The organism is Mesorhizobium sp. P2_C4 (assembly GCF_056404575.1).
This window is the reverse complement of sequence record NZ_JBFUDT010000005.1, coordinates 273,828-327,174: the sequence shown is the minus strand read 5'-3', so window position 1 is coordinate 327,174 and position 53,347 is coordinate 273,828. Positions and strand designations below refer to the sequence as shown.

The 53,347-nt window shown below is 63.4% G+C and carries 58 protein-coding genes (1 of these 58 running past the window's edge); 25 read left to right on the top strand and 33 right to left on the bottom strand.

The features are described from left to right. Positions 1–25: 25 nt before the first annotated feature. Positions 26–730, bottom strand: coding sequence for a glutathione S-transferase family protein (locus AC1DX6_RS21850; RefSeq protein WP_477317134.1), 705 nt, complete (start codon positions 728–730; stop codon positions 26–28). A gap of 107 nt (positions 731–837) precedes the next feature. Between AC1DX6_RS21850 and AC1DX6_RS21845 the strand changes: the two genes are divergently transcribed. Then, positions 838–1,203 carry a winged helix-turn-helix transcriptional regulator gene (locus AC1DX6_RS21845; protein ID WP_477317132.1) on the top strand — a complete coding sequence of 122 codons (366 nt, stop codon included), beginning with the start codon at positions 838–840 and terminating at the stop codon, positions 1,201–1,203. A 12-nt stretch (positions 1,204–1,215) separates the two neighbouring features. Here the strand turns inward: AC1DX6_RS21845 and AC1DX6_RS21840 are convergent, their stop codons facing one another. Then, entirely contained in the window at positions 1,216–1,614 is a 399-nt protein-coding gene (locus AC1DX6_RS21840; protein WP_477317130.1) for a VOC family protein, read from the bottom strand. A gap of 99 nt (positions 1,615–1,713) precedes the next feature. On the opposite strand from AC1DX6_RS21840, the gene AC1DX6_RS21835 reads away from it, so the two are divergent. Beyond that, positions 1,714–2,229 carry a CAP domain-containing protein gene (locus AC1DX6_RS21835; RefSeq protein WP_477317128.1) on the top strand — a complete coding sequence of 172 codons (516 nt, stop codon included), beginning with the start codon at positions 1,714–1,716 and terminating at the stop codon, positions 2,227–2,229. A gap of 67 nt (positions 2,230–2,296) precedes the next feature. Here the strand turns inward: AC1DX6_RS21835 and AC1DX6_RS21830 are convergent, their stop codons facing one another. The 4 genes from AC1DX6_RS21830 to AC1DX6_RS21815 form a co-directional block, all read right to left on the bottom strand. After that, entirely contained in the window at positions 2,297–4,978 is a 2,682-nt protein-coding gene (locus tag AC1DX6_RS21830; RefSeq protein WP_477317126.1) for an EAL domain-containing protein, read from the bottom strand. 294 nt (positions 4,979–5,272) lie between these two features. Beyond that, complete coding sequence (locus AC1DX6_RS21825) at positions 5,273–6,808, bottom strand: DHA2 family efflux MFS transporter permease subunit (protein ID WP_477317124.1); 1,536 nt, start codon at positions 6,806–6,808, stop codon at positions 5,273–5,275. Positions 6,809–7,182: 374 nt separating this feature from the next. Further along, positions 7,183–8,376: an HlyD family secretion protein gene (locus AC1DX6_RS21820; protein WP_477317122.1), complete on the bottom strand. Its 1,194-nt coding sequence runs from the start codon at positions 8,374–8,376 to the stop codon at positions 7,183–7,185. Continuing rightward, on the bottom strand, positions 8,373–8,852 hold the full coding sequence (locus AC1DX6_RS21815) for a MarR family winged helix-turn-helix transcriptional regulator (RefSeq protein ID WP_477317120.1): 480 nt from the start codon (positions 8,850–8,852) through the stop codon (positions 8,373–8,375). The genes AC1DX6_RS21820 and AC1DX6_RS21815 overlap by 4 nt, the downstream gene beginning before the upstream one ends. A gap of 247 nt (positions 8,853–9,099) precedes the next feature. Between AC1DX6_RS21815 and AC1DX6_RS21810 the strand changes: the two genes are divergently transcribed. The 3 genes from AC1DX6_RS21810 (at position 9,100) to AC1DX6_RS21800 (ending at position 12,170) form a co-directional block, all read left to right on the top strand. Further along, the gene (locus AC1DX6_RS21810) at positions 9,100–9,999 is read left to right on the top strand and encodes a glucosamine inositolphosphorylceramide transferase family protein (protein WP_477317118.1); all 900 of its coding nucleotides are present in this window, start codon (positions 9,100–9,102) and stop codon (positions 9,997–9,999) included. A gap of 118 nt (positions 10,000–10,117) precedes the next feature. Further along, a complete protein-coding gene (locus AC1DX6_RS21805) occupies positions 10,118–11,092 on the top strand; it encodes a nucleoside hydrolase (protein ID WP_477317116.1) in 975 nt (324 codons plus the stop codon). A gap of 181 nt (positions 11,093–11,273) precedes the next feature. Then, positions 11,274–12,170, top strand: coding sequence for a hypothetical protein (locus AC1DX6_RS21800; RefSeq protein ID WP_477317114.1), 897 nt, complete (start codon positions 11,274–11,276; stop codon positions 12,168–12,170). 101 nt (positions 12,171–12,271) lie between these two features. On the opposite strand, the gene AC1DX6_RS21795 is transcribed toward AC1DX6_RS21800, so the two are convergent. Further along, positions 12,272–12,886 carry a class I SAM-dependent methyltransferase gene (locus tag AC1DX6_RS21795; protein ID WP_477317112.1) on the bottom strand — a complete coding sequence of 205 codons (615 nt, stop codon included), beginning with the start codon at positions 12,884–12,886 and terminating at the stop codon, positions 12,272–12,274. Positions 12,887–13,211: 325 nt separating this feature from the next. Between AC1DX6_RS21795 and AC1DX6_RS21790 the strand changes: the two genes are divergently transcribed. From AC1DX6_RS21790 to AC1DX6_RS21780, 3 genes are all read left to right on the top strand, one after another. Then, positions 13,212–14,252 (top strand): aminopeptidase, encoded by a 1,041-nt coding sequence (locus tag AC1DX6_RS21790; protein WP_477317110.1) that lies wholly within the window; start codon positions 13,212–13,214, stop codon positions 14,250–14,252. Positions 14,253–14,448: 196 nt separating this feature from the next. Next, on the top strand, positions 14,449–15,987 hold the full coding sequence (locus AC1DX6_RS21785; RefSeq protein ID WP_477317108.1) for a winged helix-turn-helix domain-containing protein: 1,539 nt from the start codon (positions 14,449–14,451) through the stop codon (positions 15,985–15,987). Between the two features lie 150 nt (positions 15,988–16,137). Beyond that, entirely contained in the window at positions 16,138–16,332 is a 195-nt protein-coding gene (locus AC1DX6_RS21780) for a hypothetical protein (RefSeq protein WP_477317106.1), read from the top strand. 140 nt (positions 16,333–16,472) lie between these two features. On the opposite strand, the gene AC1DX6_RS21775 is transcribed toward AC1DX6_RS21780, so the two are convergent. The 5 genes from AC1DX6_RS21775 to AC1DX6_RS21755 form a co-directional block, all read right to left on the bottom strand. After that, complete coding sequence (locus tag AC1DX6_RS21775; RefSeq protein WP_477317104.1) at positions 16,473–16,706, bottom strand: hypothetical protein; 234 nt, start codon at positions 16,704–16,706, stop codon at positions 16,473–16,475. Positions 16,707–16,855: 149 nt separating this feature from the next. Then, positions 16,856–17,839 carry a substrate-binding domain-containing protein gene (locus AC1DX6_RS21770; RefSeq protein ID WP_477317102.1) on the bottom strand — a complete coding sequence of 328 codons (984 nt, stop codon included), beginning with the start codon at positions 17,837–17,839 and terminating at the stop codon, positions 16,856–16,858. A 74-nt stretch (positions 17,840–17,913) separates the two neighbouring features. Then, positions 17,914–18,969 (bottom strand): ABC transporter permease, encoded by a 1,056-nt coding sequence (locus AC1DX6_RS21765; protein WP_477317100.1) that lies wholly within the window; start codon positions 18,967–18,969, stop codon positions 17,914–17,916. Further along, on the bottom strand, positions 18,969–20,486 hold the full coding sequence (locus AC1DX6_RS21760) for a sugar ABC transporter ATP-binding protein (RefSeq protein ID WP_477317098.1): 1,518 nt from the start codon (positions 20,484–20,486) through the stop codon (positions 18,969–18,971). Before AC1DX6_RS21760 ends, AC1DX6_RS21765 begins: the two co-directional genes overlap by 1 nt. Beyond that, positions 20,483–21,496, bottom strand: a complete 1,014-nt coding sequence (locus AC1DX6_RS21755; protein ID WP_477317096.1) for a LacI family DNA-binding transcriptional regulator — start codon at positions 21,494–21,496, stop codon at positions 20,483–20,485. The genes AC1DX6_RS21760 and AC1DX6_RS21755 overlap by 4 nt, the downstream gene beginning before the upstream one ends. 277 nt (positions 21,497–21,773) lie before the next feature. Between AC1DX6_RS21755 and AC1DX6_RS21750 the strand changes: the two genes are divergently transcribed. Then, entirely contained in the window at positions 21,774–22,607 is an 834-nt protein-coding gene (locus AC1DX6_RS21750; protein ID WP_477317094.1) for an AraC family transcriptional regulator, read from the top strand. On the opposite strand, the gene AC1DX6_RS21745 is transcribed toward AC1DX6_RS21750, so the two are convergent. The 4 genes from AC1DX6_RS21745 to AC1DX6_RS21730 form a co-directional block, all read right to left on the bottom strand. Continuing rightward, positions 22,604–23,539, bottom strand: a complete 936-nt coding sequence (locus AC1DX6_RS21745) for a bifunctional helix-turn-helix transcriptional regulator/GNAT family N-acetyltransferase (RefSeq protein WP_477317092.1) — start codon at positions 23,537–23,539, stop codon at positions 22,604–22,606. The genes AC1DX6_RS21750 and AC1DX6_RS21745 overlap by 4 nt on opposite strands. Positions 23,540–23,618: 79 nt before the next feature. Further along, entirely contained in the window at positions 23,619–24,758 is a 1,140-nt protein-coding gene (locus AC1DX6_RS21740) for an alanine racemase (RefSeq protein ID WP_477317090.1), read from the bottom strand. After that, on the bottom strand, positions 24,755–26,035 hold the full coding sequence (locus AC1DX6_RS21735; RefSeq protein ID WP_477317088.1) for a D-arabinono-1,4-lactone oxidase: 1,281 nt from the start codon (positions 26,033–26,035) through the stop codon (positions 24,755–24,757). Before AC1DX6_RS21735 ends, AC1DX6_RS21740 begins: the two co-directional genes overlap by 4 nt. A gap of 12 nt (positions 26,036–26,047) precedes the next feature. After that, a complete protein-coding gene (locus AC1DX6_RS21730; protein ID WP_477317086.1) occupies positions 26,048–27,229 on the bottom strand; it encodes an MFS transporter in 1,182 nt (393 codons plus the stop codon). 127 nt (positions 27,230–27,356) lie between these two features. Between AC1DX6_RS21730 and AC1DX6_RS21725 the strand changes: the two genes are divergently transcribed. From AC1DX6_RS21725 to groL, 3 genes are all read left to right on the top strand, one after another. Further along, a complete protein-coding gene (locus AC1DX6_RS21725) occupies positions 27,357–27,983 on the top strand; it encodes a TetR/AcrR family transcriptional regulator (protein ID WP_477317084.1) in 627 nt (208 codons plus the stop codon). 177 nt (positions 27,984–28,160) lie between these two features. Continuing rightward, positions 28,161–28,457 carry a co-chaperone GroES gene (gene groES / locus AC1DX6_RS21720; RefSeq protein ID WP_006203049.1) on the top strand — a complete coding sequence of 99 codons (297 nt, stop codon included), beginning with the start codon at positions 28,161–28,163 and terminating at the stop codon, positions 28,455–28,457. A gap of 64 nt (positions 28,458–28,521) precedes the next feature. After that, entirely contained in the window at positions 28,522–30,177 is a 1,656-nt protein-coding gene (groL, locus tag AC1DX6_RS21715) for a chaperonin GroEL (protein WP_477273667.1), read from the top strand. Positions 30,178–30,252: 75 nt separating this feature from the next. Here groL and AC1DX6_RS21710 read toward each other — a convergent pair whose 3' ends face one another. Beyond that, the gene (locus AC1DX6_RS21710; RefSeq protein ID WP_477317082.1) at positions 30,253–30,864 is read right to left on the bottom strand and encodes a TetR/AcrR family transcriptional regulator; all 612 of its coding nucleotides are present in this window, start codon (positions 30,862–30,864) and stop codon (positions 30,253–30,255) included. Positions 30,865–30,965: 101 nt separating this feature from the next. Here AC1DX6_RS21710 and AC1DX6_RS21705 point away from each other — a divergent pair, with 101 nt between their 5' ends. Genes AC1DX6_RS21705 through AC1DX6_RS21695 form a run of 3 tightly spaced genes read left to right on the top strand, consistent with a single transcriptional unit; the run spans position 30,966 to position 32,866 of the window. Continuing rightward, on the top strand, positions 30,966–31,976 hold the full coding sequence (locus AC1DX6_RS21705) for a zinc-dependent alcohol dehydrogenase family protein (protein WP_477317080.1): 1,011 nt from the start codon (positions 30,966–30,968) through the stop codon (positions 31,974–31,976). Between the two features lie 31 nt (positions 31,977–32,007). Beyond that, a complete protein-coding gene (locus AC1DX6_RS21700; RefSeq protein WP_477317078.1) occupies positions 32,008–32,472 on the top strand; it encodes an OsmC family protein in 465 nt (154 codons plus the stop codon). 1 nt (position 32,473) lies between these two features. Then, positions 32,474–32,866 (top strand): nuclear transport factor 2 family protein, encoded by a 393-nt coding sequence (locus AC1DX6_RS21695; protein WP_477317076.1) that lies wholly within the window; start codon positions 32,474–32,476, stop codon positions 32,864–32,866. A gap of 75 nt (positions 32,867–32,941) precedes the next feature. On the opposite strand, the gene AC1DX6_RS21690 is transcribed toward AC1DX6_RS21695, so the two are convergent. Both AC1DX6_RS21690 and AC1DX6_RS21685 read right to left on the bottom strand, forming a co-directional pair. Beyond that, on the bottom strand, positions 32,942–33,457 hold the full coding sequence (locus AC1DX6_RS21690) for an OsmC family protein (protein ID WP_477317074.1): 516 nt from the start codon (positions 33,455–33,457) through the stop codon (positions 32,942–32,944). A 56-nt stretch (positions 33,458–33,513) separates the two neighbouring features. Next, positions 33,514–33,939, bottom strand: coding sequence for a GFA family protein (locus AC1DX6_RS21685; protein WP_477317072.1), 426 nt, complete (start codon positions 33,937–33,939; stop codon positions 33,514–33,516). A 165-nt stretch (positions 33,940–34,104) separates the two neighbouring features. Here AC1DX6_RS21685 and AC1DX6_RS21680 point away from each other — a divergent pair, with 165 nt between their 5' ends. Further along, entirely contained in the window at positions 34,105–35,139 is a 1,035-nt protein-coding gene (locus tag AC1DX6_RS21680; protein ID WP_477317070.1) for an AraC family transcriptional regulator, read from the top strand. Positions 35,140–35,163: 24 nt separating this feature from the next. On the opposite strand, the gene AC1DX6_RS21675 is transcribed toward AC1DX6_RS21680, so the two are convergent. The 8 genes from AC1DX6_RS21675 to AC1DX6_RS21640 all read right to left on the bottom strand — a co-directional run bounded on the left by AC1DX6_RS21675 (position 35,164) and on the right by AC1DX6_RS21640 (position 40,008). Then, positions 35,164–35,775, bottom strand: a complete 612-nt coding sequence (locus tag AC1DX6_RS21675) for a LysE family translocator (RefSeq protein WP_477317068.1) — start codon at positions 35,773–35,775, stop codon at positions 35,164–35,166. Positions 35,776–35,854: 79 nt separating this feature from the next. Continuing rightward, positions 35,855–36,196: a YkgJ family cysteine cluster protein gene (locus AC1DX6_RS21670; RefSeq protein WP_477317066.1), complete on the bottom strand. Its 342-nt coding sequence runs from the start codon at positions 36,194–36,196 to the stop codon at positions 35,855–35,857. Between the two features lie 5 nt (positions 36,197–36,201). Next, complete coding sequence (locus AC1DX6_RS21665; RefSeq protein WP_477317064.1) at positions 36,202–36,384, bottom strand: hypothetical protein; 183 nt, start codon at positions 36,382–36,384, stop codon at positions 36,202–36,204. A gap of 1 nt (position 36,385) precedes the next feature. Beyond that, a complete protein-coding gene (locus tag AC1DX6_RS21660; protein WP_477317062.1) occupies positions 36,386–36,793 on the bottom strand; it encodes a hypothetical protein in 408 nt (135 codons plus the stop codon). After that, a complete protein-coding gene (locus tag AC1DX6_RS21655; protein WP_477317060.1) occupies positions 36,793–37,020 on the bottom strand; it encodes a hypothetical protein in 228 nt (75 codons plus the stop codon). The genes AC1DX6_RS21660 and AC1DX6_RS21655 overlap by 1 nt, the downstream gene beginning before the upstream one ends. Before the next feature lie 291 nt (positions 37,021–37,311). Further along, positions 37,312–37,521: a cold-shock protein gene (locus AC1DX6_RS21650; protein WP_010915421.1), complete on the bottom strand. Its 210-nt coding sequence runs from the start codon at positions 37,519–37,521 to the stop codon at positions 37,312–37,314. A 290-nt stretch (positions 37,522–37,811) separates the two neighbouring features. Continuing rightward, on the bottom strand, positions 37,812–38,471 hold the full coding sequence (locus AC1DX6_RS21645; protein WP_477317058.1) for a glutathione S-transferase family protein: 660 nt from the start codon (positions 38,469–38,471) through the stop codon (positions 37,812–37,814). 97 nt (positions 38,472–38,568) lie between these two features. Beyond that, positions 38,569–40,008: a patatin-like phospholipase family protein gene (locus AC1DX6_RS21640; protein WP_477317056.1), complete on the bottom strand. Its 1,440-nt coding sequence runs from the start codon at positions 40,006–40,008 to the stop codon at positions 38,569–38,571. Positions 40,009–40,181: 173 nt separating this feature from the next. Here AC1DX6_RS21640 and AC1DX6_RS21635 point away from each other — a divergent pair, with 173 nt between their 5' ends. After that, positions 40,182–40,361 (top strand): CsbD family protein, encoded by a 180-nt coding sequence (locus AC1DX6_RS21635; RefSeq protein ID WP_477317054.1) that lies wholly within the window; start codon positions 40,182–40,184, stop codon positions 40,359–40,361. A gap of 49 nt (positions 40,362–40,410) precedes the next feature. On the opposite strand, the gene AC1DX6_RS21630 is transcribed toward AC1DX6_RS21635, so the two are convergent. Next, on the bottom strand, positions 40,411–41,544 hold the full coding sequence (locus AC1DX6_RS21630) for a metallophosphoesterase (RefSeq protein WP_477317052.1): 1,134 nt from the start codon (positions 41,542–41,544) through the stop codon (positions 40,411–40,413). Positions 41,545–41,680: 136 nt separating this feature from the next. Here AC1DX6_RS21630 and AC1DX6_RS21625 point away from each other — a divergent pair, with 136 nt between their 5' ends. Continuing rightward, entirely contained in the window at positions 41,681–42,274 is a 594-nt protein-coding gene (locus AC1DX6_RS21625; RefSeq protein WP_477317050.1) for a hypothetical protein, read from the top strand. Between the two features lie 383 nt (positions 42,275–42,657). Here the strand turns inward: AC1DX6_RS21625 and AC1DX6_RS21620 are convergent, their stop codons facing one another. After that, the gene (locus AC1DX6_RS21620; RefSeq protein ID WP_477317048.1) at positions 42,658–43,218 is read right to left on the bottom strand and encodes a TetR/AcrR family transcriptional regulator; all 561 of its coding nucleotides are present in this window, start codon (positions 43,216–43,218) and stop codon (positions 42,658–42,660) included. Positions 43,219–43,367: 149 nt separating this feature from the next. Between AC1DX6_RS21620 and AC1DX6_RS21615 the strand changes: the two genes are divergently transcribed. Then, the gene (locus tag AC1DX6_RS21615; protein WP_477317046.1) at positions 43,368–44,159 is read left to right on the top strand and encodes an NIPSNAP family protein; all 792 of its coding nucleotides are present in this window, start codon (positions 43,368–43,370) and stop codon (positions 44,157–44,159) included. Here the strand turns inward: AC1DX6_RS21615 and AC1DX6_RS21610 are convergent. From AC1DX6_RS21610 to choX, 3 genes are all read right to left on the bottom strand, one after another. Further along, positions 44,145–45,647, bottom strand: coding sequence for an amidase (locus tag AC1DX6_RS21610; RefSeq protein ID WP_477317044.1), 1,503 nt, complete (start codon positions 45,645–45,647; stop codon positions 44,145–44,147). The two genes, AC1DX6_RS21615 and AC1DX6_RS21610, sit on opposite strands and share 15 nt — an antisense overlap. Beyond that, positions 45,644–46,447, bottom strand: a complete 804-nt coding sequence (locus tag AC1DX6_RS21605; RefSeq protein ID WP_477317042.1) for an alpha/beta fold hydrolase — start codon at positions 46,445–46,447, stop codon at positions 45,644–45,646. Before AC1DX6_RS21605 ends, AC1DX6_RS21610 begins: the two co-directional genes overlap by 4 nt. Positions 46,448–46,527: 80 nt before the next feature. Continuing rightward, positions 46,528–47,466: a choline ABC transporter substrate-binding protein gene (choX, locus tag AC1DX6_RS21600; RefSeq protein ID WP_477317040.1), complete on the bottom strand. Its 939-nt coding sequence runs from the start codon at positions 47,464–47,466 to the stop codon at positions 46,528–46,530. An 83-nt stretch (positions 47,467–47,549) separates the two neighbouring features. On the opposite strand from choX, the gene betI reads away from it, so the two are divergent. Continuing rightward, entirely contained in the window at positions 47,550–48,188 is a 639-nt protein-coding gene (gene betI, locus AC1DX6_RS21595) for a choline-binding transcriptional repressor BetI (RefSeq protein WP_477317038.1), read from the top strand. 110 nt (positions 48,189–48,298) lie between these two features. Next, the gene (locus AC1DX6_RS21590) at positions 48,299–49,078 is read left to right on the top strand and encodes an SDR family NAD(P)-dependent oxidoreductase (protein WP_477317036.1); all 780 of its coding nucleotides are present in this window, start codon (positions 48,299–48,301) and stop codon (positions 49,076–49,078) included. A gap of 14 nt (positions 49,079–49,092) precedes the next feature. Here AC1DX6_RS21590 and AC1DX6_RS21585 read toward each other — a convergent pair whose 3' ends face one another. After that, a complete protein-coding gene (locus AC1DX6_RS21585) occupies positions 49,093–50,043 on the bottom strand; it encodes a LysR family transcriptional regulator (protein ID WP_477317034.1) in 951 nt (316 codons plus the stop codon). Positions 50,044–50,153: 110 nt separating this feature from the next. On the opposite strand from AC1DX6_RS21585, the gene AC1DX6_RS21580 reads away from it, so the two are divergent. From AC1DX6_RS21580 to AC1DX6_RS21565, 4 genes are all read left to right on the top strand, one after another. Then, positions 50,154–50,633 carry a cupin domain-containing protein gene (locus AC1DX6_RS21580; protein WP_477317032.1) on the top strand — a complete coding sequence of 160 codons (480 nt, stop codon included), beginning with the start codon at positions 50,154–50,156 and terminating at the stop codon, positions 50,631–50,633. Positions 50,634–50,741: 108 nt separating this feature from the next. Further along, the gene (gene fumC, locus AC1DX6_RS21575; RefSeq protein ID WP_477317030.1) at positions 50,742–52,139 is read left to right on the top strand and encodes a class II fumarate hydratase; all 1,398 of its coding nucleotides are present in this window, start codon (positions 50,742–50,744) and stop codon (positions 52,137–52,139) included. A gap of 236 nt (positions 52,140–52,375) precedes the next feature. Continuing rightward, positions 52,376–52,798 carry a DoxX family protein gene (locus tag AC1DX6_RS21570; protein ID WP_477317028.1) on the top strand — a complete coding sequence of 141 codons (423 nt, stop codon included), beginning with the start codon at positions 52,376–52,378 and terminating at the stop codon, positions 52,796–52,798. Positions 52,799–52,956: 158 nt separating this feature from the next. Then, positions 52,957–53,347: the 5' portion of a DoxX family protein gene (locus AC1DX6_RS21565; protein ID WP_477317026.1), read on the top strand. Its footprint extends 32 nt past the window's final position; only the first 391 of its 423 coding nucleotides appear in the window; the start codon lies at positions 52,957–52,959; the stop codon falls past the right edge of the window.

Below are 53,347 nucleotides of genomic sequence, written 5' to 3'. Positions count from 1 at the left end.
CGCGGCTGAAAGTGCCTGTTGAGCGTCAGGCCGCGAAGCGATCGATCACCTCGGCCAGCGGGACCTGGCCGAGGCAAGCGCCCGAACCCGCTGGGTCTTCGCCATCCTCGATCGCAAGGGCGTAACGCACGACCGGATCGGCTTCGATGCGGCGGCGCAACGCCGCCAGTTTGGGATAGGCAGCTCCATCAACCGCCTGGTGGAACTCCGCCCAGCGCGCCACGCCGATCAGCGTGGTATCGGCCAGTGTCAGCCGATCGCCGACGAGAAAGTCCGCGTCGATGATCATCTCTTCGAGGCGGTCATGGCGCTCGGTGACCGCCTTGCGGCCGAACTCGCGCAAGGTCGCTTTCAACTCCGGTTCGTCGGCCGCCATTTCCAATGCCACCCAGAGCGGGCTGAAGGCAGCGGTGAAACCGGTGTTCACGAAGGCCATCAGCTGGTGCATGCGGTCGGCTTCCGGTGAACGCGGGTCGAAGCTGACGCGACGTTGCGTGTCGCGGGCCTCTAGCCAGGCAGCGATGGCCATGGTCTCGGTGAGCACTTTGCCTTCGTTGGTGATCAAGACCGGTGTTTCCTGACGGCCGTTGATGCTGGCATAGGCGTCGTTCTTCATCTCGGCCAACATGTCGACACGACACAGACGATAGGGTTGCCCGACGCGTTCAAAAGCAGCGACGAGCCCCATCGAACTTCCCGCCGGGAAGCCATAAAGGAGGATAGATTCCATTTGTTTTTCTTCCATGATTTAGGGGATCACGCCGCGCAGCGAAACTTGACCCTAAACGCTGGTCGCCCCATGTAAATTACGCACAATTCTGTAACCAGGGCTGGCCCATGAAAGACGTCGTCTCACGCTGTCCGATCGAAGAGACCATGCGGGTGCTCAACGGTCGCTGGCCGACGTTGCTGCTCTACTATCTCAAAGACGGCACCAAGCGCTTCAGCGACCTGAGGCGCGACAACCCAACCGTGTCGCACCGCATTCTGGCGCTGGAACTGCGCAAGCTGGAGGAAGCCGGGATTGTGCGGCGAACGGCGCATGCGGGCTATCCGCTGCGCGTCGACTACGATCTTACGGCGCCCGGCCGCGAGCTTGTGCCGCTGATCGATGCGCTTGGCGCCTGGTGGGGCCACACCGAAGACGAGCGGATAGGCCAAGTTTCTCTGACCCAAGAAGCCCATCTCGGCGCGGCTGCCTAGTCGCAACCACGATTACTCCGGCAAATTGAAAACCGCCTCGATGTGATGGCCGTCCGGGTCGACAACAAAGGCGGCATAGTAATTCGGGCCGTAGTCGGGCCGCAGGCCGGGCGCACCGTTGTCGCGACCGCCATGGGCAAGCGCGGCCACATGGAATTGCGTGATGCTTCCACGGTCAGGGGCGGCGAAGGCCAGATGGAAACCGGAACCGGGCGGACGCTGGCCTTTCGGGCGCAGTTTGATCGCCAGCTTGTCGCCGCCGCCGGAAGGGCCGTAACCGACGGCCTGGTCGGGTTCGCCAGGTTCGAGGTCTTCCCAGACCCTGATATAGCCGAGCGGCGCAAGAGCTACATCGTAGAAGGCAGCCGAGCGCCCGATATCGGAAACGCCGAAGGAGACGTGGTGCAGCACTTTCGGACCTCCTGCTGGTGTTTTTCGAATCGGCTTGGATGTGGCGATTTTCATCGCCCTGCCCGGCAAAAGCCACGATCGCCATTATCTCAGGCGGGCATGACCATTGTAAAAATCGAAAACCACCAGATTCCGAACTTGAACAGACGCCTGCTGCTGAAAGGCGCCGGCCTCGCCGCATTGGCCGGGCTTGCTGCTTGCAGCACCGTTTCACTGCCCACCGGCGAAGGCGCCGGCGCCTCATCGTCCGCCGCCGGCACGCTGGCCAGCATCCGCGCCTCCGCAGGGCTCGGACCGCTTGCCCCCGACCGACAGCTCGAACAGGCGGCGCTGCAGCAGGCCAGCTTCATGGCGCGGCGTCGCCGCATGAGCCACACCACCGGCTGGGGCAAGGACTTTGCCTCGCGTGTCAAGGACAATGGCATTTCCGGCGCAGCTGCCGAAAACATCGCTGAGGGCCGCTTCGACCAGCAAAAACTGTTCGACATCTGGATGCATTCGGCCGGCCACCGCCGCAACATGCTCGACCCGCGCTTCACCCGCTTTGGCCTCGCCTATGTCAGGGACGGCCAGGACAGCGCCATCCGCTACTGGAGCCTTGTGCTGGGAAAGTAGCAGCAAGCAAGCGGCGGCGATGTTCGTCGCGTTGCAGATCGTCGACGACCGCCGGTTGACCAGTCCGTCAATCCTGGTGCGAGAGCAATTTCTCGATGTCGCGCGCCGGGATCGGTTTGCTGAAAAGATTGCCCTGCATTTCGTCGCAATTGTTCCGGCGCAAGAAGGCGACCTGCTCGTCCGTTTCGACGCCTTCGGCAAGGACCCTCAGATTGAGCTTTTGACCCAACGAGATCACCGCGCTGGTGACAGCCTGATCGTCCTCGTCGGTGGCGAGATCGTTTATGAAGGACTTGTCGATCTTCAGCCGCTCGACCGGAAAGGTCTTGAGCGCACTGAGGCTGGAATAACCCGTGCCGAAATCGTCGATCGAGATCTGAACGCCCAGCTCTTGCAGCCCGTTCATGGTTGCGACCGCTAGGTCAAAGTCCTGCATGATAAGGCTCTCGGTCACTTCGAGTTCGAGATATCTGGCCTCCAGGCCGCTTTCCTTCAAAGCATTGACGACACGGCTGATCAGGGTCTTCTCCCTGAACTGTCTCGCCGACACATTCACGCAGACGGTCATGGGCGGCAGGCCAGCATGCTGCCATGTCTTGTTCTGCCGACAGGCCTCATGAAGAACCCAGTCGCCGATCGGCACGATCAAGCCTGTCTCCTCGGCAGTCGGAATGAAGGTCAGCGGCGCTACCATGCCTCGCGTCGGATGGTTCCAGCGTATCAACGCTTCGACGGCGACGACCCGCCCTGATCGGAGATCGACTTGCGGCTGATAGTGCAGGGTAAATTCCGAACGCGCGAGCGCGTTTCGCAATTCGTCCTGAAGCAGGAGTTTTTCATGTGCCCTCGAGTTGAATTCGGGAGCGTAAAACTGGAAATTGTCGCGGCCGATTTCTTTCGCGCGATACATGGCTGCATCGGCATTGGCGAGCAGTGTGTCCGGGCTCGCCCCGTCCTTGGGATAGTTGGCGATGCCGATACTGGCCGTCGTTCTCAGGCGATGCTCTCCGATATGAACCGGCTCGGCAATCGCCTCCCGGATCGTTTGCAGCGCCTCCGAAACAAGATCGATGTTGGCGGGCTGGTCGAACAGAACGATGACAAATTCGTCGCCGCCGAGCCGCACCACGGTATCGGTCGCCTTTACGCATTCAACCATACGACTGGCGACAGTCTTCAGCAGTTCGTCGCCGGCATTGTGGCCAAGCGTGTCGTTCACCAGTTTGAAATTGTCCAGATCGATGAACACCACCGTCACCCAGCGGCCGTATCGTTGCGCATACAGGACCGCTTGTGAGAGCCGGTCCTCCAGCAAGGCGCGATTGGGAAGCCCGGTCAGCACGTCATGGTTGGCCATGAAGTGGATTTGATCTTCAGCCAGTTTGCGTTCGATCGCGATCCCGGCGATGTGCGTCGTGAATTCTATCAGACGGGTCTCGGCCTCGACCGGCTCACGCACGGTCATCGAATACATGGCAAAGGCGCCCAGGACGACGCCTTGGTGCGACAGGATCGGGGTCGACCAGCACGAACGATAGCCATGGGGCGCCACCAGTTCGAGGTAATCCTCCCAGAGGGGATCCTGCATGATATCAGCGACCATCACCGGTTCTCGCCGGAAGACGGCGGTTCCGCACGACCCCACCTTGGGACCGATAGCGACCCCATCGATGGCGCTCGTATAGGCTTTCGCCAGGCTCGGCGCCGCACCGTGGCGCAAATGGATGCCGTCCTTGTCGAGCAGCAAGACGGAACCGAATATCCCCTTTAGCTGGGCCTCGACGAAGCGCATGAGACGGTCGAGCACGTCCTCCAGCGGGGCGCTCGTGGCGATCATTTCGAGTATCTGCGCCTGCCCGTCGCGAAGGACATCCGCCTGCTTGCGGGCCGTGATGTCGTGGGCGATGCCAACCAGGCCGAAGATCTCATTTTGACGATTGCGCAACGGCACCTTGGTCGACGACAGCCATTTGACGACACCCGACGCATCGACAACAAACTCCTCCGCGTCGATCATCGGTTGCCCGCTGCGCAGGACCCTCTCCTCGATCTGGCGAAATTTCTCCGCAACCTCCGGAGGATGGAGGTCGAAATCGGTCAAGCCGATCATGTCGCTGGTCTTGTCATAGCCACTGTCGGTCGCAAGGGCGCTGTTGACCACGACGAAGCGGCTTTCGGTATCCTTGACCCAAAGATAGTCGGGCACCCAGTCGATCAGCGCTTGCAGCGAGATGCGCTCGTCGACGATCTGGCGATTGAGGGTGAGTTCGGTAATGTCCTCATGCGTGGCCACCCAGCTGCCATCGGGCATCGGCTGGTTGCGGATCTGGATTGTCCGTCCGTCGGCAAGTTTGGCGGTCCAGAGCCGCGAAGCCTTGCCCGAATTGTTCGCCCGGGCCGTTGCGAGGTAGGTGTCGGCATCCAGCGCCGCGGTGCCGGCGACAACGCGTCTGTCGACGATTTCGCGCAGTGTCGTGCCAGGCCGTAATTCCTCGGGCGCAATGCGGTAGATTTCCGCATAGCGACGATTACTCAGGATCAGCCGTTCATTGGCATCGAAAAAACAGATGCCTTGCGAAATGTTATCGACCACCGTCTCGAATCGCAGCGCCTGTCCCTCGAGCGTTGCGATCGCAGCGCGAAGCTCGCGCTCGAGTGTGTCATTGGAGGCAGCCGCGAGTTTCGCCAACGTGGCCAGACTGGCGGGCTCTCGCGCATCGGCGGGTTTCCTGGATGATTTTGTGACCAAACAGACCTCCTCCAGTTTGGCGCATGGAACTAAGCAGAAAGGACCCTCCTGTCATCCGACAGTCGGTTCATAGTGTTACTTATGTACTAATAGCAGATAAACTGGATCGAGGTCAGAAGCGACGGCGGCTGGTTGCCTCCAGCAAAGCCGTCTTCAATCTGCTATTGTAGTAGCAGAATCGATATTCTTCGACATCTGGAGAATTTGGCGATCATCCAGCAAGCGCCTCGGCCTTACATGTCTGCAGGCGCATCCGCGATAGCGTGATCTGCTACCGCAAATATCGGCGCTCGTTCAATCCATATGCGCGGCAGGCGCTCCGCCGGCGGCCGGACCAGCCTTCGGCTTGCGCAGCAGGAACACGAACGGCACGGCAAGCAGTGTCATCATCATCAACAGCTTGAAGTCATTGACGTAAGAGATCATCATCGCTTGGATATTGACCAGCCCGTCCACTTGCGAAAGCGCCGTTGGGTCGCCGCCTGCGGCTGCCGGCGAAGCCGCCCAGAGGTTAGGGTTGAACGGGTTGATGAAGGCCGAAAGCTCGGCATGGTTGATCTGCGTGTTGCGCACCAGCAGAACCGTCACGACCGATACGCCGATCGATGAGCCGAGATTGCGCACCAGGCTGAACAAGGCGGTGGCATCGGTGCGGTAGCGCGGGTCAAGCGTGGCGAAGGCCACGGTCGACAGCGGCACGAACACCATACCCATTCCCAGGCCCTGGATGATGCCGGAGCTGAGGATCAGCCAGTTGTCCATCTGCGGGGTGAAGCTGGCCATGGTGTAGAGCGACTGCGCGGTGAGCAGAAAGCCGATGACGACGAGGATCCTGGCATCGACCTTGCTCATCAGCCGCCCGACGACGAGCATCGAAATCATCGTGCCAACGCCGCGGGGGCCGATGACGACGCCGATGGTCATGGTCGGATAGCCGAAGATGGTCGCCAGCATTGGCGGCAGCAGCGACATCGAGGCCAGGATAAGCACACCCATGACGAAGATGAACGCCAGCCCGGTCACGAAATTGCGGTCGAAGAATATTTTGGGGTCGATGAACGGGCGCTCCGCCGTCACCGTGTGAATGATGAACACCCAGAAGCCGGTTATCGAAAGACCGAGCTCGATCCAGATCTCGACCGAGGAAAACCAGTCGACCTCGCCGCCGCGATCCAGCATCAGCTGCAGCGCGCCGACGCCGAGCGAAAGCATGGCGAAGCCGAAGAAATCGAAGCTGCGCACCCGCCGGGCAACCGCCGGCAGATAGGCGGCCATGCCGAGGAAGGCTGCGATGCCGACCGGCAGGTTGATGAAGAAGACCCAACGCCAGTTGAAATTCTCGGTCAGCCAGCCACCGAGCGTCGGGCCCAGGATCGGCCCCAGCATGATGCCGGCTCCCCAGATGGCCATCGCCTGGCCGTGGCGTTCCCTGGGGTTGATGTCGAGCAGGAAGGTCTGCGACAACGGCACGATCGCGGCGCCGAAAACGCCTTGCATCAGCCGGAACAGCACTATGGTCTCAAGGCTCCACGCCAGACCGCACAGCATCGAGAAGATGGTGAAGCCGACCACCGCCGTCAGGAACAGTTCCTTGCGGCCGTACCGATCGGCCAGCCAGCCGGTCACCGGCGTCATGATCGCCGCGGCAACGATGTAGGACGTCAGCACCCAGTTGATGTTGTCCGGAGAGGCGCCGAGATCGCCGGTCATGGTCGGCAGCGCAACATTGGCGATCGTGGTGTCGAGCGCCTGCATGACCGTCGCCAGCATGAGCGCAACCGTGATCAGGCCTCGGTGCGGCACTTCCTTGAAGGGTTCTGGCGTGCTCATGATGCGGAACTTCCGACAGGTAACAAAAACGTGTACACTAGGTTTCCGGGCGGCGAGGCCTTCCAAGTGGAAAGACACTCATCGCGGTGGGACGCGACTATCGATGTGGGGGTTACATCGACCGAACGTCTCGACACATCAGGCATCTGCCGCCCGGAAACCTGAGGACCGAAGAGCCCTGTGTCGAGTCGTTCAGGTTTCGATCAGGCCGCAATGTGGCCCGGTCCAACCCCAACCCCTCGCACACCTCCCATCGGACCAATCCTGTCATCTGCATTCACCCCGTCTGTACGGCGAGTGCTGGCGTTCGTCCTTGGCCATGAGTTTTGCCGAACACCGATTTTCACTTTTCGGTATCACGGTCCATTCACGGTCTATTGAGCCTCGCCAGCCGTGGCGTGGCCAAGGATACTTGGAAGCCCGCGCGAAACGCCGGTGTCGACCGTGACCGAGGCGCTCATGCCGGTGCGCAGCGCCATTTTGGCGTCGGCATCGGTCAGTTCCAGGCGCACCGGAATGCGCTGCGTGACCTTGACCCAGTTGCCGGTGGCATTCTGGGCGGGCAGCAGCGAAAACTCGGCCCCGGTGCCGGCGCCGATCGCCTTGACCGTGGCTTCGAAGGTCCTGCCCGGATAGGTGTCGACGACGATCTCGGCCTTCTGGCCTGTTTTCATGTGGGTGAGCTGGGTTTCCTTGAAATTGGCGTCGATCCAGGTGTCGCCGGTCTCGACCAGTGCAAACAGCGGCGTGCCCGAACCGACATACTGGCCGACCTTGAACGAGGAGGCCTGGCTGACGACGCCGTCAGCCGGCGCCTTGACCGTGGTCTGCGCCAGATCGTAGGCGGCCTTGTCGCGCGCGGCGAGTGCGGCCATCACCGTCGGGTGCTTGTCGGTCTCGATGTCGGGATTGCCGGCAAGTGCCGCCTTGGCGCTGATGATGCCTTGCTGGGCCACTGCCAGCTGCATCTTGGCCTTGTCGAGGTCGTTCTTGGCCTGATCCAGCGCCGACTTGGTGTTGATGCCCTTCTGGGCAAGGTCGGCGGCGCGGTCATATTGCGACTGCGCGTAGTCGACTTCGCTGGTGGCGGACTTTTCCTGTGCTGTTGCCTGGCTGTAGGCGGCGCGCAGCTGCTCGATGCCGACCCGTGCGACCGCAACCGCCGCGTCGGCCTGGGCCAGCGCGATCCGGTAAGGTTCCGGGTCGATGGCAAACAGCACGTCGCCCTGCTTGACCAATTGGTTGTCGGCGATATCGACCTGAACGATGCGGCCAGCCGTATCCGAGGCGATCGACACCTTGGCCTGCTGCAGATTGGCGTTCTCGGTCTCCTGGTAGCGGCCACCGGTCACCCAGACGTAAGCGCCGCCGGCGATCAGCGCCGCAGGCAGTGCAAACATCAAAAGGAAACGACCGGAGCGGCGCTTCTTCTTCGGCGCCACTGGCGCCGGCTGAATCGGGGGAGCAACCGTCACCGCCGGCTGCGCCGGCGCTTCGGCGACCGGCTGCGCGGCCGCCGCCATTTCCAACCTGGTTGCGTTCTCGTCTACCTTGGCCACCGCGTTCATGCTGCTGCGCCTTTCGCATTCTCAATTTTGTCGCCGGACGCCGTCTCGGCAACCGCAAGGTTCTCGGCCATCGCCTCGAGCGCCTTGATCAGGACGCGGCGATGCTCCAGCGAAACGCCGGTCAGTGATTGTTCATAGACTTCGCCGGCTAGGCTCTTGATCTCGGCATAGGCTTCGCTTGCCTTGGCGGTCGGAAAGATCATGCGGACGCGGCGGTCGGTGGCGTCGGAACGGCGCTCGATCCAGCCGCCCTCCTCCATACGATCGACAAGGCGCGAAACGCTGATCGGCTCGATTTCAAGCAGTTCGGCGAGCCGGGCCTGCGAAATACCCTCTTCCTTGGCAACGCGGACCATAAGCCGCCATTGCGCTGAAGACAGGCCAAGCCCACTGGCGCGCGTCTCGAAGCGCTTGCGCATCAAACGCTGCACGTCGTGGATCAAAAAGCCCAATCTGTCGATGCCGTCGGAAACCATGAGCGGGATATATAATGAGCGTGCTTACTATTCAAGATGCGGCATTGCACCAGAGGCTCAAATAATCGTGTAGCAGCCATCGAAGGCGGACATGGTTAGCGATTTCTGAAGGCCGGGTCGTGTGATGAGACGAACGAAATTGACCGCGGCAAGGGTCGTGCGTTCAATTGAACGCGAGTGCCCGCACAGGCATGTTTCCATACAGTACCGTTAGTTCAGTGGATTGAGTCGGGAGGACGCGAAACCAATGGTCGATATCTGGCGCGTGGGGATCGTGCCTGAACCAATCCACCGGGTTCTTGACCCGCAAGGCCTCGACAAAGGCAGCGTTGTCTGGCTGCCCGACCAGGGCTCGTTCCGCTTTATCGCCGACCCGTTCGGCCTTCAGCACGGCGATCTCTTCACGGTGCTTGTCGAATTCTATGACTACCGGGTGAAGCGCGGCGAAATCCACTACTACAGCTACGACGCGGCCTGGGCGCTGAAGGGGCATGGCGTCGCGCTGAAGCAGGATTTCCATCTGTCCTACCCGCAGCTTATCCAGTCGAACGGCGACATCTTCATGCTGCCGGAGGCCTATCAAAGCGGGCGCCTGACGCTCTACAGGGCGGTCGATTTCCCCCGGAAATGGCAGCCCGTCGACGTCCTCCTGAACGCACCGGCGGTCGATGCAACCATCGTTTATCACCAGCAGCGCTGGTGGATGTTCCATGCCTTGTATGGGCCCGACAGCAGGGACCTGCGCGAGATGCATGTCGCCTTTGCCGATGCGCTGACCGGCCCCTGGCAAAACCACCCACAAAACCCGGTACGCACCGGCCTCAACTCATCTCGCCCCGGCGGCTCGCCATTCGTGCACCTTGGGCAACTCTATCTGCCGGCGCAGGACTGCATGACCGGCTATGGCACGGGTCTCAATCTGCTGCGCATCGACCGACTGAGCCCCGACGACTTCGCGGCCAGCATCGTCAAACGCCTGTCGCCCGAGGGCTGGCTCGATGGCCACGCGGACGGGTTTCATACGCTGTCGGACGGCGGCGCCGTCACCCTGATGGACGTCAAGGGCATCAGGCGTTCGCCGATGCGCCACGTGATAAAGCTGCAGCATTGGTTGCGGCAGCGTGGAATGGGCTCGCGCCGGAGGTAGAAGATAGCGAAGGCGTCAGGGCGGGCTGGCACTACGTCTGCCGGGAGCCAGAATCTTGACGGCGCAGGCACGCCAGTCTCTTGTCCCAACGGGCTCGGGCGACGGAAGAGGTGCCACCATGGAAAAGATCATTCTCGACTGCGACCCCGGGCATGATGACGCCATCGCCATCCTGCTCGCGGCAGGCAATCCGAAGATCGACCTCCTCGGCATCACCACGGTTTCGGGCAACCACAATGTCGAGAACACCACGCGCAATGCGCTTTCGGTCTGCACCGCCTATGGCATCAAGGTGCCGGTGGCAAAAGGCTCTCCAGGACCGCTCCTCATCGACCAGGTGCTGGCCGTCGAGATCCATGGCGAAACCGGGCTCGACGGCCCCGTGCTGCCGCCCGCCTCGTTCGAGCTCGACAAGCGGCATGCCGTCGACTTCATCATCGACACGGTGATGGCGCATGAGCCGAAGACGGTCACGCTGGTGCCGGTCGGTCCCTACACCAACATCGCGCTTGCCGTGCGCAAGGACCCGCGCATCGTCAGCCGAGTGAAGCGGGTCGTCGCGATGGGCGGCGCCTACACGCGTGGCAACATCACGCCGGCGGCGGAGTTCAACATCTATGGCGACCCAGAGGCCGCCGACGTGGTGTTCCGCGCCGCTTGGGACGTCACCATGGTGGGGCTCGACCTGACGCACCAGGCGCTGGCCACGCCGGACCTGCAGGACAGGGTGCGGGCCGTCGGCGGCCCGATGGCCAAGTTCATTCTCGACATCTGGGAGTTCATAGCGACCACGCATGGCGGCCTGCTGCAGATCGAGTATCCCGCCATCCATGACGCATGCTGCGTGGCAGCAATGATCGATCCAAGCGTCTTCACCACGGAGAAGGCCGATATCCGCGTCGAGCTTGCCGGCCGCTGGACCAAGGGCATGACCGTCTGCAATTTCGAGAAGATGGGCGGCATGCACCATTTCGGCGGCACGGCGAGCGAGCAGACCGACTTCCGCCACACCGTGGCGATGAAGCTCGACCATCCAAAATTCTGTGATCTGATCGTGGATGCGCTGGAGCGGTTGGTGAAGGCCAAGGGGTGACCCGCCATCGGCGTCCGCCTGTGTGGCTATGGACGAATCCAATCATGCGCAATATGGATGGGGATATGGTCTGCCGTGGCGCTTCGCGCTGAGGCAGGCGACGTTCGATCAATGACGCTGCGCCGGGCGCCTTTCGATATGACGCCGCCCTGCAAAAGTGTCGACACCGGGGGATCTGGTCATGACCGACAATAAGCCGACCGTAGACGTTACCAAGGACTGGCAAGCATCGCAGGGCCAGAAGTCCGGCGCCTCGCGCCTGCGCCTCTTCGCCGTGCTGGCGTGGATCGTTGCCATTGGCGGCGAGATCGCCGGGATCGTCTTGCTCCGCCAACACAAATTCGACCACGGAAACCTGCCGCTGCTGATCGGCATTCTGGTCGGGATCGCGATTTTCGCCATCGCCGGCAATCTGCTGTGGAAGGCGGCCAACCGGCAGGACCCTGCCCGCGCCTCCGAGACATTCAGGTTCTTCGTCCAGAACCAGCTCGGCGCGATCATCACGCTGATTGCCTTCCTGCCGCTGGTTATCCTGATCTTCACCGACAAGAACATGGACCCGAACACCAAGAAGGTTGCCGGCGGCGTCGGCGCTGTGCTGGCCGTGCTGGCGACGGTGATCGGGGTCAGCTTCCAGCCGCCATCGGTCGAGCAGTATACCCAGGACATGAACGCGTGCGCGTCCCAGATCAAGGCGGGACAGCCGACCACAGCCTGTTCGCCCGAGGTCGCCGCCCAGGCGCAGGCGATCGCTACCGACTCCACCACCGTGGCCGACGCGACGAAGGATGCGGCACACCCCAATGGCCAGGATATCGTCTACTGGATCGCGCCGGAAAACGGCGCCGCCAAGTCCGAGACGGAGCACGTCTTCCACCTCTGCGCGGCCGTCAGCCCGCTGAAGGACAAGACCGTGAACAGCGGCTCGGTGACGGAGGCCTACGCCCAGAACGCCATCCGCATCACCAAGCAGATCGAGATGGAACAGAAGCAGTGCGGGTTCACGACGGCGGCGGCACCCGCGGCAGCGGCACCCGCGGCAGCGCCAGCGGCACCCGCGCCGGCGCCGGCGCCATAAATCCGATGGCGTTCTGGCGCGCCCGGCTGGGCGCGCCCGCAGCATGGCGGCAAAGGCGGTCTGGGCTTTGCCAGCTCACCGCAGCGGCGGAGGAACCCGGCCTATAGCTTTCTGAAAAAGCCGGACAGAATGTTCGGCCCCGCCTCGCCCGGCCGCAGCCGGATCCCGTCCTCGAATCCATTCAGCGTCACGCATTCGAAGCCGTTGTCAGCCAGCAGCGCCACGAGCGATTGACGGTCGAAATGGTGCAGATGCTCGTTGGGCAGACGCATGCGCCACGTCCGGAACCAGGCGTCGCCATCGGCGCCGAGCTCACGCCAGCGGCAATAAGGGACGGCGATGGCCAAATGGCGGGCCTGAAGGCGGGCGAGAAAACCCAGGTCCGGGATGTGCTCGAGCACGTCGAACATGGCGACGAGATCCCAGGAGCCGGCGAGCGCCTCCTCCCAATCGACAAAGCGGACGCCCTCGGGCAGCGGAAACCTGGTGATGTCGCAGCCGGCGCAGTCGGCAACCCCGGTAATCTTGGCGGCTTCGACGAAGGTGCCGGTGCCATAGCCAATCTCCAGCACCGACCGCGGTATTTCGCCGGTGATCCCCAGCACCCAGCCAAGCCGCTGATATCCGAGCTTGATGGTCCGGTCGCTCAGATCCTCGTAGTAGGAAATGTATTGCTTGTCGTAGGTGATCGGCGTGGCGTCGATCTGGTGGATCACGCCGAATTGGTCGAGTTCGTAGTTGTCTAGCATCGGCGTGCGCCCCCCGGGATTGCGGATCTTTTACAGGGCGGAGCTAAACGCGAGGTAAGCGGCCAGGGCGCACGCCACTGTCCGGATCTCGCCGCCTCTGCCCTGCGGTGGACTTCCGTCAATCGTAGGCGAATGGCCGCATTGCCAACCCTGCCATCCTGCGAAAGTCCGCCCCTGCCCCCTCCAGGTCTTGACGAAAATCAGCCCACCTGTTTGAGACTCTGGGGCAAATGGGCATCTGCTCCGTTGGAGATGAGCAAGCGGTGGGCAAACAGTGAAGCGCGTTCTTCGAATGCTTGCCGCTGTCATCGTTGCCTCCGCGGCGACCGGCTGCACAAGCGTTTCCTACTACGCGCAGTCGGTGGAAGGTCATGTGCAGATCATGGCCGCGCGGAAAAATGTCGGAAGGCTCATCCATGATACGTCGACGCCAAAGGCCTTGCGCGCCAAGCTGACGTCGGCGAGCGCCATACGTCGGTTTGCCACGGATGAACTGGCGCTGCCCGATAACAGCAGCTACCGCAGCTATGTCGACATCCATCGGGACGCCGTCACCTGGGCCGTTTTCGCCGCGCCGCAGTTCTCGCTCGCACCGATAACATGGTGCTTTCCGGTCTTCGGCTGCGTCCCGTACCGGGGTTATTTTTCCCCGAAATCAGCCGCTGAAAGCGTTGCCGAACTCAAGGCGCAGGGGCTGGACGTCTACGTCTCGGGCGTCACCGCCTATTCCACGCTGGGCTGGTCCAGCGACCCGCTGCTCAGCACCATGCTTCGCCAGGACGACACCTATATCGCCAGCCTCATTTTCCATGAGCTGGCACATCAGAAAATCTATGTGAACAACGATTCCGCGTTCAACGAGGCTTTCGCGGTTTCGGTCGAAACCAGCGGCGTCAGGAAATGGCTGCGCGCCACTGGCAATCGCGCCGGATTGCGCCGCTACGAAACGAACCGCAAGCGCAGCGCAGATTTTCTCGACCTGATTGCGAAAACCCGGGACGAGTTGCGGCAGGTCTATGGAAGTCCGCGGACCCCGGAGCAGATGGCGGCCGCCAAGGCAGCCTCGATCGACAGGCTGCGGATGCGCTACCGGCAGATGCGCGACAAAAGCTGGGCCGGATACCGGGGATACGACGCCTGGTTCGATGCCCCGATCAACAACGCAAAGCTCGCCGCGACTGCTGTTTACGGTGAACAGGTTCCGGCCTTCCTTCACTTGTTCGACCTGTGTTCGGGCGATTATCCAAGGTTTTACGCTTCCGTTCGACGGATCGCGGATTTGCCCGAACCTTCCCGTGCCGAAGCACTTAAGGCTGCCGATACGTGTGGTTGACTTCACGCACGAGGGCCCGGTTGCCGGTTGAGTATCTAATCTCTGTAGCGCAACTCCTAGAAGAGGTTATATCCGGCAAATGGCTCGCACCAATCTTTGAGCGCTGACCAGCTTACCGCGTTCAATATGGGGGTCGCAATTCCCGTATGACACGGGGCTTCTCACAGCGGTTCTTGCTCTATGCTATCATGCCCCAATGGACTCCGAGACGTTCGGCCCGTTCGCCTTCAACCGCGGCAAGGGAACGCTGGCGCGGGAGGGTAAATATATCCCGCTGGGAAGCCGCAGCACGGCGCTTCTGATTGTGCTGCTCGATGCTCATGGCTCGGTCGTTTCCAAGGGCGAACTGATGGAGCGTGTCTGGCCGGGGGCGACCGTCGAGGAAGGCAACCTTACTGTGCAGGTGGCGGCCCTCCGCAAGGTGCTCGGCCAGCGCGCCGACAACAGCGACTGGATCGCCACCGTTGCAAGGATCGGTTACCGGCTTTGGGCCGAGGACGCCGAAGCGCCGCGAGAAGCGTCGTCCCCGCTTCCCTCGCTGGCGGTGTTGCCGTTTCACAACCTCAGCGGCGAGCACGCCCAGGATTACTTCGCCGACGGGATCGTTGACGACCTCATCACCGCCCTGAGCCGGTTCAAGACCTTTGCCGTGATCTCGCGCAACTCGTCATTCGTCTACAAGGGGCGGGCGGTGGACGTTCGCGAGATCGGCCGCGAGCTCGGCGTCCGCTACCTTCTTGAAGGCAGCATACGGCGGTCGGGCAACCGGTTGCGGGTCACGGCCCAACTGGTGGACGCGGCGACCGCGGCGCACCTTTGGGCGCAGAATTACGACGGTGCCCTCGAGGATGTCTTCGACATGCAGGATCGCATCACCGAGAGTGTCGTCTCGATCGTCGAGCCGATGGTCAAGCGCGCCGAGATCGAACGCACCCGTTTGAAGCCGCCGACCAGTCTCGATGCCTACGACCTTTACCTTGAGGCCATGGCGTTGGTCCTGAAGACTGAGCCCGGCGCCACACTGCGCGCCATCGAGCTGATCGAGCGTTCGCTGGCACTCGACCCCAACTTCCCGCCCGCGATCGCCATTGCAACGATCGCCTACACCTCGCTCTACGACCGGCAAATGCCGGGGGCGACCGAGGAAACGCGGCGCAAGGGTCTCGACTATGCCCGAGTTGCGCTGGCCGTCGCCGGCAGCGACGCCCATATCCGCGTAACCGGCGGAATATCGGTCATCATGCTCGGGGGCGAATATGAGTCCGGGCTGGCCGCGATTCGCCAGGCGACTGCCGAGAATCCCAACAGCGTCCACGTTCTTGGCTATGCCGGAGTGGGGGCGCTGTGGGCCGGCAAGGTCGAGGAGGCGGAAGGGTATCTCCTGCGGGCGATACGGCTCAATCCCAACGACTTGGTCAGCCACTGGTCGCTGACGCGATTGGCCCATATTCGTATCCTTCAGGGCCGTTTCGAGGAGGCGCTCGACTGGGCGAGCCGGGCGTATGCCGTGTCGCCCAGCAACGCGATCACCCATTCCATGCTGGTGGCCGCCAACGCGTTCCTCGGGAGGCTCGATGAAGCCGCCCGCTGGGCGGAAGCGCTCCGCAAGGTGTCACCCGAGACCACCTTCGCGAACATCCGCCGCGGCCATCAGATGATGCGGGACCAGCGCCAGGTCGAAGTGGTGATCGAAGGGTTGCGATTGGCGGGGATGCTCGAGGACGAGGCCCGCTAGGCGGCCGCACAGCTTCAAGACAGGCGCCCAGCCCTGATTTGGACCGCTTAGGATCATTTAGGAACATTTGGGACCCAAGACCACGACCTGCCGTGGCCATGGGCCCAATCTCCTCCTCAACGCCCAAAGGGCAAACAGGAGGAGAAGCAAATGTCCGTTCAACTGTTTGGGGCAGACATAGCCCCGGCGCCGAACGCCGGGCACCGGGGGCTCGCGGCGATCGCCAAGATGGTCTCCGTTGTCGTGGATGTCGTGCACAGGATCGCCGGCGAGGTCGTCTACACGCTCCGCGAAGATTTCCGTCACGGCCAGATATCGCGCGACCCGAAAGACTGGGAGCGCTGAGGCGCCACGACGAGAAGAGCTAGCCGCATTGGAGTTCCGCTTTTGTGGCGAAAATACTCCGAGCGGCCGAGATGCGGCGCAGTGCCGACGTCCAGATGGCGAACCGCCGGACCGGCCCGGGAACTCCCAAACGCGTGGCTCTACTCGCCCGAAAAGGTCACGCTCACGCCGCGCTGCCGGAAATACGCCTGCATCAGCTTGCGGCCCTGGCGGTTGTTCTGCACCAGTTTGGTCGGATCGAACACCGCCTGCTTTATGCCTTCCCGTGCCAGCGCCGCCTTGAGCGTCGCGATATGCGCGTCGATGTCGGCATTGTCCGCCCGCAGCGAGGCATAGATATTTTCGATAGCCTGGGCCACGGTCGGTTCGCTCACTTTTATCGTCCTTTGGTTGATCGAGCGGCGGCTTAACACAGATTCGCCGATACGCGATACCGATGAGACCGTCAGCACAGCGCCAAAACAAACAAGGCCCCGGAAGGGGCCTTGCGTATCAATTTCCGTGGCGGGCTTCTGCCCGCCCCTCACTTGCCCATCAGCTGCTTGGCATTCTCGGCCGTGATCGCGGTCGTTTCCACCGTCACCGTCGTATCGACGGAGGTGGCGCAGTCGAGCAGGATCTTCTTCGACATCTCGATCGCTTCCTTGGCACCTGTCGGATAGGTGAAGGTCGCGGCCCAGTCGCCCTTGGCGACCGCCTCGATGCCGCCGGCCGGGCCCGGCAAGCCATCGGTGCCGATGATCTTGACGTCCTTGCCCGCGCCCTTGGCGGCAAGCAACGCACCGGCGGCCATCATGTCGTTGGAGGCATAGAGCACTTTGATGTCGGGGTGCGCCTGCAGCATGGCGGCAAAGGCGGTCTGGGCTTTGTCCGGCACCCAGTCGGCGGCCTGCTCGGCGACGACCTGGATCTTGGCGTTTTCCTTGACGCCGTCCTTGAAGCCGTTGAGGCGTTCCACCGCCGGCGTCGAGCTCGGCAAGCCTTCCAGCACCGCCGTCTCGCCGCCATCGGGCAGCAAGGTCTTGGCGGTGTATTTGCCCGCTTCCAGGGCGATCTTGTAGTTGTCGCCACCGATGAACGCGGTGTAGTCCTTGCCGGGATCGCCGACCGTCTTGCGGTCGAGTTCGATGACCGGAATGCCGGCATCCATGGCGCGCTTCACCGCCGGCGTCAGCGGCGCCGCCTCGAAGGGCGAGATCAACAGGATATCGACCTTCTGGGTGATGAAATTGTCGACCTGCGAGGTCTGCGTGTTGACGTTGCCGGCGCCGTCGGCGATCTGCAGCGTGAAACCAGGCACTTCCTTGGCTGCCGCCTCCAGCTCGTCATTGACGTGCTGGCGGTAGGGTTCGGCATTGTTGGCCTGCGAAAAGCCGATGATGAACTGGCCGTCCTTGGCGCAGGCTTTCACCAGCGGCTCGGCGGCATAGGCAGTGCCGGCAATGCACAGGCCAGCGCCTGCCAGAAGCACGGCCTTGAGGGTCGACCCTCTATTAATCGTCTTCATACTCACTCTCCTCCTCGTCGGGCCGGGGGCCAGACCTTGGTTGCACAGTCTTCCACTTGTCTGCCGTCTTCCTCCTAACGACCCAAACCCTCGCGGCGGCGAACGAGGGATTGAAGCACTGCCGCCAGGACGATGATCGCGGCGGTCGCGAGCAGCTGCATGGCGGGCGTGATGTTGTTGAGCTGCAGGATGTTGGCGAGCGCGCCCAGCATGATGGTGCCGGCGACGGTGCCGACCATCGAGCCGGCGCCGCCGAACAGGCTGGTGCCGCCGATGACCACGGCGGCGATGGCGGTGAGCTCATAACCCATGCCGTCATTGGCGCTGCCGAAATTGAACTGGCCAGCATGCACGATGCCGGCAAGGGCGGCGGCAAAGCCGGTGATGGCATAGACCGAAATCTTCACCATCGAGACCGGCACGCCGGAAATGCGCGCGGCGCGCTCATTGCCGCCGACGGCAAAGACGTAGCGGCCAAAGCGCGTGGTGTTGAGCACGATGGTGGCTACAGCGGCAAAGACGACGAAGACGAGCGTGGCCACCGGCACGGTGTTGTTGAACAGGCGCTCGCCCAGCACGGCAAACACCGGCGGCGCCAGGCCGGGCCCGTCGCCGTAGGAAATGTTGATGTACTGATTGCCGGAGACCACCAGCGCCAGGCCGCGCGCGGCCTGCAGGCCGGCCAGCGTGACGATGAATGGCTCCAGCCGGAAGCGGGTGGAGATGGTGCCCTGGATGGCGCCGAAGACGATGCCCATGACCAGCACCGCGAGGATGGTGGGAACCAGCCCGAATCCGCCCGAGATCATCATCGATGCGGTGACGACGCTGGACAGGCCAAGCACGGCGCCGACCGACAGGTCGATGCCGGCGGTGATGATGACGAAGGTCATGCCGATGGCGATGATGCCGGTCTCCGACACGGCGCGCACGATGTTGGCGATGTTGTCGGGGTTGAGGAACAGGATCTCGCCGTGGCGGCGCGGCGAGAAGATGATGCCGCCGATCGCCACCAGCACCAGGCCGATCAGGCTCTGGAAGCGCACGATCAAGGCGAGCGGATCGCGATGCTTTGGCGCTGCCGCCGGCACCGCCGGGCTCGCTGCCACCGAAATCTTATCCTCCGCCATCAGGCCTCCCTGCCATTTGCCGCGGCCAGCACTGTGTGCTCGTCGACGCCGCCGATGAATTCCGCCACATTGCGCCCCTGGCGCAGCACCACGATGCGGTCGCACAGACCGATCAGTTCCGGCATCTCGCTGGACGCGACGAGGATGCCGAGGCCCTGCGCGGCGAGCGCCCGCAGGCGTGCGTAGATTTCGCCCTTGGCGCCGACATCGACACCGCGCGTCGGCTCGTCGAGCAGCAAGAGCCGCGGATTGCCGAGGATCTCCTTGGCCAGCACCACCTTTTGCTGGTTGCCGCCCGAAAGCGCCCCGACGGCGATGTCGGGATTCTTCGGCCTGATGTCGAACTGGCCGAAGGATTGCTTGACCGCGTCCGCCTGCCGGCGCGCCGACATCAGCCCGAAGGGCGAGATTCTTGAAATGACCGACATGACCAGATTGAGGCCGACCGCCATGCGCAGCATCAGGCCGCTGCCACGGCGGTCGTCGGTGACGAAGGCAATGCCGGCGGCGCGCGCCGCCTTGATCGAATCCAGTTTCACCGGGCGGCCGTCGACGGCGACCTCTCCTTGCCAGCGGCCGGACAGGCCGGTGCCGTAGAGCGCGCTGAGCAGTTCGGTGCGCCCTGCCCCCATGATGCCGGCAAGGCCGACGATCTCGCCCGCATGCACGTCGAGCGACACCCCTGTCGGCGCCTGCCAGCCGGCGCTTTCGCGCGACAGATGAAAGCTGGCGTCGCGCAGATGCAGCAGCGCCCGGCCGGCCGCCTTGGCGCGTGCGGGATAGAGCTCGTCCAGCGGGCGCCCGACCAGCAGCCGGACCAGCTCGGCCTGCGGCGCATGCGGCTCGGTGATGCCGGCAACGCGGCCGTCGCGCATCACCGTCACCCGGTCGGCGATCTGCGGCACCTCTTCGAGGCGGTGTGAGATGTAGACGATGCCGACGCCGCTGGCGGCGAGCTTGCGAATGATGTCGAACAGCCGCTCGACCTCGCCCACAGTCAACGCTGCCGTCGGCTCGTCCATGATCAGCACGCGGGAGGCGTAGGACAGCGCCTTGACGATCGCCACCACCTGGCGCTGGCCGATCGACAGGTCGGCGACCATCGCGGCCGGATCGATGGCAAGCTCGATGGCTTCAAGCCGCTTGCGGGCCTCGCTGCGCATTTTCGGCACATCGAGGAAGCCGCCCGGCCGCATCAGCTCGCGGCCGAGAAAGAGATTGGCCGCCACGTCGAGCGTCGGCACCAGATCGAGCTCCTGGAAGATGGTGGCGATGCCGGCGGCTTGCGCTTCGCGCGGGGTGTTGAGGTGCACCTGCTTGCCGTCGATGCGGATTTCGCCCTCGTCTGGCGTGTAGACACCCGACAACAGGTTCATCAAGGTCGACTTGCCGGCGCCGTTCTCGCCAAGCAGCGCGTGGATCTCGCCCGCCTTGAGGTCGAAATCGACGCCGCGCAGCGCCTGCACGCCGCCGAAGCGTTTGACGGCGCCGGTGACTGACAGCAGCGGCGCGCTCATATTGACCTCATGGGGGCCGGCCTCCCGCAGGATTCGCGGGCGTGCAGCGTCGCCTGCAGCCGAACCGCCTGCGGCTGCAGACCGCTGGAGGCGATGCGGGCGCAAAGCAAGGCCGCCGCCTGCCGGCCGATTTCGGTGCAGGGCTGCGCGACAAGGGTCAGCCGCGGCTCGAAGCAGTCGGCCCATTCGAAATCGTCGAAGCCGGCCAGCGAGAGATCCCCCGGTATCGAGAGGCCCTTTTCGCGGATCGCCCGCACCGCTCCGATCGTCGTCATGTTGTTGCCGGTGACCAATGCCGTGGGTGGCGAAGGCAGTGACAGAATGGCGTGTGTCGATGCCGTCGCGCTCGCCGTGTCGACGTTCTCGGGGGAGAGATAGTGCGGCAGCACGGCAAGTCCATTGGCGGCGAGCGAGGCCTGGAACGCCTCGATGCGTTCGCGCGTCGTCGCCAGGCCCGGCTGGCCCGCGATATAGCCGATGCGCTTGTGGCCGAAGGAGGCGACGTGATCGATCAGGGCCCGCATCGACGACTGGTTCTCGACGCCGATCTGGTCGAAACGGTCGTCGGCGAAACGGTCGATCAGCACGCAGGGCAGCTTTTTTTCGGCGAGATAGTCGATCGCCCGCTGCGGCGAACCCGACGGCGCCAGGATGACGCCGTCGACCCGGCGTTGGTGAAAGGCGCGCACCACCGAAAGCTCGCGGTCGGGATCCTCCTGCGTATCGGAGAGGAACACCATCAGGCCAAGGCGGGCGCATTCGGCCTCCACCGCGCAGATGATGTCGGTGAAATAGGGATTGGAAATCGCCGAGATCGCCAGGCCGACGCTGTTGGTCGAGGCCACTTTAAGGGAACGCGCCAACTCATTGGGTTGATAGCCCATCGCGGCGATCGCGTCATTGATCAGCCGCGCCTTCTCCGGCGAGACAAAGCGGGTGCGGTTGATGACATGCGAGACGGTCGAGACCGACACGCCGGCGCGACGCGCGACCTCAGCCATTGTCGGCATGGCAGCCCAAACAGAGTGCTGGCAAGCGCTCCTCCCTGACGATGCGTTTCCGGTCCGCTCTCATTGGTTCTGGCGGATTTTGGTGGACCATAGTGTCATCGAAACGTTTGCGCAATCGCTTCGATGATCATTTTGGCCAAATCCCATCGCCCCTTGGGGATGACTACCTCGCCGACCCTTGAGATCATCGTCATTGCGATTTTGCGCGCTGCGCAATTTCGATCAAACTGACCTCGCCAGGAAACGGCAACATGATCAGGCCAATGCGAGGAGACCCATGAACCCAACCGAGAAGGCCCTGTGGTTTGTCGAAAGCCACCTGCCGGAAGCGATCTCGCTCGACGATGTCGCGCAAAGCAGCGGCGTGTCGCGCTTTCAGGTGACGCGGGCCTTCGGCGCCGCCACCGGCCGTTCGGTGATGGGCTACATGCGCGCGCGCCGGTTGAGCGAGGCGGCGCGCAAGCTGGCGGGCGGCGCACCCGACATCCTCTCGGTCGCGCTCGATGCCGGCTATGCTTCGCATGAGGCTTTCACCCGTGCCTTCCGCGACCAGTTCGGAACCACGCCGGAACTGGTGCGCGCGCAAGGCACGCTCAAAAACCTTGATCTCGTGGAGCCGATCCTGATGGACCAGTCATTTCTCAGCAACCTCGAACCGCCGCGCTTCGAGACCAGCCGGCCCTTCCTCATCGCCGGCCTCGGCGAACGCTACAGCTGCGAGAGCAGCGCCGGCATCCCGATGCTTTGGCAGCGTTTTGGTCCCTATATCGGCAACATCCCGGGCGAGGTCGGCGACGTCGCCTACGGCGTCTGCGTCAATGGCGACGATGCCGGCAATTTCGACTATATCGCCGGCGTCGAAGTGTCCGATTTCTCCGACCTGCCGAAGGAGTTCTTTCGCGTGCGCGTGCCGGCGCAGAAATACGCCGTCTTCGCCCATCGCGAGCACATCTCGACCATCCGCCGCACGGTCAACACGATCTGGAACAGATGGCTGCCAGCCTCCGGCCACGAGATATCGGATGCGCCGGAGTTCGAGCGCTACGGGCCAGAATTCGATCCGCGTAGCGGCAATGGCGGACTGGAGATCTGGATCCCGGTGAAGAGCTAGAGTTCCAGGTTCCAGTTCTGGCCGACGAGATCCTTGCCGAAGGAATGGTGGCGCTCCTCCTCGACAAGCTTGAAGCCCGCGGTCTCGTAGATATGGCGTGCCGCGGTGAGAATATCGTTGGTCCAAAGGGTCAGCGTCTTGTAGCCCCTGGCGCGGGCGAAGCCGATGCATTCCTCGACCAGCCGCTTGCCGATGCCGAGGCCGCGCGCCGAAGGCTCGACATAGAGCAGGCGCAGCTTCGCCACCTCGTCGGACTTGCGCACGAGAAAGACCGAGCCGACGACCTCGCCTTGCCGCTCGGCAATCCAACTGCGCTCCCATTTCGGGTCGAATGATTTGACGAACGCGCCGAGAATCTCAGCAACCAGCGCCTCATAGGTTTCGTCCCAGCCATAGTCCTTGGAATAGAGCATGCCCTGGCGACGGACGATCCAGCCGATGTCGCCGACCTGCAAAGGTCGTAGCATATAGGGGACTTTGGGCTCGGATCCCTCGCCGAGCAGGCGCTGCACGGTTTGCATGGCCTTGACCAGCCGGTCCTGTTCCAGGGCAGGAAGCCGATCGAGCAAGGCCGCGACCTGGTCGTGCGAATCCTGGTTCAGCGGTGCGAAGGCCTGCTGCCCGGACGGCGTCAGCGTGATCGAAGACTGCCGTGCATCCGACACCAGCGTCGAGCGCGCGATGAGCCGAAGACGCTCGAACTTCTTCAGCAGCCGGCTGACATAGCCTGGATCGAGGCCGAGGTCGCGCGTCAGATCCGTGGCGATTAGGCCATCGCGATGCGCCAATTCGTAGAGCACCCGCGCCTCGGTCAGCGAGAAGGCGCTTTTCAGCAGCCCCTCGTCGAGCAGCCCGATCTGGCGGGTGTAGAAACGGTTGAAGGCCCGCACCGCGTCGATGCGCTCGTTACCGGGGTGGTGGTGAATCGTCATGGCGCATTCTCCAGTCGAGGAGAGGATCGGGCATTTAGTTGACGGAGTCAAGTAAATGCCCGATCGTGCTGCGCGCGCCTCACGCCATCGGCAACGCCGGCCAGCGATCGACGATCTTGCCGCCGGAGAGCACCGCGATCGATCCGAACTGCTGCAGCACCGCCTCGCTCTGCGTCGGGCGCAGGAAAGCGTAGTCGCCGGACCTGGCCGTCGCGTCGCCGGGCAGGCCCATGAACTGCTGGTTGGAGGACAGGCCGAGCAGGCTGTTGGTCTGCATGCCCTCCGGAAATACCGGTTCGGCCATCCATTTGCCGCCATAGAGATAGCAGCCCTTGCGCGGAAACCGGCCGAGCGCCTGCAGCAGGCGGGAAACGGCGGACGGACCCGGCAGCATCGGCTCGACCACTTTCAGGATCGGCGTGGCGATGAAGGCAGCCGGTTGAAAACCGTCGAGGCCAGGCGTGTCGAAATCGCTGGGCAGCACGAAGGCCGAGCCCATCGACACTTCATTGGCCACCCCGCCCTCGTGAAGCAGCGCGGTCTTGCTGCCGCCAATGTTGAGAATGCGGCGCTGGTCCTCACCAAGGCAGGCAACAAACGACGCTGCCAGCGCCGACGCCTTCGCCAATGCTTTTGCCGGCCCGCCGAACAGGCCGGGAATGTGCGGCGCATGCGCCTCGTAGGCCATGACGCCTTCGCAGCGCAGCCGGGCCGGGAGCAACTTCAAAGCCTGCGACAAGGCCTCCGGGCTGGCAAAGCCGCCGCGATGCAGCCCGACATCGATCTCGAAAGCGATCCGCAAATCGGTTCCGAGTTCGGCTGCGAGCGCACCGTATTCCGCAAGCCGCTCCTCAGTATCGATCAGCCAGCAGACGCGTAACCAGTCGGCGCTGCCTTTCGAAAGCACAGCCCTCGCCGTGTCGACCGGCATCGGCTTGCCGTACCACAGGTCGGCATCGGGAAACGCCTTCAGCACCGCTGCCGTGATCGGCGGATGGAAGGTCATGAAGCGGTTTGTGCCGAGCGCCTTGCCGATATGCGAAAGCAGCGGCAGGCAAGCCAGCGACTTGTCGACCAGCCGCACGGCAAGGCCTGGCGCCAGTCTTTCCCGGACCAGCGCGATGTTACGGTCGAGCCGGTCTCGGTCCAGTACGAGCGCGGGCTGGAAGATGCCCGCGGCCTTCAGCGCGTCCGACAGGGTGGCGAAATAGATGCTCATGGTTCGATGCCGAACAGGCCGGCCATGTAGGGTGAAACAAAACGGTTTTCGGGATCGATGTCGCGGCGCACCGCCATGGCGTCGTCCCAGCGCGGATAGAGCTTTCTCAGCTCCGCCGCTTTCAGGCTGTGCATCTTGCCCCAATGCGGCCTGCCGCCATATCTAAGGAAGATCGGCTCGGCCGCCCGCATGAAGGGCTGCGGATCGCTCGCCGCATCATGGTGGATGGCGATCGAGCAGGTGAGCCGACGATAGAATGGCGAGAGCCAGAACTCGTCGGGCGCGACGGTGCGCACCTCCATCGGGAAATACACCTGGGGAAAGCGCTTCTCTGTCAGTTCGATGATTTCGGCCAGCGCCTTCGGCCCCTCCTCGAACGGCAGGTGATATTCCATCTCGTTGAACTTCGTCTGCCGGTCGCTGGCATAGACGTTGAGCCAATCCTGCACATAGTCCTCCGCCGGCAGCTTGGCGATGGCGCCCAGGATCAGCCGCCGGCGCAGCGACGGCAACCAGGCAAGCGCGGTGCGCAACCGGCGCAGCGTTCTCAAGCCAGCCTCGTCCTCTTCCGCCGGCCGCTGTGTCGGTGCTGCGTCGCTAAGATCGCTGGCAATGAACTGGGCGTATCCGGAAAACGGGATGTAGTAGAACTCGGCCGAACGATGCGCGGCCATCATCGTCTCGAAATCGCGCAGCATGTCGGCGATCGGCAGCACCCATTTGCGGCGGCGCAGCCGGTAGGTCGCAATGTTGTTCAGCGTCACTTCGGTCAGCACGCCGAAGGCGCCAAGCGCGACGCCGATGGCATGAATGGTTTCCTGATCGCTCGACCGGCTGACGTTGCGGACCTTGCCAAGCCCGTCGACGATCTGCACCGTCTCCAATTGCGTGTGATAGGCGCCGAGCGTCGGTCCTGAGCCATGGGTGGCAGTGCCGAGCGCGCCGCCGATGGCTTGCCGGTCGATGTCGCCCATGTTGGGCAGGCCCTGGCCAATGCCTTGCAGGATGTGCATCAGCGCGCCGAGCCGCGTCCCTGCCCTCACTCGCGCCTGATTCCGCTGGGCGTCGTGCGACACCAACCCCTCGAGCCTCTCCAGCGACAGGATCGTGCCTTGCGACGTCACCAGCGGCGTGAAGGAATGGCCGGCGCCGACAACCCGCACTGGGCCGGGTGCGGTACGCACCAGATCGCCAAGCTCGCCGGCGTCGGCGGGACTGGCGATCAGTTTTGGTTCAGCACGGACAAAACCGGACCAGTTGCTCCAGCTGTTCGACATGGTGCTCCCCGCTCAGGCAACCGCGCCACGGCGGCGCGACACAAGGAGGAACAGGCCGAGCAACACCACGCTGGCCACGGCGCTGACGGCGGCGAATTCCGGGACCGGCCTGAAATCCTTGCCATCGATCAGCAGCGAGGCCGCGACCGGGCCCATAGCCAGGCCAAAGAGCTGGGCTGCCGGCACCAGCAGCACGGCGGTCCGCGTCTCGTCAGCGGTGATCGCCAGCCGGATCTGATAGGGCACGATGAACAGGAGGATGAAGCCCATGGCCAACGCCGCGGCCCAGAACACCGTCAGGCCCGGGCCGCTGGCGAGAACCGCGGAGCTGGCGACAGCGATCACGCCGATCGCCACGATGGCAAGGCGGTAGTCGATGCGCGCCTCGAAAGCGGTCGCTGTCATCGCGCCGAGAACCTGCACCGCGAGGCTGGCCGAGACGATGAGGCCGACGGTACGTCCATCAATGCCGTATTGCGCGCCAAGCGGTTCGAGAAAGGCCCAAATCGCGCCGAAGAACATGAAGTAGCAGAAGACCGACAACAGCGCGGTGAGCGAAGGGACAGTCAGCACATTGGCCAGATTCTCTTCCTTGGGCAGCTCGGCATAGTCATCAGGCACAACGAAGGCGACCGCCAGCGAGGCGACGCAGACGACGGCAAGGACGATGAAGCCACCGACCGACCCGGCGGCCGGGATGACATAGAGCGCGAGCAAAAGGGCAAGCGCGCATTGCGCCAGGGTCTGCATGGTGACGAAATAGCCGCCGATGCGCTCGGCCCGACGCGAACGGGCGATCAGTTCGGTGGCGACCGCCACAAGGCCCCCTTCGGCCAGCCCGGCGACAGCGCGCACTGATATCAGCAAGCCGGCGCTGACCGCATAGGCCGTCCACAAATTCGCCAGCGCCAGCAGGAGCAAAAGCGCAGCACTTTTCCAGCGCATATTGTGCGCCGACAGCAGCATCGCCACCACCGCCGAACCGATGGCAATGGCGATCATCTCGGCCGTGGCCACCAGAGCCAGTTCGTCGCCGCTGACATGCCCCTCGGTGTAGAGCGCGCCGAGCAGCACCGGTTGCAGCCCGAGGATGAGCAGGCCGACCGAACCGATCCACAACGCCGAGGCAAGCTGGCCGCCGGTCGGGTTGCCGACCAGCCAATCGGCATTGTGCTCAGCGTTTGCTAACGTCACAGGCTCCTCCCCAGCGTCCTTGCCGTGCTTCAAAAAATCTGACAACCTGTCAGCAATCCTCAAAGCTGATACTTGATCATATTTTTTGTCAAGCATGAATTTGGGGCTGCCGCGGGAGATCTGGCGCATGAAAGAAGCAAGCCGGACAGTGACCGAGCCGAGGCGCATGCCGAAGCAGGAGCGCAGCCGGGAGCGCATCGACGCCATCCTGGCGACGACCATGCGGCTGATCGGCGAAAAGGGCATCGACGCCGTCACCATGAAGGAAGTTGGCATGCTGGCGGGCGGGCCGATCGCCACCGTCTACCACTACTTCCCCAACAAATCGGCGATCCTGGCGATGCTCTATGAGCGGTTCTCCGAAGTCAGCCGCATGCGCTTCGGCACGATCATCGCCGAGATTCGCGGGCGAGACGATGTGGTCGCGGCAGCGGACCGCCTGCTCGACGACTATTACCGCCGCGTCGCCGAAGACCCCGCCATCCAAGATCTGCAGAATGCGATCCAGGCCGACAAGGCGCTGCAGCATCTCGACATCGCCGAGACCCGGCAGCAGGCGAAACTGTTCTGCGATCGGGTGGGCCCTCTCCTGCAGCCGGAGAAGCGCGAACAGTTCGCCCGCGTGGTTTTCCTGTTCTTTCAGCTTGCCGGCGGCGTCGTGCGTCTGGCACTGACCCAGGACGAAAAGGAAGGCCGCCGAACCCTCGAGGATTACCGGTCGATCATTCACACCCAGTTGCGGCTGTTTCTTTAGCCAGCGGAAGAACGCGAAATTTCCCACGCATCGAAAGCCCCCCGCGCCTTGACTCTCGCCGGCCGCGCGCCTATTTCAGCGCCACGTTAGCACTCGCCTTTGGTGAGTGCTAACTCATACGTCCGGCGCCGCCGGATGGAGGAACTGTTCTCACCGTTCTCATTCGAGGAAGAAAAAATGGCAAAGTCGAAGTTCCGCCCGCTTCATGACCGCGTGGTCGTTCGCCGGGTCGAATCCGAATCCAAGACCGCCGGCGGGATCATCATCCCGGATACGGCGAAGGAAAAGCCGCAGGAAGGCGAGATCATCGCCGTTGGTTCCGGCGCCCGCGACGAAGCCGGCAAGCTGGTCCCCCTGGACGTCAAGGCTGGCGACCGCATCCTGTTCGGCAAGTGGTCCGGCACCGAAGTCAAGCTCAATGGCGAAGACCTTCTGATCATGAAGGAATCCGACATCATGGGCATCATCGGCTGATTATCGGCCTCACCGTCAACTGAATTTTCGGGCTTGATCCCAAGCCCCTGCCAGGAGCTAAAACATGGCTGCCAAAGACGTAAAATTCTCCCGCGACGCCCGTGAGCGCATGCTGCGCGGCGTCAACATCCTCGCCGACGCGGTGAAGGTCACGCTCGGCCCCAAGGGCCGCAACGTCGTCATCGACAAGTCGTTCGGCGCCCCGCGCATCACCAAGGACGGCGTCACCGTCGCCAAGGAAATCGAGCTTGAAGACAAGTTCGAAAACATGGGCGCGCAGATGGTCCGCGAAGTTGCTTCGAAGACCAACGACATCGCCGGCGACGGCACCACGACCGCGACCGTTCTGGCGCAGTCGATCGTCCAGGAAGGCCACAAGGCGGTTGCCGCCGGCATGAACCCGATGGACCTGAAGCGCGGCATCGATCTCGCCGTTGCCGACGTCGTCGCGACGCTGATCAAGAACGCCAAGAAGATCAAGACCTCGGAAGAGGTTGCCCAGGTCGGCACCATCGCCGGCAATGGCGACTCCTCGGTTGGCTCGATGATCGCGGAAGCGATGCAGAAGGTCGGCAATGAAGGCGTCATCACCGTCGAGGAAGCCAAGACCGCCGAGACCGAACTCGAAGTCGTCGAAGGCATGCAGTTCGACCGCGGCTACCTCTCGCCCTACTTCGTCACCAACGCCGACAAGATGGTTGCGGATCTGGAAGACGCCTACATTCTCCTCCACGAGAAGAAGCTCTCCAACCTGCAGGCCATGCTGCCGATCCTCGAGGCTGTCGTGCAGACCTCGAAGCCGCTGGTCATCATCTCGGAAGACGTCGAAGGCGAGGCCCTGGCCACGCTCGTCGTCAACAAGCTGCGTGGCGGCCTGAAGATCGCTGCCGTCAAGGCGCCGGGCTTCGGTGATCGCCGCAAGGCCATGCTGGAAGACATCGCCATCCTCACCGGTGGCCAGGTCATCTCGGAAGACCTCGGCATCAAGCTCGAGAACGTCGGCCTCAACATGCTCGGCCGCGCCAAGAAGGTGTCGATCTCCAAGGAGAACACCACCATCGTCGACGGCGCCGGCAAGAAGGCCGAGATCCAGGGCCGCGTTGCCCAGATCAAGCAGCAGATCGAGGAGACCACCTCGGACTACGACAAGGAGAAGCTGCAGGAACGTCTGGCGAAGCTCGCCGGCGGCGTTGCGGTGATCCGCGTCGGCGGTGCGACCGAGATCGAAGTCAAGGAAAAGAAGGACCGCGTCGATGACGCCCTCAACGCGACCCGTGCGGCCGTCGAAGAAGGCATCGTTCCCGGCGGCGGCGTCGCCCTGCTGCGCGCTTCGCTGACCATCAAGGCAACCGGCGCAAACTCCGACCAGACCGCCGGCATCAACATCGTGCGTCGCGCTCTGCAGGCTCCGGCCCGCCAGATCGCTGCCAACGCCGGTGCGGAAGCTTCGATCGTTGCCGGCAAGATCCTTGAGAACAAGGGCGCCACCTTCGGCTACAACGCCCAGACCGGCGAATATGGCGACATGATCGCCATGGGTATCGTCGATCCGGTGAAGGTCGTTCGCACGGCTCTGCAGGACGCGGCCTCGGTCGCCGGCCTGCTGGTCACCACCGAAGCCATGATCGCCGAAGCTCCGAAGAAGGAAGCAGCTGGCGGCGGCATGCCTGGCGGCATGGGCGGCGGCGGCATGGGCGGCATGGGCGGTATGGATTTCTAATCCACGCATCCATCAGCCTTCAAATACGGAAAGGGCGCCGAAAGGCGCCCTTTTTGTTTGTGTGAGCTGTGAGGTTCAGACGGCGGCATTCGCGTGTCGCCGTGTTTCTCGCCCGGCCAGCACTGCGGTTTCGATCAATGCTGCGACCTCATCGGCTACCGCCTGCAGCGGGGAGCGGTCGCGGGTGGCGCGGGCGATCACCATCAGACCTTCCAGCGATGATTCGACGAGCAACGCCAAAGCATGCGCGCGGCGCTCCGGCACCCCTGCCCTGACAAAGGCTTGTTGCAGCAGGCCTATCCATTGCACAAAGGCCGAGCGGCATAATTCGGCGAGCTCCGGCACATCGGTCGGAGAGTCCAGCACCACAGGTGCGATCGGGCAGCCGAGCGAAAACTGATTGTCCTCCAGCATGCGCCCGACCGCCTGGTAGATGTGGTGCACGGCGACCGCCGGGTCGGCTTCTGCGGCCAGCGCCTCACCCAGCCTTTGCGTCACCCCGGCGACGCTGTCGCGCGTCACCTCGATGACCAGCTGATCCTTGCCGCCGGGAAAATGGAAATAGAGCGAGCCTCGCGGGGCACCGCTGGCACTCAAAATGTCGTTGAGCGAGGTGCCGTGATAGCCGCGCTGCCTGAGCAGCAGCGCCGTCGTCTCGAGTATGCGGGTGCGGGTGTCGTTCGCCATGTCAACCTCTGTCAGCGCTAAGCATTATAGGCCTTGCATCGAATATGACAATCGGTCTACATACTATGTAGATCAGTCTACATATTTATGAGGAGGCCGAAATGCAAAGCTACCGTCTCGAAGGGTTCGGCGGGACCGAATGCCTGGTGATGCGCGACGAGGTGCAGCCGGAGCCGAAACCGCATGAGATCGTGGTGCGTGTTCGCGCCACCTCGCTCAACCGCCGCGACACGATGATCCTTAACGGCACCTATCCGCTGCCGCCGCGCCAGCGCGTCGTTCCCTTGAGCGACGGCGCCGGCGAGGTCGTCGCCATCGGCGATGCGGTCACCCGCTTTGCCGTCGGCGACCGCGTCACCGGCAGCTATTTCGCCCGCTGGATCGACGGCCGCATCAATGCCGGGTTGATCGACCAGCTCGGCTGCACGCTGGACGGCATGCTGGCCGAATACGCTGTGCTCGACGAACAATGGGCGGCGCGGCTGCCCGACCATCTCGACTGGCATGAGGCGGCAACGCTGACCTGCGCTGGCCTGACGGCATGGAACGCAGTGACCGGAGCCGGGATTCCGAAGCCTGGCCAATGGGTTCTGGTCATCGGCTCGGGTGGCGTCTCGCTGTTTGCGCTGCAGTTCGCCAAGCTGCTCGGCTGCCGCGTCGTGGCCGTCACCTCGCGCGCCGAGAAGGCGGCCAGGCTGCGCGCGTTGGGCGCCGACCTCGTCATCTCCAGCACGGACACGCCGGAATGGGGTGCGACTGTCCGCGAACAAACCGGCGGGGTCGACCTCGTCGTCGAGACCGGCGGCCCGGCGACCTTCGCGCAGTCGCTGATCGCCAGCACACTTTACGGGCACATCGTGCTGCTCACGCTGCAGGATGCGAAAGGCGGGTCAATCCAGCTGCCGGCAGCACTCTATCAGCGCAGCCTCGCGACCATCAGCCGCCTCTTTGTCGGCAGCCGGACCAACCTCGAAACCATGCTGCGCGCCGTCGCGCAGCATCGCCTGAAGCCCGTCATCGACAAGGTCTTCCCGTTCACCGGGGCCGGCGATGCCTACCGTTATTTCCAGCGGGGCGACGTCTTCGGAAAAGTGGTCATCGCCGGCGCCTGATTTTTTGACCCTCAAACAACGGAGAACAGACATGACAATTCGTGACGCTTCGGCCGAGTGGCAAGGCACGCTGAAGGAGGGTTCGGGCCGCTTGCGGCTCGGCAGCGGCGTGTTCGAAGGCGCCTATTCCTTCCCATCGCGGTTCGAGAACGGTCCGGGCACCAATCCGGAAGAGTTGATCGCGGCCGCACATGCCGGCTGCTTTTCGATGGCGCTGAGCGCCATCCTGGGCAGGGATGGATTTGTGCCCGCGCGCATTCGCACGGTCGCCAAGGTGCATCTCGGCGCCACCGCCGCCGGACCGACGATCACCCGCATCGAGCTCGAGACACAAGCCGAGATTCCGGGTCTTGAGCCCGGGGAATTCCAGCGCCTTGCCGAGACGGCGAAGACGACCTGCCTCGTCTCCCGTGCCCTGGCCGGCGTGGCAAGCATCGCGCTCCGGGCAGAGCTTGTCGCACCCGTCGGCGCGAAGCATGAAACCAGGGAGATTTGAGATGAAACAGGAGAGCATCATGGACATCCATCCGGACGACCAATCCCGCCAGACGGCCGAGATCATGCAACGCTTCAACGACGTGTTCCAGCTGCACGATCCGTCGGCACTCGTCGAATTGGTGGCCGAGGACTGCGTCATCGAAAACACCGTGCCAGCGCCCGACGGCGCCCGCCACACCGGCCGCGACGCCTGCTTCGGGCTGTGGTCGGCAATCGCCACCCAGGCCGGCACGCGCTTCGACCTCGAGGAGACCTTCGTCGCCGGTGAGCGGGCGACGATCCGCTGGCGCTATTTTCAGGCCGACGGCAACTCCATCCGCGGCGTCAATTTGATGCGCGTCGCGGATGGACGGATCGTCGAGGCGATGGGTTATGTGAAGGGTAGACCATGACTGGTGGTGCACGAAATTGCACCCTGGCTCCAGCCCGGAATCTCCCAGCAATTCGAGATTCCGGGCCAGTCCTGGCTACTGGCCGACCCTGTGCAGCTTCACCGTGGTTTTGGGGCTGTTCTGGATCGTCTGGAAGATGACGCAGTAGCGATCCGTGAGTTCGAGCAGCTGGTCAAGCCGGTTCTGCGGGGCGTCGGTCTTGATGTCGAAGCGCAAGCGGATTTCCTTGAAGCCGACCGGCACGCCTTCGGTGACACCGAGCGTGCCGCGAAGATCGACGTCACCTTCCGCGGAAACTTCCGCCGATTTGATCGGAATCTCAAGCACGGCCGCGGCCGCCCGCATCGAGACGCCGGCGCAGGCGATCAGCGCCTCCAGCAGCATGTCGCCGGAGCAGAGTTCCTGGCCGCTGCCGCCGGCCATCGGATGGATGCCCGCCAGCGCAAGCCCGCGTCCGGTCTCGACCTTGCAGGTTACGGTGGACGCGTCGGCGACGCCTCTGGCCTTCAAAGTGAGGAACGCGGCTTGCGCATCCTTGCGGTAGAGATCCTTGATCGGTTCCTGCTTGGCGCGAAATGTTGCGATTTCCATGGATAGTCTCCTGTCGTGATTGGTCGTTGTCAAAATGGCGCGAGATTGTCCCTGCCCTATTCCGGCACGGCGATGCCGGAGCCGCCGAGTTCCGCCGGAAAATCCCTGAGCTTGGGCAATCCGTCCTTCATCGGCAGCACCGTTTCGGCATAATTGACGTGAACCCCAGGCGTAAATTTCACGCCAGGTATCGTCGCCGCGTAGACGTCGACCAGCCCGAGCGGCGGATGATCGGTCATCAGATGGCCACCGCATTGCGTGCAGAACTGGCGATCGCTCATATCGGTTTTCTCGAAGCCGGACAGGAACTCAGCGCCCTTGGTGACCTTGACGTTCTCCGGCTTCCACAGCGTGAAGGCGTTCACCGGAGACGCCGACCACGATCGACAGGAACTGCAATGGCAGTAGCCCATCGCCTCGGCGGATCCGTGCACTTCGATCTCCACGGCGCCGCAAAAACACCCGCCTCTATGTACCGTCATGACTTTTGTCCTTGGTTGGTTTCGATGGTGCTCAGCGGCCGGTTTCGGCGGTGCTCAAGCACCAGTGGGGGTTTAAGGTGTCCGGCTGCGAACTGAATGATGCGGCGTCCGCCTTGCTTGACAGCGCGTCCGAAACTGGAAAGGGATGTCGCACCGGCACCGCCCTTGGCGGCGCCGGCTTGCCGGGGCGCGAGACACAACGGAATGGCCGGGGACGCTCTGTCTGACCTGTTGAGGACGGTCCGCCTTACCGGCGCGACCTTCTTCGACATTGAGGGCCACGAGCCGTGGGCCGTCCGCTCGCCGGCGCCATCGTCCATCTTGCCGAAGATTCTCCCCGGCGCGGACCATCTGATTTCCTACCATGTGGTGACCGCCGGCCGTTGCTTCGCCCGCATCGTCGGCCAGGAAGCGATCGCGCTCGAGGCTGGCGAAGTCGTGGTCTTCACCCGGAGCGACCCGCACATCATGTCGAGCAATCCGGCCCTGCGGGCCGACCCGCCGACAGCTGATGTGCTCGACATCGCGACCGCCGGCCGGATGCCGTTCTACATCAACTGCGCCGGCGACGGGGCGATCTCGGCCAGGCTCGTCTGCGGCTATCTCGCTTGCGATGCACAGCCGTTCAATCCCCTGCTCGAAGCGTTGCCGCCAGTCATCAAGGCTGGAGATGCGAAAGGCGATGCCGGCTGGCTCGGCCAGTTCATCAATCTGGCTGTCACGGAGGTGGCGCAGAAACGCGCGGGCAGTGAAACCGTGCTCACCAAGCTCAGCGAACTGATGTTCGTCGACGTGCTGCGCCGCTACGTGGAATCGCTACCGCCGCAACACACCGGCTGGCTGGCAGGCCTGCGCGATCCGCACCTGGCGCGGGCGCTGGCGCTGATCCACGACCGGCCGGCGCACAACTGGACGGTGGAGGCGTTGGCGAAGGACTGCGCGCTGTCACGCACCGTGCTCGCCGAACGTTTTACCAGGCTGGTCGGCATGCCGCCAATGCACTATCTCGCTAAATGGCGCATGCAGATTGCCTCGGAACTGCTCACCGCCGGCAACAGCAACATGGCCAGCATCGCGGCCGAAATTGGCTACGAGTCCGAGGCGGCGTTCAGCCGCGCCTTCAAGAAGATGATCGGCGTTCCACCCTCGGCGTGGCGCCTCGGTATCCGGACCGGGTCCGGAAGTAACGAGGAGCTTTAGGCCGAGGGGCTGACAGTTCCTGTTCTACCGGTCGGCCAGCGCCAGCTTGGCGCCGAGCATGACGAAGGCGCCGGCAAAAGTGCGGCGCATCCAGGTGAGCACCATCGGCCGCGACACCACATGGCTGCGGATTGAGGCGGCGAAGATGCCGTAGCCGACAAAGACGACGAAGGTCAGGAGCATGAAGACGCTCGAGAGCTCCAGCATCTTTGACAGCGCGTGCGGCTCGGTGGTGCTGACGAATTGCGGCAGGAAGGCAAAAAAGAAGATCGACAGCTTTGGGTTGAGGATGTTGATGAGGATGCCGGAGGTGATCACCTTGCCGGCCGAGCGCGGCGCGACATTTTCCTCGACGCTCAAGCCGCCCTTCTCCTTCAGCGTGTTCCAGGCCATGTAGAGCAGATAGGCGACGCCGAGATATTTCAGCGTCTCGAAGGCGACAGCACTTGTGTGCAGCAGTGCCGCCAGGCCGGTGATGGCGGCCGCCATATGCGGGATGATGCCGAGCGTGCAGCCGAAAGCGGCGATGATCGAGGCGCGCGCCCCGCGCGAAAGACCGGCGCTCAGCGTGTAGAGAACGCCGGTGCCAGGCGAAGCCACGACGATCAGCGACGTCAACAGAAATTCGATGCTCACGGATGGTTCCTCCGACGCGCCCTGCCCGCAGGGAAGGTATCGGGCCGGGCGATGGCGCACAAGACGGAGCGATTGGCAGTTAGACCGGCAGCCCGTGCGCCCTGCGCGCCATCAGGCAATCGTCGTCGCCGGGCATGCAGGCGCGACAGACATCGGGGCGGATCTCGTAGATGCCGCAAGCCGTTCGTTTGCCGACCTCGCCGGTGAGCGCGGAGCAACGCACGCCGTCGCAGCGCATGCCGGATTCGTCGGCGGATACATGCTTTGCCGGAATCAGGTCGAGCTGCGTGTCGTCCTCGGTGGAGAAGCGCGGCCATTCGGCCGAATAGGAACAGCAGGCGCCGCAGCTCTGGCAGTCAAAGATGGCTGCCGGGCCAAGAAGCCCGGCGGCGGTGGGATTGCGGTCGGCGTCTTTCGGCAAGGAGGCTATTTCTTCTTGCCGGCCTTGCCCTTCGACGGCGCTGCCGGCGAAAGAAACAGGTCGGTCGAGGCCTCGGCGGCCCCCTCCACCGGCTTCACCGTCGCCGGCTTCTTGTCGTTGGCGGCCTTGGCCGGCTTCGTGGCAGCAGGCGCTGCCGGCTGGTCCTTGGCGGAAAACTTGATGGCCATGTCAATCCTCGTCTGAGAAACGCGATGATGGCGCATTCGGGTTGCGCAAGCGGCCGATCAGCGCCGAGATCGCCGTGATGTTCATTTCCTCGGGCGACCAGTTCCTGGCCTCCGCAATGTGATGCGGCGCCAGCTCGCGGTGCGTGCTGCCGCTATAGGCGGCGTCCTGATGGGTGACGCGCTCATGGGTCTTTTTGTCCTCGCGGACATATTCGATCAGGTAGTTCGGAGCTTCGGCGCGGCCGCGCACGCCGACGCGCACCTGGGCATCGCCATGGGCGCGCTTGCAGCGCTCGAGCTTTTCCAGCACTCGGCGGACATATTCGACCGGCTTATCCATGCCGGGGACCATGGACGCAATGGTCGCATCGGCATCGATCGGCGTTGGCGGCACGCGTTTGGTGGCCATCAGCGTTTGCCCGCCCGCTTCGGCAGGGCCGCGAGCGCGGCAGCAGCGGCCAGGTCGTCGGCTTCCTTCTCGAGGCGCAGTTCGCGCAGCCGCGCGGTCTTGGCTTCCCGGGCCTGGCTGACGGCGTCCTGTTCGGACGTGATGCGATTGAGCGACATCGACTGGGTCTGGGCCTTGCTGAAGATGGATTCAGCCTGGTCGCGGGTTCTCTTTGAAATGGCGGTCAAGGTCTTTCTCCCGTTCGGAGCATGATGCCGAAAAGCGGCGAGATCGGTCTTTCGGCCAGGACCACGCACAAAGCAAGACGGCAGTCGGATTCAGGTGCTGGAGCGTCCTTAGCACGTTCGATGAACGCGCGGCGCTCTTTTGAACTTTTGCAGCGTCGAAAAATGAAAAAGGCCAGGCATTGCCTGACCTTCCATCGAAGCGCCGCGCATCCGAATGAACGCGCATGCGCCAGAATTCGCCATTCACCGGTGCCAGTACATCCGTGGTCACCGGGACGGCTGAATTCCGTTTTAGGCCGCCTTCAACTGATCGGCGGACATCTTGCCCGACTTGTTGTCGCGGACCATCTCGTAGCCGAGCTTCTGGCCTTCGACGATGTCGCGCATTCCGGCGCGCTCGACGGCCGAGATGTGAACGAAAACGTCGGCCGAACCGTCGTCAGGCTGAATAAAACCAAAACCTTTGGTGGCGTTGAACCATTTAACTGTGCCGGTGCTCATGACGAACCCTTTCCATGGCAAATATTCGTTAATCGCGGTGCGAATGCACAACGATTTTTGTCTCGATTTTTGATGGGGAAGTTCGTCAAAGGCGCGCATGTGTGCGCGGATAACAAAAGTCGGTCAAACAAATATCGACGAATTTCTTCTACGCTTCTTTTGTAGCCGTGTCAATTTTTGGTTTAGCCATCGCCAACATTCAACTCAGGATTGCTCAGCGCGGCGCATCTCAACTCGGCCCGAAGTCCGAGATAAGCCGTACCAAGCGCCCTGGAAGCCTGCCCCTGCGGTCAGTCCTGTTCGTGGGGACCTGGCTCCGGCCAGGTTTCCTTGGCGGCCTCCGCATACCAGTGGCGCATCGCCGGCGTCGCCAGTACGGCATCGACATAGGCACGGGTATCCGGCGCCAGCTCCCCGCCAAAGGTGTCGAAGCGGGTGACGATCGGTGCGTACATGGCGTCGGCCGCGGTGAAATGGCCGAACAGGAACGGCCCGCCCTTGCCGTATTCGGCGCGGCACTGGCGCCAGATCGCCTCGATGCGCGCCCGCTGCACCTCGCCTTCGGCGTCGAGAGGCTTGTGACCCCTGGGACGGCGCAGGTTCATCGGCCAGCCATAGCGGACCTCGCGAAAGCCGGAATGCATCTCGGTCGCCACCGAGCGGGCGAGCGCGCGAGCGCCGATGTCCTGTGGCCACAGCTTCTTCTCGGGAAACAGGTCGGCGAGATATTCAAGGATGGCAAGGGTTTCCCAGACGATCCTGCCATTGTGATTCAGGACGGGCACCAGCCCGGTCGGCGACACTTTGGCCAGATTGGCAAAAGTCTCGGGCGTGCGCAGGCGCACGAAGCCTTCCTCGAACGGGATCTCCAGATGCTTCATCGCCACCCATGGCCGCAGCGACCAGGACGAGAAGCATTTGTTGCCGATGGTGAGCTTGAATTCAGCCAAGACGGTCTCCCCAATTTTTCGTCACACTAGCCAGCGGATGGGAGACCAGCAAAGCGTTTCGGCCGCGATTGACTGGTCCAGCTTCACCCCCCTGATATCAGTTGGCTTGTGCCGTCATTTCCGCCCCAGGCGAGACGCCCGCACGCGCGCGGATGGCGGCGACCGCGCTGGCGATCTCCGCATTGACCAGCAGTGCCTCGCGGCCGGCGGCGATGGTGAGATCGACCTGTTCGACCGGCAGTTTCAGGCGCGTCGGGATCAGGTTCAGCTTGACCTGCTTTGCCGGATCGAGATCAGCGAAGGACAGATGCTCGACGATGAGCTGCACATCGCGGCAGTTCCAACTGCCCGTCGAGCCGCGATAGGCGGCCACCGTCGCGACTGGCAGACTGCAGCGATAGCGTACCAGCTCGTCCTGCCATTGTGAGACGGCCAGTGTCAGCGCATCGAATTCGTCACGCACCGAGGCCTCCAGCGTTGTGCCGGTCACGGCGTCGAACAGCTGGCTGAGCTTCGGCCCGTGGATCGACTTGGCCCAGGTCACATCGCGGTCGCTACCGGCGTCGGCGACGATGAATAGCAGCGTCCTCAACCTGACGGCGGCGGAGGGCGACAGCGGACCGTAAGGCGTGCCGGCGGCGGAGCGCTCCAGCGTGAAGCCGGTGACGCCGATATTGTCGGTCAGGCCACCGTCGAGCAGCTTCACAAAGTCGAGTGGATCCTCTTTTTGGTAGGCATCGAGCGCCCTGGCATGGGCCCTGAGCCGGGTCGACGCGTTGCGATCGGCCAGCGCCCGCTCCAGCCACTGCGGCCGGTGGTAGTTGCAATGCGGACTGGTGGCGGAGATCACGATCGGCGCGAAGACGACAGGCACGGCGGCGGAAGCTGCCACGGCGTCGGCTAGCCGCACCTTGTCGAGATCGCTGCACAGGGCCGCGAACGTGTCGTAGCTGAACAGGAACGGCGTGCGGTTGTAGATATCGGACGCATTGACCCAGACGATCGGCCGGTCCGGCTTGCGGAAGGCCTCGAACGTCGCTCCATCGAAGAGATGATCGTTCAGCCATCTGGCGAAATCGCTGCGGTCGTTGACGCCGCCATTGTAGGCGCGCACCAGATTGAGCGGTGACAGCGATGTCCTGAGATCGGCTTCCGCATCCTGGATGAGGAAGCGCTCGCGAAAATCCTGATACCCGTCCTTGCCCCTATAGCCGAAATAGGCTGCCGCGATGGCGCCGCCGGACGCGCCGGAAATCATCCTGATGTCGTCGACCAGCGTGCGGCGGTACGGCCGCTCGTCGATGACGATCTCGTCCAGTGCCCGCAGCACCCCATAGGAAAAGGCCGCCGCCCTGGTGCCGCCGCCGGAAAAAGCGAGTCCGACCACAGTCGAGCCGTCGTCGCCCGGATCAGGCAGGAAGGCCGGCGACGGGTGGCCAACCTGGGAGACCTCGACGTTGATCGGTCCGACATCGTCGGCGACGCAGCCGGCCATCAGCATGACAGCAGCCAAGGCAAGGCCTGGACGAAAACGCATCCGACACCCCAGGGCCAACCCTCAAATCGCGGCCCAAGTGGAGCCTATCCGGATTGAGGCACCGGGCGCAACCGGAGCGGTCGGCATGGCAGGCGTGTGGAACCAGAACGACGTCGGCTCGTTTGCCTCTCGCGAATAAAGCACCGGAATTAAAAATCCCAGGAGATGCAAAAATGGTGAACAAGGACCAGGTCGCGGGCGTGGCCAAGCAGGTCAAGGGCTCGATCAAGCAAGCCGCCGGCAGGGCCACCGGCAACCGGCTGACGCAGGCCGAAGGCACAGCCGACAAGATCGCCGGCAAGGTGCAGAAGACCTATGGCGACGTGAAGGACAAGATCAAGAAGGCACTCTGATCCCGCATCGCTTTTGTCTATTGGAAAGGCGGCCGTTCAGGCCGCCTTTTCATGTGTTCCAGCCCTTGCTGAAGGCATTGGTGAAAGTCACCCCGCCATGGTCGTCGGCGGCTTCGCCCAGCACCACGTCCATGCCGTCGCTTGTCACCCGCGCGACTGCGAAACCGCCCAAATAGGCGGCCTCCGGCTTGAACAAATCGAGGCCGTCGCGACGGTAGATCAGCGGCGTGTCGTGCTGGTGGCCGTGGAAGATGGCGATGACATTGTAGCCCTTCAGCGCCGAAAGCAGCGCCTGGCGGTCGGCCTCGCTCCACCAGTGCGGCGCACCGTTGCCGTCATCGTCGTAGGTTCTTTTGGCGGCATCCCAGCGTTCGGTCGAAAAAATATCCCAGCCATAGTGCTGGAACAGGATGACGGGGCGGCCGTCTGCTGCGTAGGTCGCCAGATCCTGCTTCAGCCATGGCAGGCTGGAGATGTCGCCATGGCCGGTGTCGCCGGCGAAACGGTGCGTCTGGACGAGGTGCAAGCCGCCCCAATCCCATGAATAGCAGTCGGTATCGACATCGTAGTCTGTCGCCGGCACCGGCGGTTTGAAGAACACACCGGCGCGGTGATTGACCTCGACATAGTCGCGCATCTCGCGGCGGTACCAGTCGACATGCGGCGGCGGCCCGTTCTGGTCGAGGTCGTGGTTGCCGAGCCCGACATAGACCGGCATGTGCACACGGTCGGGGCCAACGCCTTGGCTGTAACGCTGGCTGAACTGCAGCAGCTGCGTGCCTTCGCTCGGCTGGGTGATCTGGCCGCCGCCGTCGTCGGTGATGTCACCGCCGACGACGAGGCCGAGCGGCGTGCCGATGCGGCTGCCGGCCGAGCGCAAGCCGGTGGGCACACCGTTGATCTCGGCCGGCCATTCCCTGTCACCGAGGCCGTTCAGTGCCGCGACATTGCGCAGCAAGGCGGCGTCGGTCTTGCCTTCCTGCTGGCAATTGGGGCTCAAGCCGCTGGCCATGCGGCAGGCGTGGATATCGGCGACGAACAGAAAGGTGGCGTTGATGGGTGCAATGCGCTGCCCGGTCTGGCTGAGCGCCGGGCGCGCGACGGCGCCGGCCACGACAAACCCCATAGCCTGCACCAGGAAGCTGCGCCGGGAGATCCGTTTTTGCGAAAGGCGAGTCATCATGGTGCGAGATTCAGCACAGCCGGCAACGGTTCGTCCAGTTTTGCTGCGCGGACTCCAAGACCTGTCGGCCATCGACAGCGTGTTGTGGGTCTGTCATTTCTACGCGCGCTAACGTTCAGGTTGGACGGGGAACGCCATGAGAGCTGCACCTATCGGTATGATGCTGGCCACATTGCTGTCGGCCGGCGTAGCACAGGCCGCCGGTTGCATCGACGCGAAATCCGCCAAGGCTGGCTTCGCGCTGGAAATGCCCGGCATCCGCAGCGAGTTCCGGCCGGCAGCGGGCGGCATGGTTTCCGTCGCCAACACATATCAATCCGAATCGCCGCAGACACAGTTCCTGTTCGGCGGCTTGATCGAGGTGTTTCGCGACAGTGATACCGGCCGGCTGGCGATGATCCCGTTTTCCGATTTGCGAAAACTGTTTCCGCTCAAGACAGGGGCGAAGAGCACGATAGAATTCGTCGAGCTGTCGGCGAACAAGCGGCCGAAGAGCACCAAGACGCTGACTTTGGTCGTCAAGGGCAAGGAGACGTTCAGCCTGGGCGACTGCAAATACAATGTGCTTGCCGTCAAAGAGACCTTCAAGAACGGCGCCGGCGAGACGCTGGATACGTTCACCGCGCTCTATTCGCCCGATCTGCAGGCAGCTCTCGCCCGGCGCTACGATGAAGGCACCAGCGCGGAAACAGTGAACGGTTACATGACGATAAAGCCGCTGGCGAAGTAAACCTGTCAGCTCATAGGATCGTTTCAAATTCGTCGGAGATTGCGCCGTTGAGGCAAGGGTTTGCTGTGGCAATAGAATATCGCGAACCATGGTATGAAGTTCAGGACGCTGGCCTGAAAGCTGACCTGCAACGCCAGTACGAGTTGGAGATCTCCACACAGCATCAGCTATGGGGTCGAAAAGGATTCGTCATTGGACAAAATAGGGCCGCCGATGACGTTCTGGTGCAACTGGCGGATGGTTGTTTCGCAATCGTACATTTGGTTTGGACCGCCGGACCAGGCGACGCAATCTATCCAAACGCAAGTTTGTATCCGTCGGCGTCAGAGGTATCGCATGTGATCGCCATGGACGCTGAGAACCTCGATAGCTAGGCGGTCCACCTACGCCCCGCCCTGTTCCAGTGCCGCCAGGCAGTCGCGCAGCACGCTGGCTTCCTGCGCCGTCTTGGCCATCGACATCGCGCCGGAATAGGCGGCGACGGTCAGCGCCGCAAAGCGCTCGGGATCGGTGCCTTGCTCCCTGCCCGCTTGTTGGTCAGACCTCACCTTGTCGGCGATCGCCTGGCGCCATGCGGAAAAGATGTCGGCCAGGGCAACGCGGAAATCCGGATCGGCCAGCGACATTTCATGCGCCAGATTGTTGAGCGGGCAACCGCGCACGAAGCCTTGCTGTTCCAGCTCCGTCGCCACCGTGTCGAAGACGCCGCGCACACCCTCGCGCGCCGAGGCCGCCGCCAGCAGCGGCGCGATCCAGGTTTCATCGACCGCTGCGGCCACGCGCTCTTCGATCACCGCCAGGGCCAACGCCTTCTTGGTCGGGAAATGGTGGTGCAACGCGCCGCCGGTGACACCCGCCGCCGCCATCAGGTCGCCCAAGCTGGAGGCATGGTAGCCGCGCGCCTGAAACGCGGCCTCGGCCACGTCGAGCACTTTGTTGCGCATGCCTTCAGGGTCGTTGGTGCGTTTTTGGCGTCGCGATTTTGGGCGCGCGGTAATCTCTGCTGACATTCCCTAGAGATAGCAGATTGACAAAACAGGGCAACCGGTCTGTTTTACAAACAGGATGATCATCCTGTTTTGGAGAGCGCGCGATGAACCTGCCCTCGAATGCCCTTGCGACTTCAAGCCGGCTCGCTTCGCCGGTCGTCGAGCTCAGGCAATACACGTTGAAGCCCGGCAAGCGCGACACGCTGATCGATATCTTCGACACCCATCTCATCACGGGCCAGGAAGACGCCGGGATGACCATCATAGGTCAGTTCCGCGACCTCGATCGGCCGGACCTGTTCGTCTGGATGCGCGGTTTCGACGGCATGGAGGCGCGGAAAGACGCACTGACCGCTTTCTATGAAGGGCCGGTGTGGGGCGCCTACAGCAATGCCGCCAATGCCACGATGATCGATTCCGACGATGTGCTGCTTTTGAAGCCGGTATGGCCGGGCGCCAGCTTCGACCTGTCGGGGTTGCAGCGGCCAGCTTCCGGTGAGGTCGAAAACAAAAGCGATAAGAGGTGCTTGCCAGGCATCGTTGGGATTCGGATTCATCATTTGCGACCGGACGCCGGGGCCGGTTACGCCGAGCGTTTCGAGACGGACGCTGCTCCGCTGCTTGCGGCGAACGGCGCGCGCCTGCTCGGAGCCTTCATCAGCGAACATGCGGAAAATACCTTCCCGCGCCTGCCGGTACGGTCGGGTGAAAACGTCCTTCTTGTCGTCACTGGTTTCGACAACGAAGATGCGCGAACCGGGCATCTGACCGCCCTCGCCGCCTCGCCGGCATGGCAAGCGTTTCTCGGCAAGGCCGAGCCGGACCTGACCAGGCCGACGGAAACCCTGCGGCTCTCGCCGACATCGCGGTCGCTGCTCGGGCTAGCCTTGCAGTGATCGCTCCGGCACACGCATGCTGCTGGTCACGCCAGCGCCGATGGTGGGGGCATGCATGGCCTGGACGGGCGGACACCGCATGCTCCAGCCGGTCGCCTGTTCCAGCGCGTGGGAAATCCTAAGCAGCCTATGGTCCTCGCTGGGGCGGCCGACAAGCTGAATGCCGATCGGCAGGCCGCCCTTGGACAGGAAAAGCGGGAGGCTGGCGGCCGGTTGTCCGGTTACGTTGAAGATTTCTGTGAACGGCGCGAAGCCGTAAGCTCGGTCCACCCATGCTGCGTAGTCGAACGCGGCGTCATTGCCACGGACCGCGCCAATCGAGGGCGGCAAGTCGGCCGTCGCCGGCGTCATGATCAGGTCGAACCCCTCGAACGTCCTCGCCATCGCCAGCGATGCCTGATGCTGCCGGGCCTGCGCCCTCAGATAGTCGGCGGCCGACGAGCGGCGGAAGCGGTCCAGCGCATGCAAGCTCAGCGCCTCGATCTCGCCGGACAGAGGGATGCGGCCGATCTCGTTCGCTCGCTCGTCGACGAGCAACGCGACCTCCGACATCCAGAAAATGCTCCATTCGGCGCCGCCATCGGCCTCCGGCGGAAAGCGGGCCTGGATCACCTCATGCCCCATCTCCTCCAGCAGCGACATGGCTTGCTGGAACTTCTCCTCGATCTCCGTGGCCACGAGCGTGCCGTCCGGCCGGTGCGCCACGCAGGCAATGCGCATGCACTCATGCGGCGACGACAGCCAATCCAGATAGGACGGCACTGATCTCGACACGAAACAGGGCGCGCCCGGTTCGGGGCCGGCGGTGATGTCGAGCATTGCGGCCGTGTCACGGACGGTTCGGGAAAGAACGTTCTCCACAAAAAGTCCGGCGCCGACCTGATCGCGATAGGGGCCGACTGGATTGAGCCCCCGGGACGGTTTCATGCCGAACACGCCGCAACAGGCCGCCGGCACCCGGATCGAGCCGCCGATGTCTGAACCGTGGGCGACCGGCACCATGCCGCTTGCCACCGCGGCCGCGGCGCCGCCGCTCGAACCGCCCGCCGTCACCGACGGATCCCAAGGGTTCAAGGTCGGGCCGTGAACAAGGGGCTCGGTGACGAAGTCGTTGGCGAATTCCGGCGTGTTCGTCTTGCCGAGCAAGGTCAGGCCGGCGGTCCGCCAGCGCCTGACGATTTCACTGTCGGGCTTCGGCGCGGCATCCTTGAAATACAGCGACGCGTGGGTTGTCGGCCACTCCCGCACGTGGACGCCGGTGCCCTTGACCAGGAACGGCACGCCGGCCAGCGCAGCCGTAGCGTCGCAGGCCGCAGCGGCGGCGAGCGCGCGCTCCGCATCGATCAGCGTCACCGCGTTGATTGCCGGGTTAAACAGCTCGATCGCTTCGATCGCGGCTTCGGCAATTTCGACGGCCGACAGGTCGCCGGAGCGGACGTGACCGGCCAGGGTGACGGCGTCCAATGCCATGTATTGCGCAAGGTTCATGAATGCCCTCGCCTCGAAGCCGCGACGGCTCCATCCATCAGGCGTGGCCCGTCGTCGATCCGCGCCTGGACGTAGTCCGAGATGGCGGCCGCGACGAGCGCCGGATCTTCCCAGTGCGGATTGTGCCCACAATGGGCCGCGGCCACCAACATCGCGGCGGGAATCTCCTGGACGAGCCGTTGCTGATGGGCTGCGTCGAAGATCGGGTCACGCCCGCCGCCGATGACAAGTGTCGCCACACGCAAGGCGCGCGCGGCGGCGGTGAGATCCGCGCCGCGTATTTCGTCCAGAATCGCGCGCCAGCATGCCGCCGGTATCGCCGACGCCTCGCTGGCGGCGGCCGTGAGAAACGCCTGCGGCACGCCGGGCTGGCAGGCATGCCACCAGGCATAAAACGGGTCCGCCGGCGATATCGGATCGCGCAATTCCCGCACGCCCGCGACCATTGGATGGTCCGCTGCGAAATCGGGCTTCAAAGTGCCGGCCAGGAGCACCAGCCCGCCGATGAGTTCCGGCTGCCGTGCAGCCAACTCGACCGCAATCATGGCGCCCAGCGAATGGCCGACCACGATCGGTCGCTCCAGCCGCAAGCATTGCACCAACCCGGCGATATCCGCGGCGAAGTCGCCGATGCTACAGCCCCGGCCCGTCCGCGATGCTCCATGGCCGCGCAGGTCTGGAATGACCAGTCGGCGGCCGGCAAGGTGCGGCGCCAGAAGCGAAAAGCTGCGGCTGGTGTCGGTGAAGCCGTGCACCAACAGCAGCGCCGGCTCCGATCCGGCGATCTCGACATAGGCCATTTCGAGGCCGCCGAGGTCGATGACCCGCTTGCGGCTGGCCCAGACCTCCTGTTCCGGCCAAGGGGCGAGCGCGGTAGAGTTCACAGGCCGAGCTTTTCCTTGACGGCGGCAAGGCCGGGCTTGCCGTCGAAGGTGGTGACGCCGGCGAGCCAGGCGTCGAGGCGGCCCTTGTTCAGCGTGATCGCCTTCAGTCCAGCCTCCTCCGGCTTCATGCCGTCATTGATCAGGTAGTCCATGCCGACATTCTCGAAATCGACATCGAAGGCGAGATTCTTCAACAGCTGCGCGACGTTCGGACATTGCTGGAGGTAGCCCTTGCGCACCTGCGTCGTCACCGTCGCGGCGCCGAAATTGGGCCCGTAGAACTTGTCGCCGCCGGTCAGATACTTGAAGTCGTACATGGTGTTCATCGGATGCGGCGCCCAGCCCTGGAAGACGATGAACTGCTTTTCCTTGATCTCGTAGCCGACCTCGGAGAGCATGCCGGCTTCGCTCGATTCGACTACCTGCCAGCCATCGAGGCCAAGCGACGGATCGGCGATGGCGTCCATCATCAGCTGGTTCGAGCCGGGCTCGATGCCGTACATCTTCTTGCCGAATTTATCCGCGAATTTGTGCAGGTCGGCAAAATCCTTGACGCCGGCGTCCCAGACATAGGTCGGGACGGCGAAGGTGTATTTGGCGCCCTCCAGATTGACACGCACGTCCTCGACCGAACCATCCTTCCTGTAAGGTTCGTAATAGGTCACCATGGCCGGGTTCCAGTAGCCGAGGAACAGGTCGAGATCGTTGTTCTTCATGCCTTCGTAGATGACGTTGATGCCCAGCACCGAACTCTGCGGCTGGTAGCCGAGTGCGCCGAACAGAACATTGGCGACACCGGTGGTGAAGGCGAGATCGTTCCAGCCGGGTTCGGCCATGCGGACAGCGCTGCATTCCTTGGACTCGGCCGCCAGGCCCGGTTGCGTCGAGAGCGCCAGCACGCAGAGCGCGGCGCCTGCCCCTATCAAGCGATGCATTTCGGTTCTCCTCATTTGCGGCTCGTTGACCAATTGGTCGTTATATTGTCCCACTGGTCAATTCTTGATCTCGGCGGACGAAAATGTCAACCTGGATTCTCGAACCGTGGAATTCGCCCTTGAAACTCAAGCGTCTCAGCGACATACGCCGCACGGAGCTGCGGCAGGCGGCCTTTGCCGTGCTTCAACGCGAAGGCATTGCCGGCGCCACAATCGAGAAGGTCGCCGCCCATGCAGGCGCCTCGAAGGGCATCGTGCTGCACTATTTCAGCAGCAAGCAGGAACTGTTCGAGCATGCGATGCGCGAATCCAACCTCGTCTTGCGCAAGGCCGTGGTGGCGCGGCTGCGGCATGCGCATACGCCGATGCAGCGGGTGGACGCCATCATCGACGGCAATTTCGAACCGCACCTGTTCCAGCCATCGCTCTGCCATGCCTGGCTTTCGCTCTGTGCCGAGGTGCCACGCGACGAGAAGCTGGCGCGCATCCAGAAGGTGCTCCATGCGCGCATGCGCTCCAATCTTTTGTCCGGCCTCAGCGCCCTTGTCTCGCCCGAGGACGCCGACGAGATCGCACTTGGCGTCACGGCGCTGATCGACGGGCTGTGGCTGCGGCTCGGCCTGCAGCCTGGAAGCGTGTCGCGCGAACAGGCGATCCGACAGGTGAAGAACTATGTCGCGGCGAGGCTGGCCATGCTGGAGCCTATACCGGCCGGCGCTTAGGCGCAGCCTGCCTCGGCCAGCCAAAGTTCATACTGTGGGATAGGCCGTCGGGTTGACCGCCCTTGCGCGTCGGCGCTGCACTCCTGGCGCGACGATGACGGGAGCATCCCATGAGACTTCACGGCAAGCGGGCGCTGGTGACGGGCGGATCGGACGGGATCGGCCTGGCGATAGCGGCGGCGTTTTTGCGCGAAGGCGCCGATGTGCTGATCGTCGGCCGCGACACCAATAAGCTGGAGGCGGCGCGCGTCACGCTGGCCCGAGAGGCGATGGGCGGCGCTGCGGTCGAAACACTGTCGGCCGATCTCGCCACCAACACCGGCATCGACGCGGTGGTTGCCGGGGTGAAAACATCCGGCCGGCCGCTCGATATCCTGGTCAACAATGCCGGCGTTGCTTATCTCGTGCCCTTCGAGACCGTCAGCGAAGAGCAGTTTCAGCAATCCTTCGCGCTCAATGTGACGGCGGCGTTCTTCCTCACCCAGCGCCTGCTACCGCATTTCACGCCAAGCGGCGCCTCGGTGATCAACATCTCGTCCTATTTCGCCAACAAGATGATCCCGAAGCGGCCCTCGAGCCTCTATTCGCTGTCGAAGGGCGCGCTGAATTCGCTGACCAAATCGCTAGCCTTCGAGCTCGGTCCGCGCGGCATCAGGGTCAATGCCATCGCCCCCGGCACGGTCGACACCGCGATGCGGCGCAAATCGATCGAAAACCTGCCGGCGGCAGCACAGGCCGAGCTGAAAGCCTATGTCGAGCGCAGCTATCCGCTCGGCCGCATCGGCCAGACCCAGGACCTCGCCGGCATTGCCGTGTATCTGGCCAGCGACGAGGCGGCGTGGACCAGCGGTGGCATTTTTGCCATCGACGGCGGGTATACTGCGGGGTGAGAAGCGGTCGGCCGTTACGAGCCGCCCGAGTCCCTGAAACCAAGCACGCCAACAGCTTCGAGTATCTGATCGCGAACCCAGCGATGCGGCGGCTCGTCGTCGTGGCGCGCGTGCCAGTACATCCTGACTTCAGGAACAGAAATGGGGAGCGGCGGTTCAAAGATGGCGAGCGGCAGGCTCTTCGCCGCCCAAACCGCGAACTGCCTGGGAACCGCGGCAAGATGGTTTCCGTTCGCCACCGCCAGCGCGACAGCCTGAAAGTGCGGCAATGCCAGGCTTACACGACGCGTCCGCCCGATCCTGCCCAGCGCCTCGTCGGTGGAGCCCGACATCGAACCGTCGATGGAGCGAAGAACGTGGGGCAGTTCGCAGAAAAGGTCCACCGGCAGGCGCTCGCCATCCGCGATCCCGCTCCGCCGGATCGCGGCGTTGTCCCTCGCCGCAATGATCGCGAAGGGCGAATGGAACAGCGGCGTGCTGGAGACCCAGTCGGAAACTGTCAGCGGACGTTCGAGTGCCGCGTCGATTTCATCCTCCTGGAGTAGCCTCGAAACGTCACCGCGCGCGCTGTCCAGAAAGCGGAACGATACCCGGGGCGCCAGGTCGGCGATACGTGCCGCCAGAAACGGCATCAGCATCATGGAGAAGAAGTCCGCGCCCATCAGCGTGAAGGTTCGGTCGAGCTGCGCCGGATCGAAGCTTTTCGTGGACTGGAAGACACGTTCGATTTCGCGAAGCGCCACGCGCAAAGGCTCCGCCAGGCTCTCGGCGCGCGGAGTCGGCACCATGTCATTGCCGCGCCGCACGAACAACTGGTCGTTGAGGACATGCCGCAGGCGATTGAGCGCAGCGCTGACGGCAGGCTGGCTGAGGCCGATCTGCTCGCCGGCGCGCGTGACGCTTCTTTCCCGCAAAAGCGCGTCGAACACCCGGACAAGATTGAGGTCGAGCGCGTTCAAATTCATCGCATCAATTCATCCCATACGATCATTCGATTTCCGTAGCGGGCATGTCCTTGGCTAGATCGTCGTCAGCGCCGCCCAGTCGGCACAGGCGACAAAAGGAGCAGAGAGCCATGACAATGACCCCCGGGACGATCACAGGCAAGGAACTCTTCTGGTTCAACAACACGCTCATCGCGATCCACATCCCGTCGGCCGCAGGACAGGACGGCATCTGCGTGGTCGAGCATCGCATGCCATTTGGCGACTCTGCGCCGCTGCATGTGCATCGCCGGGAAGATGAGGTGTTTCATGTTCTGGAAGGGCGCATGCGCTTTCAGGTCGACGGCCGGGAACGACTTGCGGGGCCCGGCGATACGGTGATCGCGCCGAAAGGCCTGCCGCACACCTACCGGGTCGAGTCGCCCGAAGGCGCGCGCACCCTCACCGTCACGCGCGGTGCGGATTTCGAAACGCTTCTGCGCCAGGCGGGTCGCCCTGCCGAACGGCCGGAATTGCCACCCCAGATGGAACCGACGCCGGAAATCATCGCGGCTCTGGTGCAGCTTTGCTCAAACAATGGCATCGACATCGTCGGCCCGCCATTGGCGTGAGAGCGCAGCCCCTTCAACCGATTCGCATCCTCTCTCCTCGCAATCTCCGCTTGAAGCGATTTGTGCAACGCGATACGCCGTTGCCGAATTCGACATTCGGAGAGAGCCGTGAGCGCGCCAAAGACCAGAACCGAAACCGACACGTTCGGTCCCATCGAGGTCGCCGCCGACCGCTACTGGGGCGCGCAGGCGCAGCGTTCCCTCGGCAATTTCAAGATCGGCTGGGAAAAGCAGCCGGCCTCGATCGTGCGCGCGCTCGGCATCGTCAAGCGGGCGGCGGCTGAGGCCAATATGGAGCTGAAGCGGCTCGACCCGGCCGTCGGCAAGGCGATCGTCGAAGCCTCCCAAGAGGTGATCGACGGCAAGCTCAACGAGCATTTCCCGCTGGTCGTCTGGCAGACCGGCTCAGGCACGCAGTCGAACATGAACGCCAATGAGGTGATCTCGAACCGGGCGATCGAGATGCTGGGCGGCGTCATGGGCTCGAAGAAGCCTGTGCATCCCAACGACCACGTCAATATGAGCCAGTCGTCGAACGACACCTACCCGACGGCCATGCACATCGCCTGCGCCGAGCGCATCGTGCACGACCTGCTGCCGGCACTGAAGCATTTGCATGCGGCGCTCGAAGCCAAGACCAAGGCGTTCGCCCACATCATCAAGATCGGCCGCACCCACACGCAGGACGCGACTCCCCTCACCCTTGGCCAGGAGTTTTCCGGCTATGCGGCGCAGGTCGCCTCGTCGATCAAGCGCATCGAGCTGACGCTGCCCGGCCTGCAGGAACTGGCGCAAGGCGGCACAGCCGTCGGCACCGGCCTCAACGCGCCGGTCGGTTTCGCCGAAAAAGTGGCGGCGCGCATTGCCGACATCACCGGCATCGATTTCGTCACCGCGCCGAACAAGTTCGAGGCACTCGCCGCGCACGATTCCATGGTGTTCTCGCACGGCGCCATCAACGCGGCGGCTGCGGCGCTGTTCAAGATCGCCAACGACATTCGGTTCCTCGGCTCCGGCCCACGCTCCGGCCTTGGCGAACTCTCGCTGCCGGAAAACGAACCGGGCTCGTCGATCATGCCGGGCAAGGTCAACCCGACGCAGTGCGAGGCTTTGACGCAGGTCTGCGTGCAGGTGTTCGGCAACAATGCGGCGCTGACCTTCGCCGGCAGCCAGGGCCATTTCGAGCTCAACGTCTACAACCCGCTGATGGCCTATAATTTCCTGCAATCGGTGCAGCTGCTGGCCGACGCCTCGATCTCCTTCACCGACAATTGCGTCGTCGGCATCGAAGCGCGGGAAGACAACATCAAGGCGGCACTCGACCGCTCGCTGATGCTGGTGACGGCACTGGCGCCGACCATCGGCTACGACAATGCCGCCAAGATCGCCAAGACAGCGCACAAGAAGGGCACCACGCTGCGCGAGGAAACGCTGGCCACCGGACTAGTCAGCGAAGCCGACTACGACCGGCTGGTGCGGCCCGAGGACATGACGCATCCAGGATAAGCAATTCCAGGAAAAGCGCTTAGCGCTTCCCTTGAGGACTGCGTCGACGAGAAACCGGAAATTTGGCGGCGGGAAAATTTACTGCCGTCAAAGGTTGACCCGACACGAATTTTGCGTCCTTCGCCCGATCACGGAAATGTACACTCTGTGAACAATGTGTCGTCGGACTGGCGGCTTTGGTGAACAGTCGGCTTGGTCTATCTGACGGGGCATCAACCCTTTTTCGGAGAGCCACCATGTCCATCAACACATCCACTGCCGGCGCCAGCGCCGCGTCCAACAGCTCCACCACCATCCTGCTCGGCCGCATCCTGCTCGCCGCCATCTTCCTGCTTTCCGGCTTCGGCAAGCTCACCGCCATTTCCGGAACCGCCGGTTACTTCGGTAGCCTCGGCCTGCCGCTGCCGACCGTGACGGCAATCGTCGTTGGTCTCATCGAACTTGTCGGCGGTCTCGCCATCCTCGTCGGTTTCCAGACCCGTATTGCCGCCTGGGTGCTCGCGATCTTCACCATCGCCACCGGGCTGGTCGCCCACACCGGCTGGGCCGACCAGATGCAGATGATCCAGTTTCTCAAGAATCTCGCCATTACGGGCGGTTTCCTCCTGCTGGCCTCCTCGGGCGCCGGCGCCTATTCGGTCGACGCCAAGCGCGGCTGAAGCCCACTTACGCGAAATGCAACAAAAGGGGTCCGGAATTTTCCGGGCCCCTTTTTCGTTGTCTGTGCATGGCGTCCCGGCCAGCCGATTCCTGCTAAGATCGCCGCGTCGGGGTTGAGGAACAGGGCCAGCCGGCCCGACCGACAACGGAGGTGACCATGCCCCGCAATGCGCTACTGCTGCTATCTCGCCTGTTGCTTGCCGCTTTGTTCGTGCCGTCCGGTTTCCAGGCGCTTGCCAACATTTCCGGCACGATCGGCTATTTCACCGGTCTCGGCCTGCCGCTGCCGACGCTGGCGGCCTGGGGGACGGGCCTGTTCGAGTTGATCGCCGGGCTGCTGATCCTGGTCGGCCTCCAAACGCGCATCGTGTCGCTGCTGCTCGCCGCCTTCTGCATCGCGGCAGGCTTCATCGGCCACTACGGCCAGGGCGGCGACGACCCGATGCTGACCTTCCTGCAACAGCAGATGCTGATGAAAGACATCGCCATATCAGGCGGGTTCCTGGCGCTGGCGATTGCCGGCGCAGGTGCCTGGTCGATCGACGGCC

Excerpts from the sequence above, each read along its gene's own strand:
- AC1DX6_RS21835 (WP_477317128.1), top strand. The coding sequence starts at position 1,714 with ATGACCATTGTAAAAATCGAAAACCACCAGATTCCGAACTTGAACAGA.
- AC1DX6_RS21710 (WP_477317082.1), bottom strand. The coding sequence starts at position 30,864 with ATGGCGAACGACACCCGCACCCGCATACTCGAGACGACGGCGCTGCTG.
- AC1DX6_RS21605 (WP_477317042.1), bottom strand. The coding sequence starts at position 46,447 with ATGGCCTATGTCGAGATCGCCGGATCGGAGCCGGCGCTGCTGTTGGTG.
- AC1DX6_RS21745 (WP_477317092.1), bottom strand. The coding sequence starts at position 23,539 with ATGACGATTCACCACCACCCCGGTAACGAGCGCATCGACGCGGTGCGG.
- AC1DX6_RS21815 (WP_477317120.1), bottom strand. The coding sequence starts at position 8,852 with ATGGTTTCCGACGGCATCGACAGATTGGGCTTTTTGATCCACGACGTG.
- AC1DX6_RS21805 (WP_477317116.1), top strand. The coding sequence starts at position 10,118 with ATGGAAAAGATCATTCTCGACTGCGACCCCGGGCATGATGACGCCATC.
- AC1DX6_RS21725 (WP_477317084.1), top strand. The coding sequence starts at position 27,357 with ATGAAAGAAGCAAGCCGGACAGTGACCGAGCCGAGGCGCATGCCGAAG.
- AC1DX6_RS21845 (WP_477317132.1), top strand. The coding sequence starts at position 838 with ATGAAAGACGTCGTCTCACGCTGTCCGATCGAAGAGACCATGCGGGTG.
- AC1DX6_RS21820 (WP_477317122.1), bottom strand. The coding sequence starts at position 8,376 with ATGAACGCGGTGGCCAAGGTAGACGAGAACGCAACCAGGTTGGAAATG.
- betI (WP_477317038.1), top strand. The coding sequence starts at position 47,550 with ATGTCAACCTGGATTCTCGAACCGTGGAATTCGCCCTTGAAACTCAAG.
- AC1DX6_RS21755 (WP_477317096.1), bottom strand. The coding sequence starts at position 21,496 with ATGCCGACAATGGCTGAGGTCGCGCGTCGCGCCGGCGTGTCGGTCTCG.
- AC1DX6_RS21630 (WP_477317052.1), bottom strand. The coding sequence starts at position 41,544 with ATGATGACTCGCCTTTCGCAAAAACGGATCTCCCGGCGCAGCTTCCTG.
- AC1DX6_RS21780 (WP_477317106.1), top strand. The coding sequence starts at position 16,138 with ATGTCCGTTCAACTGTTTGGGGCAGACATAGCCCCGGCGCCGAACGCC.
- AC1DX6_RS21635 (WP_477317054.1), top strand. The coding sequence starts at position 40,182 with ATGGTGAACAAGGACCAGGTCGCGGGCGTGGCCAAGCAGGTCAAGGGC.
- AC1DX6_RS21850 (WP_477317134.1), bottom strand. The coding sequence starts at position 730 with ATGGAATCTATCCTCCTTTATGGCTTCCCGGCGGGAAGTTCGATGGGG.
- AC1DX6_RS21770 (WP_477317102.1), bottom strand. The coding sequence starts at position 17,839 with ATGAAGACGATTAATAGAGGGTCGACCCTCAAGGCCGTGCTTCTGGCA.
- AC1DX6_RS21800 (WP_477317114.1), top strand. The coding sequence starts at position 11,274 with ATGACCGACAATAAGCCGACCGTAGACGTTACCAAGGACTGGCAAGCA.
- AC1DX6_RS21585 (WP_477317034.1), bottom strand. The coding sequence starts at position 50,043 with ATGAATTTGAACGCGCTCGACCTCAATCTTGTCCGGGTGTTCGACGCG.
- AC1DX6_RS21700 (WP_477317078.1), top strand. The coding sequence starts at position 32,008 with ATGACAATTCGTGACGCTTCGGCCGAGTGGCAAGGCACGCTGAAGGAG.
- AC1DX6_RS21825 (WP_477317124.1), bottom strand. The coding sequence starts at position 6,808 with ATGAGCACGCCAGAACCCTTCAAGGAAGTGCCGCACCGAGGCCTGATC.
- AC1DX6_RS21685 (WP_477317072.1), bottom strand. The coding sequence starts at position 33,939 with ATGACGGTACATAGAGGCGGGTGTTTTTGCGGCGCCGTGGAGATCGAA.
- AC1DX6_RS21590 (WP_477317036.1), top strand. The coding sequence starts at position 48,299 with ATGAGACTTCACGGCAAGCGGGCGCTGGTGACGGGCGGATCGGACGGG.
- AC1DX6_RS21620 (WP_477317048.1), bottom strand. The coding sequence starts at position 43,218 with ATGCGCAACAAAGTGCTCGACGTGGCCGAGGCCGCGTTTCAGGCGCGC.
- AC1DX6_RS21810 (WP_477317118.1), top strand. The coding sequence starts at position 9,100 with ATGGTCGATATCTGGCGCGTGGGGATCGTGCCTGAACCAATCCACCGG.
- AC1DX6_RS21765 (WP_477317100.1), bottom strand. The coding sequence starts at position 18,969 with ATGGCGGAGGATAAGATTTCGGTGGCAGCGAGCCCGGCGGTGCCGGCG.
- AC1DX6_RS21665 (WP_477317064.1), bottom strand. The coding sequence starts at position 36,384 with ATGGCCATCAAGTTTTCCGCCAAGGACCAGCCGGCAGCGCCTGCTGCC.
- AC1DX6_RS21580 (WP_477317032.1), top strand. The coding sequence starts at position 50,154 with ATGACAATGACCCCCGGGACGATCACAGGCAAGGAACTCTTCTGGTTC.
- AC1DX6_RS21790 (WP_477317110.1), top strand. The coding sequence starts at position 13,212 with ATGCTTGCCGCTGTCATCGTTGCCTCCGCGGCGACCGGCTGCACAAGC.
- groL (WP_477273667.1), top strand. The coding sequence starts at position 28,522 with ATGGCTGCCAAAGACGTAAAATTCTCCCGCGACGCCCGTGAGCGCATG.
- AC1DX6_RS21735 (WP_477317088.1), bottom strand. The coding sequence starts at position 26,035 with ATGTCGAACAGCTGGAGCAACTGGTCCGGTTTTGTCCGTGCTGAACCA.
- AC1DX6_RS21695 (WP_477317076.1), top strand. The coding sequence starts at position 32,474 with ATGAAACAGGAGAGCATCATGGACATCCATCCGGACGACCAATCCCGC.
- AC1DX6_RS21785 (WP_477317108.1), top strand. The coding sequence starts at position 14,449 with ATGGACTCCGAGACGTTCGGCCCGTTCGCCTTCAACCGCGGCAAGGGA.
- AC1DX6_RS21740 (WP_477317090.1), bottom strand. The coding sequence starts at position 24,758 with ATGAGCATCTATTTCGCCACCCTGTCGGACGCGCTGAAGGCCGCGGGC.
- AC1DX6_RS21615 (WP_477317046.1), top strand. The coding sequence starts at position 43,368 with ATGAACCTGCCCTCGAATGCCCTTGCGACTTCAAGCCGGCTCGCTTCG.
- AC1DX6_RS21660 (WP_477317062.1), bottom strand. The coding sequence starts at position 36,793 with ATGGCCACCAAACGCGTGCCGCCAACGCCGATCGATGCCGATGCGACC.
- AC1DX6_RS21570 (WP_477317028.1), top strand. The coding sequence starts at position 52,376 with ATGTCCATCAACACATCCACTGCCGGCGCCAGCGCCGCGTCCAACAGC.
- AC1DX6_RS21760 (WP_477317098.1), bottom strand. The coding sequence starts at position 20,486 with ATGAGCGCGCCGCTGCTGTCAGTCACCGGCGCCGTCAAACGCTTCGGC.
- AC1DX6_RS21705 (WP_477317080.1), top strand. The coding sequence starts at position 30,966 with ATGCAAAGCTACCGTCTCGAAGGGTTCGGCGGGACCGAATGCCTGGTG.
- AC1DX6_RS21610 (WP_477317044.1), bottom strand. The coding sequence starts at position 45,647 with ATGAACCTTGCGCAATACATGGCATTGGACGCCGTCACCCTGGCCGGT.
- AC1DX6_RS21650 (WP_010915421.1), bottom strand. The coding sequence starts at position 37,521 with ATGAGCACCGGCACAGTTAAATGGTTCAACGCCACCAAAGGTTTTGGT.
- AC1DX6_RS21640 (WP_477317056.1), bottom strand. The coding sequence starts at position 40,008 with ATGCGTTTTCGTCCAGGCCTTGCCTTGGCTGCTGTCATGCTGATGGCC.
- groES (WP_006203049.1), top strand. The coding sequence starts at position 28,161 with ATGGCAAAGTCGAAGTTCCGCCCGCTTCATGACCGCGTGGTCGTTCGC.
- AC1DX6_RS21690 (WP_477317074.1), bottom strand. The coding sequence starts at position 33,457 with ATGGAAATCGCAACATTTCGCGCCAAGCAGGAACCGATCAAGGATCTC.
- AC1DX6_RS21750 (WP_477317094.1), top strand. The coding sequence starts at position 21,774 with ATGAACCCAACCGAGAAGGCCCTGTGGTTTGTCGAAAGCCACCTGCCG.
- AC1DX6_RS21625 (WP_477317050.1), top strand. The coding sequence starts at position 41,681 with ATGAGAGCTGCACCTATCGGTATGATGCTGGCCACATTGCTGTCGGCC.
- choX (WP_477317040.1), bottom strand. The coding sequence starts at position 47,466 with ATGCATCGCTTGATAGGGGCAGGCGCCGCGCTCTGCGTGCTGGCGCTC.